General features: G+C 65.1%; 62 protein-coding genes (1 of these 62 only partly in view). 36 read left to right on the forward strand and 26 right to left on the reverse strand.

What is annotated here, in order from left to right; all coding sequences use genetic code 11:
- From CVM73_RS16785 to CVM73_RS16810, 5 genes are all read right to left on the reverse strand, one after another.
- A protein-coding gene (locus tag CVM73_RS16785) for a DUF305 domain-containing protein (protein ID WP_100233061.1) crosses the window boundary here: on the reverse strand, window positions 1-818 show its 5' portion. 370 nt of this gene lie to the left of the window's left edge; the window shows 818 of its 1188 coding nt (coding positions 1-818); it begins with the start codon at window positions 816-818; its stop codon lies off the left edge, out of view.
- Window positions 815-994 carry a CsbD family protein gene (locus CVM73_RS16790; RefSeq protein ID WP_100233062.1) on the reverse strand — a complete coding sequence of 60 codons (180 nt, stop codon included), beginning with the start codon at window positions 992-994 and terminating at the stop codon, window positions 815-817. Before CVM73_RS16790 ends, CVM73_RS16785 begins: the two co-directional genes overlap by 4 nt.
- Window positions 995-1162: 168 nt before the next feature.
- The gene (locus CVM73_RS16795) at window positions 1163-1558 is read right to left on the reverse strand and encodes a DUF3459 domain-containing protein (protein WP_245452315.1); all 396 of its coding nucleotides are present in this window, start codon (window positions 1556-1558) and stop codon (window positions 1163-1165) included.
- A gap of 396 nt (window positions 1559-1954) precedes the next feature.
- Window positions 1955-2143, reverse strand: a complete 189-nt coding sequence (locus tag CVM73_RS16805) for a hypothetical protein (protein WP_100233064.1) — start codon at window positions 2141-2143, stop codon at window positions 1955-1957.
- Window positions 2144-2149: 6 nt separating this feature from the next.
- Window positions 2150-2542 carry a response regulator gene (locus CVM73_RS16810; protein ID WP_430641303.1) on the reverse strand — a complete coding sequence of 131 codons (393 nt, stop codon included), beginning with the start codon at window positions 2540-2542 and terminating at the stop codon, window positions 2150-2152.
- Between the two features lie 145 nt (window positions 2543-2687).
- Between CVM73_RS16810 and CVM73_RS16815 the strand changes: the two genes are divergently transcribed.
- The 4 genes from CVM73_RS16815 to CVM73_RS16830 all read left to right on the forward strand — a co-directional run bounded on the left by CVM73_RS16815 (window position 2688) and on the right by CVM73_RS16830 (window position 8121).
- Window positions 2688-3695: a chemotaxis protein CheB gene (locus tag CVM73_RS16815; protein WP_100233133.1), complete on the forward strand. Its 1008-nt coding sequence runs from the start codon at window positions 2688-2690 to the stop codon at window positions 3693-3695.
- A gap of 10 nt (window positions 3696-3705) precedes the next feature.
- Complete coding sequence (locus CVM73_RS16820) at window positions 3706-3972, forward strand: hypothetical protein (protein ID WP_100233066.1); 267 nt, start codon at window positions 3706-3708, stop codon at window positions 3970-3972.
- Window positions 3973-4192: 220 nt separating this feature from the next.
- Entirely contained in the window at window positions 4193-7363 is a 3171-nt protein-coding gene (locus tag CVM73_RS16825; RefSeq protein ID WP_100233067.1) for a CheR family methyltransferase, read from the forward strand.
- Complete coding sequence (locus CVM73_RS16830; protein ID WP_100233068.1) at window positions 7363-8121, forward strand: Crp/Fnr family transcriptional regulator; 759 nt, start codon at window positions 7363-7365, stop codon at window positions 8119-8121. Before CVM73_RS16825 ends, CVM73_RS16830 begins: the two co-directional genes overlap by 1 nt.
- 73 nt (window positions 8122-8194) lie before the next feature.
- On the opposite strand, the gene CVM73_RS16835 is transcribed toward CVM73_RS16830, so the two are convergent.
- Window positions 8195-8389 (reverse strand): hypothetical protein, encoded by a 195-nt coding sequence (locus CVM73_RS16835; protein WP_100233069.1) that lies wholly within the window; start codon window positions 8387-8389, stop codon window positions 8195-8197.
- Window positions 8390-8660: 271 nt separating this feature from the next.
- On the opposite strand from CVM73_RS16835, the gene CVM73_RS16840 reads away from it, so the two are divergent.
- A complete protein-coding gene (locus CVM73_RS16840) occupies window positions 8661-8867 on the forward strand; it encodes a hypothetical protein (RefSeq protein ID WP_245452316.1) in 207 nt (68 codons plus the stop codon).
- Window positions 8868-8886: 19 nt separating this feature from the next.
- Complete coding sequence (locus CVM73_RS41745; protein ID WP_430641304.1) at window positions 8887-9204, forward strand: hypothetical protein; 318 nt, start codon at window positions 8887-8889, stop codon at window positions 9202-9204.
- 25 nt (window positions 9205-9229) lie between these two features.
- Here the strand turns inward: CVM73_RS41745 and CVM73_RS16850 are convergent, their stop codons facing one another.
- A complete protein-coding gene (locus CVM73_RS16850) occupies window positions 9230-9505 on the reverse strand; it encodes a hypothetical protein (RefSeq protein WP_100233136.1) in 276 nt (91 codons plus the stop codon).
- A gap of 236 nt (window positions 9506-9741) precedes the next feature.
- Between CVM73_RS16850 and CVM73_RS16855 the strand changes: the two genes are divergently transcribed.
- Together CVM73_RS16855 and CVM73_RS16865 are read left to right on the forward strand one after the other, a co-directional pair.
- Entirely contained in the window at window positions 9742-9951 is a 210-nt protein-coding gene (locus tag CVM73_RS16855; RefSeq protein WP_100233137.1) for a hypothetical protein, read from the forward strand.
- Between the two features lie 104 nt (window positions 9952-10055).
- The gene (locus tag CVM73_RS16865) at window positions 10056-10244 is read left to right on the forward strand and encodes a hypothetical protein (RefSeq protein ID WP_100233070.1); all 189 of its coding nucleotides are present in this window, start codon (window positions 10056-10058) and stop codon (window positions 10242-10244) included.
- On the opposite strand, the gene CVM73_RS40335 is transcribed toward CVM73_RS16865, so the two are convergent.
- Window positions 10241-10498 (reverse strand): hypothetical protein, encoded by a 258-nt coding sequence (locus tag CVM73_RS40335; RefSeq protein ID WP_208639213.1) that lies wholly within the window; start codon window positions 10496-10498, stop codon window positions 10241-10243. The genes CVM73_RS16865 and CVM73_RS40335 overlap by 4 nt on opposite strands.
- A 285-nt stretch (window positions 10499-10783) precedes the next feature.
- Between CVM73_RS40335 and CVM73_RS16875 the strand changes: the two genes are divergently transcribed.
- Window positions 10784-11158 (forward strand): hypothetical protein, encoded by a 375-nt coding sequence (locus CVM73_RS16875; RefSeq protein WP_100233071.1) that lies wholly within the window; start codon window positions 10784-10786, stop codon window positions 11156-11158.
- A gap of 4 nt (window positions 11159-11162) precedes the next feature.
- Here the strand turns inward: CVM73_RS16875 and CVM73_RS16880 are convergent, their stop codons facing one another.
- Both CVM73_RS16880 and CVM73_RS16885 read right to left on the reverse strand, forming a co-directional pair.
- Window positions 11163-12431 (reverse strand): polysaccharide deacetylase family protein, encoded by a 1269-nt coding sequence (locus CVM73_RS16880; protein WP_100233072.1) that lies wholly within the window; start codon window positions 12429-12431, stop codon window positions 11163-11165.
- Window positions 12432-12588: 157 nt separating this feature from the next.
- Complete coding sequence (locus tag CVM73_RS16885) at window positions 12589-13395, reverse strand: polysaccharide deacetylase family protein (RefSeq protein WP_100233073.1); 807 nt, start codon at window positions 13393-13395, stop codon at window positions 12589-12591.
- 82 nt (window positions 13396-13477) lie between these two features.
- On the opposite strand from CVM73_RS16885, the gene mgtE reads away from it, so the two are divergent.
- From mgtE to CVM73_RS16905, 4 genes are all read left to right on the forward strand, one after another.
- A complete protein-coding gene (gene mgtE, locus CVM73_RS16890; protein ID WP_100233074.1) occupies window positions 13478-14899 on the forward strand; it encodes a magnesium transporter in 1422 nt (473 codons plus the stop codon).
- A gap of 180 nt (window positions 14900-15079) precedes the next feature.
- A complete protein-coding gene (locus tag CVM73_RS16895) occupies window positions 15080-15382 on the forward strand; it encodes a helix-turn-helix domain-containing protein (protein WP_100233075.1) in 303 nt (100 codons plus the stop codon).
- Between the two features lie 179 nt (window positions 15383-15561).
- The gene (locus CVM73_RS16900; protein ID WP_100233076.1) at window positions 15562-16380 is read left to right on the forward strand and encodes an aldo/keto reductase; all 819 of its coding nucleotides are present in this window, start codon (window positions 15562-15564) and stop codon (window positions 16378-16380) included.
- Window positions 16381-16429: 49 nt separating this feature from the next.
- Window positions 16430-17350 (forward strand): hypothetical protein, encoded by a 921-nt coding sequence (locus tag CVM73_RS16905; RefSeq protein ID WP_100233077.1) that lies wholly within the window; start codon window positions 16430-16432, stop codon window positions 17348-17350.
- Between the two features lie 1047 nt (window positions 17351-18397).
- Here the strand turns inward: CVM73_RS16905 and CVM73_RS16920 are convergent.
- A complete protein-coding gene (locus CVM73_RS16920) occupies window positions 18398-19111 on the reverse strand; it encodes a DUF599 domain-containing protein (protein WP_100233079.1) in 714 nt (237 codons plus the stop codon).
- A 124-nt stretch (window positions 19112-19235) separates the two neighbouring features.
- Between CVM73_RS16920 and CVM73_RS16925 the strand changes: the two genes are divergently transcribed.
- From CVM73_RS16925 to CVM73_RS16940, 4 genes are all read left to right on the forward strand, one after another.
- Entirely contained in the window at window positions 19236-19898 is a 663-nt protein-coding gene (locus CVM73_RS16925) for a glutathione S-transferase family protein (RefSeq protein ID WP_100233080.1), read from the forward strand.
- A gap of 304 nt (window positions 19899-20202) precedes the next feature.
- On the forward strand, window positions 20203-20406 hold the full coding sequence (locus CVM73_RS16930; protein WP_100233081.1) for a hypothetical protein: 204 nt from the start codon (window positions 20203-20205) through the stop codon (window positions 20404-20406).
- Between the two features lie 155 nt (window positions 20407-20561).
- Entirely contained in the window at window positions 20562-21557 is a 996-nt protein-coding gene (locus tag CVM73_RS16935; protein ID WP_100233082.1) for a hypothetical protein, read from the forward strand.
- 42 nt (window positions 21558-21599) lie between these two features.
- On the forward strand, window positions 21600-22040 hold the full coding sequence (locus CVM73_RS16940; protein ID WP_036015220.1) for a DUF1489 family protein: 441 nt from the start codon (window positions 21600-21602) through the stop codon (window positions 22038-22040).
- Here the strand turns inward: CVM73_RS16940 and panC are convergent.
- Complete coding sequence (panC, locus tag CVM73_RS16945) at window positions 22037-22888, reverse strand: pantoate--beta-alanine ligase (protein ID WP_100233083.1); 852 nt, start codon at window positions 22886-22888, stop codon at window positions 22037-22039. The two genes, CVM73_RS16940 and panC, sit on opposite strands and share 4 nt — an antisense overlap.
- A gap of 285 nt (window positions 22889-23173) precedes the next feature.
- On the opposite strand from panC, the gene CVM73_RS16950 reads away from it, so the two are divergent.
- From CVM73_RS16950 to CVM73_RS16965, 4 genes are all read left to right on the forward strand, one after another.
- A complete protein-coding gene (locus CVM73_RS16950) occupies window positions 23174-24097 on the forward strand; it encodes a division plane positioning ATPase MipZ (protein WP_100233084.1) in 924 nt (307 codons plus the stop codon).
- A gap of 345 nt (window positions 24098-24442) precedes the next feature.
- Window positions 24443-25303, forward strand: coding sequence for an alpha/beta fold hydrolase (locus tag CVM73_RS16955; RefSeq protein ID WP_100233085.1), 861 nt, complete (start codon window positions 24443-24445; stop codon window positions 25301-25303).
- 147 nt (window positions 25304-25450) lie between these two features.
- On the forward strand, window positions 25451-26200 hold the full coding sequence (locus CVM73_RS16960) for a vWA domain-containing protein (RefSeq protein WP_100233086.1): 750 nt from the start codon (window positions 25451-25453) through the stop codon (window positions 26198-26200).
- 61 nt (window positions 26201-26261) lie between these two features.
- Entirely contained in the window at window positions 26262-26987 is a 726-nt protein-coding gene (locus CVM73_RS16965; protein ID WP_100233087.1) for a DnaJ domain-containing protein, read from the forward strand.
- Window positions 26988-27218: 231 nt separating this feature from the next.
- Here CVM73_RS16965 and CVM73_RS16970 read toward each other — a convergent pair whose 3' ends face one another.
- The gene (locus tag CVM73_RS16970; RefSeq protein WP_100233088.1) at window positions 27219-29078 is read right to left on the reverse strand and encodes a D-alanyl-D-alanine carboxypeptidase; all 1860 of its coding nucleotides are present in this window, start codon (window positions 29076-29078) and stop codon (window positions 27219-27221) included.
- Between the two features lie 386 nt (window positions 29079-29464).
- Here CVM73_RS16970 and CVM73_RS16975 point away from each other — a divergent pair, with 386 nt between their 5' ends.
- The gene (locus tag CVM73_RS16975) at window positions 29465-29803 is read left to right on the forward strand and encodes a phasin family protein (RefSeq protein WP_061877269.1); all 339 of its coding nucleotides are present in this window, start codon (window positions 29465-29467) and stop codon (window positions 29801-29803) included.
- Between the two features lie 72 nt (window positions 29804-29875).
- Here the strand turns inward: CVM73_RS16975 and CVM73_RS16980 are convergent, their stop codons facing one another.
- Window positions 29876-31237, reverse strand: coding sequence for a TadE/TadG family type IV pilus assembly protein (locus CVM73_RS16980; RefSeq protein WP_100233089.1), 1362 nt, complete (start codon window positions 31235-31237; stop codon window positions 29876-29878).
- A gap of 483 nt (window positions 31238-31720) precedes the next feature.
- Between CVM73_RS16980 and clpS the strand changes: the two genes are divergently transcribed.
- Window positions 31721-32053: an ATP-dependent Clp protease adapter ClpS gene (clpS, locus tag CVM73_RS16985; RefSeq protein WP_063194953.1), complete on the forward strand. Its 333-nt coding sequence runs from the start codon at window positions 31721-31723 to the stop codon at window positions 32051-32053.
- A 285-nt stretch (window positions 32054-32338) separates the two neighbouring features.
- Complete coding sequence (clpA, locus tag CVM73_RS16990) at window positions 32339-34747, forward strand: ATP-dependent Clp protease ATP-binding subunit ClpA (protein ID WP_100233091.1); 2409 nt, start codon at window positions 32339-32341, stop codon at window positions 34745-34747.
- A gap of 70 nt (window positions 34748-34817) precedes the next feature.
- Here the strand turns inward: clpA and CVM73_RS16995 are convergent, their stop codons facing one another.
- The 5 genes from CVM73_RS16995 to CVM73_RS17010 all read right to left on the reverse strand — a co-directional run bounded on the left by CVM73_RS16995 (window position 34818) and on the right by CVM73_RS17010 (window position 39000).
- Window positions 34818-36239 (reverse strand): MFS transporter, encoded by a 1422-nt coding sequence (locus CVM73_RS16995; protein WP_100233138.1) that lies wholly within the window; start codon window positions 36237-36239, stop codon window positions 34818-34820.
- 92 nt (window positions 36240-36331) lie between these two features.
- On the reverse strand, window positions 36332-36493 hold the full coding sequence (locus CVM73_RS40340) for a hypothetical protein (RefSeq protein ID WP_167406885.1): 162 nt from the start codon (window positions 36491-36493) through the stop codon (window positions 36332-36334).
- A 67-nt stretch (window positions 36494-36560) separates the two neighbouring features.
- A complete protein-coding gene (locus CVM73_RS17000) occupies window positions 36561-37586 on the reverse strand; it encodes an aldo/keto reductase (protein ID WP_167406886.1) in 1026 nt (341 codons plus the stop codon).
- Between the two features lie 115 nt (window positions 37587-37701).
- The gene (locus CVM73_RS17005; protein ID WP_245452317.1) at window positions 37702-37992 is read right to left on the reverse strand and encodes a hypothetical protein; all 291 of its coding nucleotides are present in this window, start codon (window positions 37990-37992) and stop codon (window positions 37702-37704) included.
- Between the two features lie 51 nt (window positions 37993-38043).
- Window positions 38044-39000 carry an AraC-like ligand-binding domain-containing protein gene (locus CVM73_RS17010; protein WP_100233093.1) on the reverse strand — a complete coding sequence of 319 codons (957 nt, stop codon included), beginning with the start codon at window positions 38998-39000 and terminating at the stop codon, window positions 38044-38046.
- 189 nt (window positions 39001-39189) lie between these two features.
- Here CVM73_RS17010 and CVM73_RS17015 point away from each other — a divergent pair, with 189 nt between their 5' ends.
- Together CVM73_RS17015 and CVM73_RS17020 are read left to right on the forward strand one after the other, a co-directional pair.
- On the forward strand, window positions 39190-40206 hold the full coding sequence (locus tag CVM73_RS17015; protein WP_100233140.1) for a carbon-nitrogen hydrolase family protein: 1017 nt from the start codon (window positions 39190-39192) through the stop codon (window positions 40204-40206).
- A 27-nt stretch (window positions 40207-40233) separates the two neighbouring features.
- Window positions 40234-41271 carry a phenylacetaldoxime dehydratase family protein gene (locus CVM73_RS17020; protein WP_100233094.1) on the forward strand — a complete coding sequence of 346 codons (1038 nt, stop codon included), beginning with the start codon at window positions 40234-40236 and terminating at the stop codon, window positions 41269-41271.
- A 4-nt stretch (window positions 41272-41275) separates the two neighbouring features.
- On the opposite strand, the gene CVM73_RS17025 is transcribed toward CVM73_RS17020, so the two are convergent.
- The gene (locus tag CVM73_RS17025) at window positions 41276-41914 is read right to left on the reverse strand and encodes an HAD family hydrolase (protein WP_100233095.1); all 639 of its coding nucleotides are present in this window, start codon (window positions 41912-41914) and stop codon (window positions 41276-41278) included.
- A gap of 157 nt (window positions 41915-42071) precedes the next feature.
- Between CVM73_RS17025 and CVM73_RS17030 the strand changes: the two genes are divergently transcribed.
- The 4 genes from CVM73_RS17030 to tsaA all read left to right on the forward strand — a co-directional run bounded on the left by CVM73_RS17030 (window position 42072) and on the right by tsaA (window position 44798).
- Window positions 42072-42956 carry a lytic transglycosylase domain-containing protein gene (locus CVM73_RS17030; protein ID WP_245452320.1) on the forward strand — a complete coding sequence of 295 codons (885 nt, stop codon included), beginning with the start codon at window positions 42072-42074 and terminating at the stop codon, window positions 42954-42956.
- 230 nt (window positions 42957-43186) lie between these two features.
- Window positions 43187-43927 (forward strand): AzlC family ABC transporter permease, encoded by a 741-nt coding sequence (locus tag CVM73_RS17035; protein WP_100233141.1) that lies wholly within the window; start codon window positions 43187-43189, stop codon window positions 43925-43927.
- On the forward strand, window positions 43924-44274 hold the full coding sequence (locus tag CVM73_RS17040) for an AzlD domain-containing protein (RefSeq protein ID WP_100233097.1): 351 nt from the start codon (window positions 43924-43926) through the stop codon (window positions 44272-44274). Before CVM73_RS17035 ends, CVM73_RS17040 begins: the two co-directional genes overlap by 4 nt.
- Window positions 44275-44306: 32 nt before the next feature.
- On the forward strand, window positions 44307-44798 hold the full coding sequence (tsaA, locus tag CVM73_RS17045; protein ID WP_100233098.1) for a tRNA (N6-threonylcarbamoyladenosine(37)-N6)-methyltransferase TrmO: 492 nt from the start codon (window positions 44307-44309) through the stop codon (window positions 44796-44798).
- Window positions 44799-44921: 123 nt separating this feature from the next.
- Here tsaA and CVM73_RS17050 read toward each other — a convergent pair whose 3' ends face one another.
- The 4 genes from CVM73_RS17050 to CVM73_RS17065 all read right to left on the reverse strand — a co-directional run bounded on the left by CVM73_RS17050 (window position 44922) and on the right by CVM73_RS17065 (window position 48086).
- Window positions 44922-45350 (reverse strand): HIT family protein, encoded by a 429-nt coding sequence (locus tag CVM73_RS17050; RefSeq protein WP_100233099.1) that lies wholly within the window; start codon window positions 45348-45350, stop codon window positions 44922-44924.
- Window positions 45351-45408: 58 nt separating this feature from the next.
- Window positions 45409-46665, reverse strand: coding sequence for a GNAT family N-acetyltransferase (locus tag CVM73_RS17055; RefSeq protein WP_100233100.1), 1257 nt, complete (start codon window positions 46663-46665; stop codon window positions 45409-45411).
- Between the two features lie 201 nt (window positions 46666-46866).
- Window positions 46867-47613 (reverse strand): glycerophosphodiester phosphodiesterase, encoded by a 747-nt coding sequence (locus CVM73_RS17060; RefSeq protein WP_100233101.1) that lies wholly within the window; start codon window positions 47611-47613, stop codon window positions 46867-46869.
- A 5-nt stretch (window positions 47614-47618) separates the two neighbouring features.
- Window positions 47619-48086, reverse strand: coding sequence for a RidA family protein (locus tag CVM73_RS17065; RefSeq protein ID WP_100233102.1), 468 nt, complete (start codon window positions 48084-48086; stop codon window positions 47619-47621).
- Window positions 48087-48318: 232 nt separating this feature from the next.
- Here CVM73_RS17065 and CVM73_RS17070 point away from each other — a divergent pair, with 232 nt between their 5' ends.
- The 4 genes from CVM73_RS17070 to CVM73_RS40345 all read left to right on the forward strand — a co-directional run bounded on the left by CVM73_RS17070 (window position 48319) and on the right by CVM73_RS40345 (window position 50628).
- Window positions 48319-49164, forward strand: a complete 846-nt coding sequence (locus CVM73_RS17070) for a cell envelope integrity EipB family protein (protein ID WP_158237574.1) — start codon at window positions 48319-48321, stop codon at window positions 49162-49164.
- Window positions 49165-49426: 262 nt separating this feature from the next.
- Complete coding sequence (locus CVM73_RS17075) at window positions 49427-49828, forward strand: RidA family protein (RefSeq protein ID WP_027573608.1); 402 nt, start codon at window positions 49427-49429, stop codon at window positions 49826-49828.
- Window positions 49829-49966: 138 nt separating this feature from the next.
- Window positions 49967-50263, forward strand: a complete 297-nt coding sequence (locus CVM73_RS17080) for a hypothetical protein (RefSeq protein WP_100233104.1) — start codon at window positions 49967-49969, stop codon at window positions 50261-50263.
- 209 nt (window positions 50264-50472) lie between these two features.
- Window positions 50473-50628 carry a hypothetical protein gene (locus CVM73_RS40345; RefSeq protein ID WP_008548553.1) on the forward strand — a complete coding sequence of 52 codons (156 nt, stop codon included), beginning with the start codon at window positions 50473-50475 and terminating at the stop codon, window positions 50626-50628.
- An 11-nt stretch (window positions 50629-50639) separates the two neighbouring features.
- On the opposite strand, the gene CVM73_RS17090 is transcribed toward CVM73_RS40345, so the two are convergent.
- Complete coding sequence (locus tag CVM73_RS17090; RefSeq protein WP_100233105.1) at window positions 50640-51929, reverse strand: DNA polymerase IV; 1290 nt, start codon at window positions 51927-51929, stop codon at window positions 50640-50642.
- Window positions 51926-52237, reverse strand: coding sequence for a DUF3572 domain-containing protein (locus CVM73_RS17095; protein WP_100233106.1), 312 nt, complete (start codon window positions 52235-52237; stop codon window positions 51926-51928). Before CVM73_RS17095 ends, CVM73_RS17090 begins: the two co-directional genes overlap by 4 nt.
- 239 nt (window positions 52238-52476) lie before the next feature.
- Between CVM73_RS17095 and CVM73_RS17100 the strand changes: the two genes are divergently transcribed.
- Complete coding sequence (locus CVM73_RS17100) at window positions 52477-52842, forward strand: response regulator (protein WP_027547216.1); 366 nt, start codon at window positions 52477-52479, stop codon at window positions 52840-52842.
- 14 nt (window positions 52843-52856) lie between these two features.
- Window positions 52857-54230: a PleD family two-component system response regulator gene (locus CVM73_RS17105; protein ID WP_100233107.1), complete on the forward strand. Its 1374-nt coding sequence runs from the start codon at window positions 52857-52859 to the stop codon at window positions 54228-54230.
- Window positions 54231-54252 lie beyond the last annotated feature (22 nt).

A 54252-nucleotide genomic window follows, 5' to 3' on the forward strand; every position in this document is an offset into this window, starting at 1 on the left:
CAATTTTCGAAGATGCGGTTCTCGCCGGTCTGGCTCGCGACCATCAGCATCGCGAGCTTTCGCAGATGCGGATCCTGCGCGCGCTCCGCGGCCGCCCGCGCCAGCTCGATGCCCTGGGCATGATGCGCGGTCATGTGACGGATGTAGGCCTGGTCTTGATCCCTGTCGCGCCCCATCCATGGGGGCTCGTAGCCATGGTTGCCGAACAAAGCGATCGCCCCGAGCACCGCAATCACGGCAAGCGCGCCGGTCGTCCACATATTGGTGAACCGCACGTCGCTGTCAGGCGCATTCCCGTGCCTCCAGCGCAGGCGCGCGAACAGGGGATACATCACGGCTGAGGAGCCATGCACCAGCATCCCGATCCAGTAGGGCTGTTGCAGCGTGAACAGCGGCTGCCAGAACGGAAACAGCGGCACCAGCACGAGCCATTCCATGCCGGAAGAGAGCACGGCCCAGGGCAGCGCCAGCAGCAGGATCGTCACCGGCCGCAAATCGGCGGTCCAGCGCCCGAGCACGCCGAAGAAGAACAGCGCCCAGGAAAAATCCGCCCATTGGTGAAAGGCGATCCCGGTCAGGATCGCGCTCCAGGATGGCTCGCTGCTGATCGCCCAATCGCGCGCAGGAATGGCGGCGACCGTCATCCAGTCGACCGCGGCATCGCGGCCGATGCGGGCGGCGAAGAGCTGGCTGACGATGGTCGAGAAAGTGCTGCTGATCAGGCCAAGTTCGGCCGCGGCGATCCAGCGCGAACGTCGCCGTTCGCCGATGGTGCGCCGCGCCCCGCTGGCAAGCGCTGGTCGCGGCTCTGCGTTCACGTCAGCTGCTTGAGCTTTTTCAGCGGATTGAGCTCGCTCGGCTTGTCCTGTTCGTCGTGCCCACGCTCGGCTTGCGCCTTGCCGTCATCGTGCAGATCCTGGTCGCCGATGATCTCGCCCACAGCCTGCTTGGTCTTGCCGACGATCCGCTGCTGAAGACCTTTGGCCTTGCCCATGAGCTGCCTCCAATATGCCCTGCCGCTGAGCCCGCGCCGCTACTCCGGCGCCTGAAGGGGGGCGTGAGCGCCGGGGCTGCGGTTTCGTCCAAATTGCCTCCGGCGGCGGGGGGAGCCGCCGGAAACGTTGATGAGACTCTTCGGGACGCGGATGGTTCCTCCGGGCCGTCACCGAGGTTCGAGGACGATGATCACGCCCTCGTTGCCCCGGAGCAGGACGGAAGCATCCGGCAATGGCCCGGGCGGCCGGTCCAGCTGCGTCGACATCAAGAGGCGGCCGCGACCTTGCCAGTGCCATGTCCGTGGTTCAGCCGCGATATTGAGCGCGACCAGAAATTCGTTACGGCCATCCATTCGCTTGTAGGCCAGGACGTCGTTCTGCGAGCGCAGCGGCGCGTAACCGCTCCGTCGTAGGCCGGCATGCTTGCGCCGCAGCGCCATCAGCCCGCGAAACAGCGCCAGGATCGAGCGCTCGTCGCGCTGCTGTGCAGCGATGTTGGCCGCGCCATCGGGCGGACCACGGTCGCGGCCGTCACGCCGAACGAGTTGCTGGCCAAGCAGCACCGCAAGATGGCGGAGCCGGGCACGGCGAGGTCGTAGAGTGACGCCCGTCGCAATCTCGCGGAGCGGCGCGAACCGTGTTGCGGGCCGACAACAAAGGCGCCTGCGATTCACATAGCCTAATGCGCAGCGGCCCCGAAACCGTCAAATTGTACGGGCCGAAAACAGAGGGGGGCCGCGATGGCGATGGATCGCATCGAACAGGCCTTTGTCGCGACTGCGGTCACGGGTTTTGTCGTGATGACGTTGGCAATTGTCTGGATGATGATGAGCTGAACCGGGGGAGCCCGCCGTCTTGCGCCTCGCGCTACCTTACGCCGCAATTATCCTGTGCCTGGCAGTGACCGCCTGGCTGGCTTTCGCGCATCTGTTCTGATTCGATCGGCTGCGCGCCTGAGATCATCCTGCGTCCCCCGACTTGCTGTCCCGGCGCGGCGGCTTGCGGCGCTCTTCCTCCAGCTCATCACGTAGGCGCTGCGCGCTCACGAGATGATCGGTGCTGCGCAGCAGCGCCAAGCCCTCGCGCACCAGCTGGCGCGACTGGCTGAGCATCTGCTCATCGAGCGCGGTATCGGGTGTGAAGATCATGGAACGTCACTCTCCATTGCGAGACGTGGGCGGGGACGCGCCGGGTTGCGCGTCATGCCTGCCCCGATGGCCGACGAGCTCCGCCACAGTCTGCGCCATGGCCACGATATCGAACGGCTTTTCCCAGAGCGGCACGTCATGGAATTCGGGCTTGATGCTGACCCTGTCGTAGCCCGTGGTGAACACGAAGGGCACGTCGCGCGCCCTGAGTTCCCTGGCGATTGGATAAATCAACTCCGTCCGAATATTGACGTCGAGCACGGCGCCATCGAGTACGCCGGCCCCGTGCAGCATCGCCGTCGCGTCCTCAATGTCCCCGACCGGACCAGCAATCTCGGCGCCCAGCGTTCGCAGCGCATGGCCGATGTCGTCGGCGAGAAAATATTCGTCCTCGATCACGAGGATGCGGCGCCCTGTCAGGGGCGCGCGCTGTTGAGACGATGCGCGAGAACTGGACATGATGCCTCCAGCAATCCCTCAGTCAGATAGGAACATAAGATTGGGACCCACTTTGGTGCAAACGATGCAATTGGAGCTGGGTTCCATGAGCAACCGCGACATCATCGTCATCGGGGGCTCGGCCGGGGCGACCGCGCCGCTGAAGCAGATCTTGGGCCGTCTGCCCGCGGATTTACCGGCCGCGGTCTTCATCGTACTGCACATTCCGGCGCAAGGCATCGGCATCCTCTCGACGGTTGCCAGCAATGCCGGCCCACTTCCGGTCCGGCAGGCCGAGAACGGCATGAAGATCGAGCCTGGCCAGGTCTATTTGGGCGCGCCGGACCATCACTTGCTGCTCGCTGGAGATCGCGTTTTCCTCGGCCGAGGACCGCGCGAGAACATGGTGCGGCCGGCGATCGATGCCCTGTTCCGCTCTGCCGCGCTCTATCACGGCCCGCGTGTGATCGGCGTGCTCCTCAGCGGGCTGCTGTCCGATGGGGCTGCCGGCCTCAACGCCATCAAGCGCTGTGGCGGGATGGCCGTGGTGCAGGACCCCTCGGACGCAATCTCCGACGAGATGCCGCGGCGGGCGATGGCGGCGACCACCGTCGACCTCTGCGTGCCCGGCGCCACCATGGGCGACGTGCTGTCCGAGCTCGTCAGGGAGCCGGCCGGCGCCGCGCTGCCGATCCCGCCCGAGATCAGGCTCGAGGTCGAGATTGCGGCCGGCGACCGGATCGGCAGCGACAATTTGGCCACGGTGGCCGAGCCCGTCGCGCTGACCTGTCCGGCCTGCGGCGGGGTGCTGTCCGAGATCAAGGAAGCGCGCCCGATGCGCGTTCGCTGCCAGGTGGGACACGGCTACACCGCCGATGCTCTCGCCAAGGAGCAGGAGGGGCGCGTCGACGAGGCGCTGCGCGTGGCGCTGCGCATCATCGAGGAGCGCGCGGAGCTGGTGCAGCGCATGGCGGCCGACGGCCGGCGCAGCGGCCGGGCGGCCGTGGGGGAGATGTATGAGGCGCGGGCGCTCGAATACCGCGAATATGCCGACATGATCCGCCGGGTCGTGCTAAAGTCGCTCGATCCTCCTGTGGGCAAACGGGCGGTTTGAAGGCTCCGTCATGGCCATCTCCCTTGCCGAACGTACAGTGCAGCTCAATGCCGAGCAGAGCCTCCTGGTGAAGGCCGACAAGGACATTGAGGAGGGCTGGCAGCGCCTCCGTGATCAGGAAGATCGCGTGCGTGAACTCATGGCGGGCGGACACGACACGCGTCAGGCGGAGCGGCTGGTCAGCCTGCTCAGGCAGACCCTGGTCGAATGGGAGCGCCACCGTACGCTGATCGAGCAGCGGGTCGAGTATCTCCGGCAGGAGGTCGCGGCTGGGTAGCAGGGGGAAGACGGCCGGTCTTCCGAACTCTGCGCTGAGCTCGAGCATGGCGTCGAGTTCCTCCGCCGCCGGCCAAGCATGGACCAGGCGGCCGGGGCTGACCACGTTGAAGGCTTCGGGACATTTTTGCGTTTGATCTGTTGGGATAATATTGATTTCTGCTATTTGCAGGAGCCGGGCGCCTGTCGGTCCCGGCGAGCGAACGAGAGCCACCAGAGCCATGCACGACGTCGGCGACCAGCCGGTCCAAGGAGAGCGCCAGATCAAGACTCCGCTGATCATAGGAGTAGGCGCCTCGCCCGGTGCGCTGGACAGCATCGAGCGCTTCTTTGCCAAGCTGACCGTAGCCGCCGATCAGGCCATCGTGCTGGCGCTTCAGCATCATGAGCCTTTCGACGAGCCGCGGCTGCGCGGGATCGTGCAGGCGTCCAATGGCGGCAAGGTCGCCGATATCGGTGACGGCCACACGATCGAAGGCGGCATGATCTATCTGTGCCCGCCGGCGATGATCACCACGATCCAGAACAACCGGTTCGCGATCCGCAAGGCCGAGCAGGCGCCCGGCGAGCGCGCCACGATCGACAGCTTCCTGGTCTCGCTGGCTGAGGAGCGCGCCGAGCAATCCATCGGCGTCATCCTGGCCGGCACCGGCGGTGACGGCACGCTCGGCACGGCGACGCTCAAGGATCACGGCGGCCTCGCCATCGCCGAAAGGGTGACGAGCCGGGATGAGGCTGAGCATCTGCGCAACGGCAACACGCCCGCCGCCATCGCCGACTATGTGCTGCCGCCGGAGGATATCCCCGAGCACATCCAGGTCTATGCCCGTCATCTCAGGCGCATGGAGGAGAAGCAGGGCTTTGACGAGGTGCTCGCTGCGGCCGCGTCCTCGCTGTCGCGCATTGCCGACATCCTGCGCGCCAAGACCGGCAATGATTTCCACGGCTACAAGCAGAACACCTTCCTGCGCCGCGTGCAGCGGCGGATGCAAGTGGTCCAGATCGACGAGATTCCTGCCTATGTCGATTACTTGCGGAACGACAAGGACGAGGCCCAGCACCTCTTCAACGACCTGCTGATCGGCGTTACCGAGTTCTTCCGCGACAAGCGCGAATTCGAGGTGCTGGAAACCCAGGTCATCCCGAAGATCTTCGAGGGCAAGAGCGCCGGCCAGCAGGTGCGCATCTGGGTGCTCGGCTGCGCCACCGGCGAGGAGGCCTATTCGATCGGGATCCTCCTGCGCGAGCATATGACGCGGATGGAGTCGGCGCCGCAGGTCCAGATCTTCGCCACCGACATCGACGGACGGGCGCTTGCCACCGCGCGCGTCGGCCGCTACCGCACCAATATCGAAGCGGACATGATCGGCGAGCGCCTGGCGCGCTGGTTCGTCCGGGAAGGCGACACCTATTGCGTGGTGAAGGAGCTGCGCGAGATGTGCATCTTCTCGCAGCACAACGTCATCAAGGACGCGCCGTTCTCCAAGCTCGACCTCGTCTCCTGCCGCAATCTGCTGATCTATCTCAATGCCGAGCTGCAGAACCGGGTGATCCCGCTGTTCCACTTCGCGTTGCTGCCGGACCGCTACCTGTTCCTCGGCAATTCCGAGAACGTGACGCGGCACCCGAAGCTGTTCGCGCCGGTCGACCGCCGGGCGCGCATCTTCAAGAAGCTGGAAACCGGAACGCGGCTGCCGCCGGAATTTCCGATCACGACCGTGGCGGGCAGGGCGCCGGTCGAAGTGCCGGCGATGCGCTCGTTCGGTCCCGACGTCGGCCTGGAGCGGCGCGCCCAGCGCATCGCAGAGCGCTATGCGCCGGCCTACGTCATCACCGACGACAACTTCCAGATTCTGCACTTCTCGGGGCGCACCGGCCGCTATATCGAGCCGACGGCGGGTGCCGCCTCGCTCGACCTGCTTCAGCTCGTGCACCGCGATCTCCGCCTGGAATTGCGCACCGCGCTCAGCCGCACGGTCGAAACCAACGAGCCCGTCCATGCCGAGCAGGTGCAGCTCGGGGTGAACGGTCACCGTGTCCTGGTCGACATCACGGTCGAGCCGGTCCAGGACGGCGCGGGCGGTCACCGCAATTTCGTCGTGCTGTTCAAGGATGGCCCGGTCCGCACGATCGAGGTCGATCAGGGCAATCCGAGCGCGCTGGTCCGCACCGAGCATGTCGAGCGCCTCGAAAACGATCTGCGCGCCACGCGCGAGCGCCTTCAGGCGACGATCGAGGAGCTGGAGAGCACCAACGAGGAGCTGAAATCCTCAAACGAGGAGTACCAGTCGCTCAACGAGGAGCTTCAGTCCGCCAACGAGGAGCTGGAGACCTCGCGCGAGGAATTGCAGTCGGTCAACGAGGAGCTGACCACCGTCAACGGCGAGCTGTCCCATCGTGTCCAGGAATTGACGCGCGCCACCAGCGACCTCAAGAATTTCCTCGAGAGTACGCAGATCGCAACGGTATTCCTCGACAATGATCTGCGCGTGATGAACTTCACGCCCGCGATCACGCAGCTCCTGCATCTCGTCGAAACCGATACCGGCCGGCCGATCAGCCATATCAAGGCGCGCATCCCGATCGAGGAGCTCTATGACGACGTCCGCCGCGTGCTGCGCACGCTGGCAAGCATCGAGCGGGAGCTGAGCGCGCCGGACAGCGGCACCCGTTTCATCGTGCGTATCCTGCCGTACCGCAGCATCGACAATTTCATCGCGGGCGTCGTCATCACCTTCATTGACGTCACCGCGATCACTCGCGCCGAGGAGCGCCAGCGCCTGCTGCTGGCAGAGCTCCAGCACCGCGTTCGCAACACGCTCGGTGTGGTGCGGTCGATGTCCCGCCGCTCGGCGGAAACGAGCTCTACCGTGGAGGAATATGCCTCTCATCTCGACGGCCGTCTCAACGCCTTCGCCCGCACCCAGGCGCTGGTCACCCGCGATCCCGAAGGCGGCGTCGATCTCGAATATCTCGTGATTGAAGAGCTGCTTGCCTACAATGCCCGCGAAGGCGAGCAGATGCGTGTCTCCGGGCCGAAGGTGCGCTTCCAGCCCAAGGCGGCGGAAACCTTCGCACTCGCGATCCACGAGCTCGCGACCAATGCGCTCAAATACGGCGCCCTGAGCCAGCCGACCGGTCGCATCGAAGTGACCTGGCGCGTCGATGAGAGCGTCGAGCCGGCGGAGCTGGTGTTCGAATGGCGCGAGCGCGGCGGGCCGCCCGTGACCCCGAGGCCGCGAAAAGGATTTGGTACCGAACTTCTGGAGCGTACGCTGGCGTTCGAGTTGAAGGGGCAGACGACAATGACATTCAACCCTGCCGGGCTGCAATGCACAATCAGCATCCCCCTGAGCAAGCGCGCCTTCCACACACCGGTGGTGGCCGCCTGATGCCGTTGTCGACGGTCGATCGTAGCGTCCTCGAGCCGGTCATTCGCCGGCTGAGTGCGCTGAGGCCGTTGTCGACCGAGGCCCGCGCATCGCTCGAATATGCCATGCTCGAAGGCCTCCAGCGTGTCGGATCGGGCGAGGACCTGATCTCCGAGGGCGACCCCGTCGACAGCGTCCGCGTCGTGCTGTCGGGCTGGCTCTGCCGCTACAAGACGCTCGAGGACGGGCGGCGGCAAATCGTCAATTTCATCTTTCCGGGCGAGAGTTGCGACGCGCATGCGTTCCTGCTCCCGGTGATGGATCATTCCATCGCGACGGTGACGCCGGTGATCTACAGCGAGATCAAGCGCGCGCGCTTCGAGAGCCTGCTGGCAGGCGAACGTTCGCTCGCGGAGGCGTTCTGGTGCGAGACCCTCGTCAACATCGCCATCCAACGCGAATGGGCGATCAATCTCGGTCGTCGCGTGGCGGTCGAGCGCGTGGCCCATCTGTTCTGCGAAACGTTCGAGCGGCTTCGCGCCGTGGGAATGGTCGACGGCAATTCCTGCGTCATGCCGGTGACGCAAATGGATCTCGCGGATGCCACGGGATTGTCCATCGTTCACCTCAATCGGACTCTTCAGGAGCTGCGCGCGGCGGGGCTGATCATCCTGCGCGAGCGGATGCTGACCATCCCAGACCTCGATGCGCTCAAGAACGCGGCCCTATACTCGCCGAGCTATCTGCAACTCTATCGAAGGGCTGAAGCGACGCGATGAAGCCGGCCGTGCTTCGCTCGGGACGCGCTTCGTCGGTGACATCCCGCCGGAACGGGAGGTGCCCCTCTTGCGATCATCGCGCTTTGCGAAGCTGCCCGTCCTGCGCACCATCACCTTGTTCGCTTGGAAAAGGCGCGTGAGTTCGTCGGCCGAGAAATGTATCGGGTCGGGGAAGCGTCAATACCTCCCACGACTCACGGATGGCCTTGCGAACCTGCTCCATGTGCTTCTCATCGGACTGCAATGGATAATGAGTCTGCTTCGCCATCAGGCGCTCCCCTGAACATGCAGGCGGGAGCACCACTGGTCTCTCAGCCACCGGCGCCTACGGCAGGACCTTAGCCGGTGATGAAGTGACCATACACGTGCCGCGGCGCTTCGGCCAAGGAAATCAGGGGATCTGCCGGTCAATTCCGTTCCGGCCACCAGTTATTGGTTGAGGCGGGGTCCGAAGCGGTTGTGATCGCTTGATCCAAGTTAATCAGCGAAGCTTTTTTAGCGATTGGCGCGTTTTGAGTAACTTATGCAAGAGCGTGCTGTTGAGCTCTGTTGCATCATGGCTGATGCCTGACGCCCTGCTTGCCCGCGCTACACGCGCTATCGAAGAGAGCCGCGCCCTCCGGGAGCAGCACAGACAGGCTGCGGGTCGCTACGGCGAAGCCGTGAACGATTTGCGTTTGGCCATCATGGACAGCGCCATGCTTCGCTCGGAGATCAAGGCGCGCCGGGACAACGAGGAACCGTAGGTCCGGTGTTTTCGCAGAAATGAGCAACCGTTCCTCCTCCGCAACGTTGATCGTCTGCGAGGCTGCGCGGCTCGGCACCCATCGGACGTCAGAACGCAATGGCGCGCTCGACCTCATGCACCAGGGAGAACGCCTGATGACGACGCGACATCGATTCAAGCACGTTGACACTCTGGAGGCGCGGCTGGCCGCCGAGGCGGAGCGGCTGCGCGAGGAAGCCAGCACGCTTCCGCCCGGCGCTGCGCGCGACGAGATGTTGCGCAAGGCGCGTCAGGCGGAGACGGGATCCCAGATGAGCGAGTGGCTGCGGTCGCCGGGCCTGCAGCCGCCTGATTAGATTGCCGGGCCGGCGGTGCCCGCCGCTAACGCCGCTTCGCAGCTTTGGTTCGCCGGCTATAGGGCGAGCGGTTGACGGGCCTTAGCGAAATCCCCTCGCGTTGCGCCTTGCTGCGGATGGCCGCGACCGGGCGCTGAAGCTTCATGCTCATCACGCCGGTCGGCGTGTTGCCTTTCGCGAGTTGCTTCAACTTGCTCACGTCCGCAGGCGTCCACCGTTCGCGCGCGCGGCGCTTGTAGGCGGGATTTGCCTTCCCATGATGATCCTCCTTCAAGTCGTTCTTGAACATGCGAATCGGCATTTCGGTTCCGGCGCAGTCCGGATCGAGTGGTCGCGCGCCTGACGCTGAGCGCAAAATCATGCAGCGTTAACTTATTGAAATGCCGGAACCGGCTGTTGCGGCGGAAGCTGCAAACGTTGCCGGGCTGGGCCGCCTCAACCGGCAAGCGACTTGAGTGACGAGAGAGCTTGAACCCCAGCGCCCGATCCCCCGCCGGGGCCGATTTCCTTCCGTGCGAATTATCCGAAATAATGCAAATGACCGGCAAACGTAACCGCAGGAAACAGACCCAATCGCTCCAGGAGCGGTTGGCCGCCTTCGCCGAAAACGCCCGCGAGCGCGCCCGCGCCCTGCCGCCCGGCAGGGAACGCGAGATGCTGCTGCGACGCGCCAAGCAGAACGAAGTGACCTCGAGCCTGACAGACTGGCTGAGCGCGCCCGTCTCCCCAAGACGAGGACAATCGTAGTGGGGAGCATCAAGGCGCGCGGGTCGGCGGCATGGACGAATGCGTCGCGATGTGCCGCTCCTGCGCCCAATCCTGCCGCGCGATGGCGGCCTGAGGAGGGGCCCATGCTGGAAGACAAGCTCAAGGAAGCGATCGTCGGCGAGTTGCAGCGTCAGGCCGCCGACCGGCCGCAATCGCTCAGCGTCCAGGGCGCGAACGAAGTGAGCCGCTCGGAGGAGCTGACCGTCAACGGCAAGATCGACCTCGGCGCGCTGGTCATGGTGATCGCGGGATCGGTCGCGGGCGGGCCCTAGCCATACTCCTCGCCGATGCCGTATTCCCGGTAGATCTCCAGCGGGTCGAGCTCGGGAAACAGGCGGCATTTGGCCTGCGCGAGGTGCAGGCTCACCGCCGCCGGCTCCTTGCCGTTCGCGAGCAGCTTGCGGATGTCGTCCATATGCGCGTTCGGCCGGTGCTTCGGCTCGAGCTGCTCCAGCGCGACCAGGGCGGTTGCGAGCGCCTCGGTCAGCACCCAATCGTCGTGGCCCGTGATTCCCTTTTTCGGCATCGGCAGACCCCAGATGTGGCGGCAGGTCCCAAGTCTACCGCGACTTCGGCCAAATCGCCATTGAGCCGTTGCAGCTGCCGGCGTCGACGGAGAGCGGCGGCGTGCGCCGGCTTGCATTATGGCCGCGTGTGGCTAAAAGGCGGCGGGTGCGGGGCGATCGTATCTTTGTTGAAATAAACTTGGCGTAGACGGGCCTGCACGGCATCCAGGCCGGCTGTTCCGGTTTGGCCCCTGATCCCGTACGCGCAACGATCCGATTGCGCTACCCTCAAGGCTCGAGCGCGCATGGTCTTTCTTAGCTTCGTCTATCGCTTCTTCACCAACTTCGCCTTCATGGCGATGGTCTATTTCAGCCTGAACTTCATGGAGAAATATCAGAACCGGGCGATCATCGCGATCCTGGTGCTGGTCTATGCCGCCATGCGCGCGGCCTCGACGCTGCGCGCGTTCTACTTCTTCCAGAAGATCGAGAAGCTGGAGGCCGAGACCAGGCGCCTTCAGGCTCCAATCAATGACGGTTCGGGCGGAACCTCGGCGCGCAAGCAGGTCGTCGCCGACGTTGCGCGGCTGCGGCGCGATGGCGAGCTCAAGTCCTATATGGACCTGTTTTTCCTGGCGCTGATCGTGCTGCTCTGCGTCGCCGCAATCATGCGGCAGTAGCCGCTCAAGCGCGCTTCTTCACGCTCGTCGCAACGCGGGTCGGGCGGGGCGTCGTGGTCTTGGCCTGAGCGGCATGCTTGGGGGCGGCCGGCGCCGTATGCGCGGTCCGGGGATGGTGTGGCTTGACGGCCTTGCCGTTTGCGGCCCTGTCCTTGCCCGCGCGGGGCGTCTCGGCCGCCATGGCCAGCCGCGTCGCGGCACGCCGCGACAAGGTCGTGGACAGCAGCACCTCGACCGAGCCTTCCGGGATCGTAAAGAGCGCGCGGCTGGGCACAGGCAGGGTGGATGCGATGTCCATCTGCCCCTTGGTCCGGAGCGGCAGCAGCGGCTGATGCTCGCCCCGGGCATTGAGGTCGGCAGCCGCGGGCGCCGGCAGCATCCGGGTCTGCGCGAAAACGAAATGCGGCACGCGCGGCCACCGTGCGATCGGCGTCGTCTCGGATGGCGGATGCAGCAGCCATTCGACCTGGGTGGTGGGCGTCGCCGGCCGCTCGGCCGTCGCAGGCACCACATGCACGATGCGATAGCCGCGCGCCTTGAGGTCGCGGATGATCTTCGGCAGCGCCGCCACCGTGCGGGCCTGGATGTCGTGCAGCAGCAAAATGCCCTTGCCCTTGGCCTCCAGCCGCTGGATCGCGAGCTGATAGACGCGGTCGGACGACACGTGCCGCCAGTCGTCCGCCGGGAAGTCGGCGCTCCAGACCTGGATGCCGCGCGAGATCAGGTGGTTCTCGACGCCCTCGGCGCGCATCAGGCCGGGAATGCGGAAGAACGGGGCGAGCTGGGACGGATCGGTCATCGCGGCCGAGGTCCATTCGATGCCGCCGTTGATCTCGGCCTCGGCCTTTTCGATCGGCATCCGGTCGAAGGTCAGCGGATGATCCATGCTGTGCGTGCCGACGGTGTGCCCCGCCGCGACCAGCTTGCGCACGCCTTCCGGATTGGCCTTGGCCTGGTTGCCGACGATGAAGAAGGTCGCCTTGATGCATTCGTCGGCGAGGATCTTGAGCACCTGGTTGGAATATTTCGGTATCGGACCGTCGTCGAAGGTGAGGACGACCTCATGATCCTTCAACGGCAGCGTCTCGCGGTACTGCATGGTGCCGATCAGGGGATGCTCGCGCGGATCGACAACGAGCGTGCGGGAGGTGCCAAGGGCGTCCGGATGGCCCGGGCAGTCGGCCGCGAGCGCGGCCGGCGAACCGACGGTCAGCATTCCCAGACAAAGGACGATCCACGATCGCGTCCGCAGAACAACGCTACTTCCGATCATGAACCTCGTCTGCCCCCATGCAATTGGCGCCTAAATAGGTCGGAGATGGCCCAAAACGGTTCAGCCGCAGCCGCCCCTCATCTTTGCACGCCGTAGCATGAACAGAGTGTTAATGGGTCCCAAATCACCCATTTTGGGCCGGCGTGACATTCCGGCATCAATGCGCGTCGGCGTTCTTCTGCAATGTGCCCGCCGGTACGATGTGGACGACCCGATAGCGGTTCTCCCTCAGATACCGCAGGAAGGCCGGCATCATTGCGGCCGTGCGCGCCTTGTTGTCGTGGAAGAGGATGATGCCCTTGCCGCTCGCGGCGAGGCGCTCGGTGACGAGCTTCAATTGCTGCTCCGGCGTCATCTCCTCCCAGTCGCTGGCCCATAAATCGGCCCCGAACACAACGATGCCGCGCGACTGGAGCAGGTCGAGCTGCGCTGGTGTCGACTCGAAATAGGGAAAGCGGAAGAACGGCGTCGAGGGTGGCGTCGTCGAGGTTCCGTGCAGCGCCATTTCGTCTGCGGCGATGCCCCGGTCGATGTCGGCCATGGCCTTCTCGAACGGGATCCGCGCCATGAGCGGATGCGAGAAGCTGTGATGGCCGACGGTGTGGCCTTCGCGGGCGATGCGCTTGACCATGTCGGGATGCTGCGAGGCGTGCAGGCCGATCAGGAAAAAGGTCGCGCGCACGCACTCCTGCGCCAGCGCCGCCAGCACCTTCGACGTCGTCGGCGGGTTCGGCCCTGCGTCGAAGGTCAGCACGACCTCGCGATCGGCCAGCGGCAGCGGCTGCGGAAAGCTCTTCACGCCGACGCGCGGATAGGGCTTGGCATCGACGCTGAGGACGCGCGAGGTGCCGAGCGCGTCCTTGCGCGTGCACTCGGCGGCATCCGTCGCGGCGATGCCAATGACAGTCGCGACGAGCGCGCCCGCCATGGTCGAGGTCCACCTCAGTCGCAGCATCTTTGTCATTGCGCTCCGAGTTGCCTTGTGGGTATTGCCTGACCGTCAGCTCAGATCATTCGTTCCAACCTGTCAAACGGCGAGGCGCGCCATGGATGAACATATGGACGTTGCCCCTACCGCTTCTGATTCGGTACTCGACCACGTGCCGATGCGCAATGAGGACGGCGAAATTCGTCACGAATTCGTCGAGGAAATTGCCCGTGCGATCGAGGCCGGCGACAGCGCGGCGCTGCGTGCCTGCGTCGCGGAGCTGCACGAGGCCGATCTCGGCGATCTGATCGGCGCCCTCGAGCCTGATGACCGCGTCCGCCTGGTCGAGCTCACCGGCCGTGATTTCGACTTCTCGGCGCTGAACGAGGTCGACGAGACCGTGCGCGAGGAGATCCTCGAGGAGCTGCCGCCGGAGACGGTCGCCGAGGGCGTCCGCGAGCTCGAATCCGACGATGCGGTCGAGCTCCTGGAAACCCTCGACGCCGAGGAGCAGGAGGAGATCCTCGAGAAGCTGCCGCTCAAGGAGCGCGTCGCGCTCGAACGCAGCCTGCTCTACCCGGAGAACTCCGCGGGCCGCCGGATGCAGACCGAGTTCATCGCCGTGCCCCAGGATTTCACCGTGGGCCAGGCGATCGACTACATGCGCGAGACGCCGGATCTGCCCGACCGCTTCTATGAGATCTACGTCGTCGACAAGGACCAGCACTGGCAGGGCGCGGTGCCGCTCGACGTGCTCCTGCGCACGCGCCGACCGGTGGCGCTGACCGAGCTCACCGACGAGGACCGCCGCCGCGTCTCCGTCCTGGAGGACCAGGAAGAGGTGGCGCGCATGTTCGGCAAGTACAATCTCGTCGCCGCACCCGTGCTCGACACCCAGGACCGCCTCGTCGGCGTCATCACCGTGGACGACGTCGTCGACGTCATCGAGGAGGAGGCGGACGAGGACCTCAAGGCGCTCGGCGGCGTCACCAGCGACGAAGAATTGTCGGACACCGTCCTGACGATTGCGCGCGGCCGTTTCAACTGGCTGCTGGTGAACCTCGCCACCGCGTTCCTGGCGTCCTCCGTGCTCGGCCTGTTCGAGGGTCAGCTGGAAAAGATGGTGGCGCTCGCGGTGCTGGCGCCGATCGTGGCGAGCCAGGGCGGCAATGCCGCGACCCAGACCATGACGGTGGCGGTGCGGGCACTGGCGACGCGCGAGCTCGGCTCCTCCAATGCCTGGCGCGTGGTGCTGCGCGAGGCGCTGGTCGGCCTCGTCAACGGGCTCGCCTTCGCCGTGATCACGGGCATTGCCGCGGTCGCCTGGTTCAAGATCCCGGGACTCGGCATCGTCATCGGGCTGGCCATCATCTGCAACCTCGTCGCCGGCGCGCTCGGCGGCATCCTGATCCCGATGGCGCTGGAGCGCGTGCGGGCCGACCCGGCGGTGGCGTCGGGCACCTTCGTGACCACCGTGACCGATGTGGTCGGCTTCTTTTCCTTCCTGGGGATTGCGACGCTCTGGTTCGGGCTGAAGTAGCTTTCACCCCGCGGTCATTCCGGGGCGCGCCTCTTGGCGCGAGCCCGGAATCCATTTGTCGGCGTGCCCCGGTGCACGATGGATTCCGGGCTCGCGCTTCGCGCGCCCCGGAATGACGGCGGCGATCATCTTTAATCCGAATTTAAGCGACCTGCCGCATCATCGCCTGTGCTTGGGGGAATGAGCATGCGGTTGCGGCTGAAGGCGGACGGACGGATCGTCGAATTACGGGATGGGCAGGAATTTCCGGTCCAGCCTGCGGCCAATGCCGCGTCGGGTGATACCGGCCCGCTCGCGGTGCGCGACTTGCGGCGCCGTGCCTGCCTGACCCAGATGGAGTTCGCCGCCAAGCTCGGCGTGCCCGTCGAGACCATCCGCAACTGGGAGCAGGGCAAGCGCGCTCCGCGGGGGCCGGCCCGCGCGCTGCTCGCGGTGATCGCGCATGCGCCCGACACCGTGTTCCAGGCGCTCGCCAAGGCGTGACGTCAAGGCGTGACGTCAAGGCGTGACGTCAAGGGGTGACGTCAAGGCCTGAAGCCTGGTGCGAACCTCCTGTTAGCATTGCCCTGAATATCCGTCCCGATAGCACTGACGTCCGTTGGCAACCATCGCGGACGAGGTCCATAATGTCGACCGGGGCTGCGTAACAGAGAGGATTCCTCATGCTGTTCGTCGAGGCCAATGGCGCAAGGATCCCGGCGATCGGGCTCGGGACCTGGGAATTGGAAGGGCGCACCTGCGCCCGCGTGGTCGAGCAGGCGCTGCGGCTCGGCTATCGCCACCTCGACACCGCCCAGGTCTACGACAATGAGCGCGAGGTCGGCGACGGCTTGCGCGCCTCCGGCGTGCGCCGCGACGACGTCTTCCTCACGACCAAGGTCTGGACCAACCATTTCGCGCCCCACGATCTCGAGCGCTCGGTCAAAGAAAGCCTCGCCCGTTTGCGGCTCCCCTCGGTCGATCTGTTGCTGCTGCACTGGCCCAATCCCCACGTGCCGCTGGCGGAGACGCTGGGCGCGCTGTCGCATGCGAAGCGCATGGGGCTGACCCGCCATATCGGCGTCTCCAATTTCACGGTGGCGCTGATCGAGCAGGCGGTGGCGGCCTCGCCGGAGCCGCTGGTCTGCAACCAGGTTGAATATCACCCTTATCTCGACCAGGCGAAGGTGAGGGCGGCCTGCGACCAGCACGGCCTCGCGCTGGTCGCCTACAGCCCGATTGCCAAGGGGCGCATCAAGACCGACCAGACGCTGGCCGAGATCGGGCGCATCCACCGCAAGACGCCGGCGCAGGTGTGCCTGCGCTGGCTGGTGCAGCAGAATGTCGCTCCGATCCCGCGCACCTCGCGCGTCGAGCGCCTGTCGGAGAACATCGAGATCTTCGATTTCGAGCTGTCGGAGGACGAGATGAGCCGGATCGCCGCGCTCGCCAATCCCAGGGGACGCCTGACCGACTTTGGCTTCGCCCCGAAATGGGATTGAGAGGGGCCCGGGGTATGCTAGGACCGCGACGGCAACCCAAGTTCGGTCGATGGAACTGCGGAAGATCATACGGACGGATATTGCGGCGTCGGCAATCGCTCATCTGACGCTGGTGGCGCTGATCATCGTGATCAGCGAGGTCCATCCGTTTCACGCTGCGCCGCCTGAGACTGTCACTGTCGACATCGTCACGCCGGAGCAGGTGAAGCAGGAGGAAGCCAAGGCCGAGGAGAAGGAAGAGGCGAAGGAGAAACCGCCGGAGCCGCTTCCCGATCTGAAACTGCCGAAGCTGGATGCCACCGACAAGGCGGACGCAGCGTCGAAGCCCGCGGCCAAGCAGCAGGCTGCTGCACCAACGCCGTCACCGCAGGCCTCGCCCGAGCCACAGCAGAAACAGCCGCAACCCTCACAGGCCTCGAAGCAGCCTGAGGCCGACGTGCAGCCGCAACAGCCGCCGCAGCAAGCTCAGCCTCAGCCGATGCCGCAACCGCCGCCTCAGGCGATGCCGCAGCAGCAGGCTGCGCCGCCGCCGGCCTATCAGGCGCCCCAGCCGGACGTCACCGTCAAATACGGCGTCATGTTGGGCCTGCCGCCCGAATTGCCGCCCGAGCCGAAAGGCGCGCCCAAGGACGACGGCGGCGATGCCAAGGATTCGATCGCAGCCAAGCTGCCGGCCGAAGTCATCGCCGCGCTTCGTCGTCACTTGCGAAGCTGCGCCAAGCTGCCCGCCGGGGTCGCGCCGACCGATAACGTCCATGTCAAGCTGCGCACGGTGTTCGCCACCGACGGCACGCTGGCGCGCGAGCCCATCCTGATCGAGGCGCCGCCGTCCGCGAAGGGCGTGGCCATCGTCAAATCCGCAATGAGCGCGCTGCAGAGCTGCCAGCCCTACAATATGCTGCCGGCCAATTTGTACGGGGAATGGAAGGTGCTGGACCTGCCGTTCAGTCCGAAGGATTTTGGGTCGTAGCGCTCCATCCGGGCTACGGCATCGTTGCCTGTGTCGCCCTCTGTCAACCCATTTGCGCCAAAATATTCCGCTTTACCGAAATTCGGAAATGGCGTATGTGTCGCCCATCCCGGCTCATTCTTGAGGGGCGATCATGTGGTCGTCATTGTCGCGAGCTGGGCTTGCGGTGGACGCGGCAGCGTCGTGTGCGAGATGTCAAGGGCAGGGCGGATTGCTCTCCGTGAGCCCAAAGGCTTCGTGCGGACGAGCGGCGCTGCTAGGCTTCGTCTCGTCTGTAAGTTTCCGGCTTTGTCGACAGGGTCGGGAAAACTGCGGCGAAATGGCGGGCCGTGCGTACGGCAAAACCGTGTGGTCCTGGCCGTCGTTGCTACGGCTAAGCGCTTGCGGAGGCGGCAGTCGCGTCAACCGGCGCGGGTGCCGGTGAATTTCGTGAGGGCGAGGGAGGCCAGAAGGAACTCGGCTCCCGGGAGAGCACGGCATAAGCCGTCCGACCATCGCGCAGGGAAGGCCGAGTGATGGCCACACCTGTATGCTGCTGTGCGGTCTTCTTGCGTGTGCTTTTCGCGCAGCGGACCGCGGGTGCGAGGTCAGCACCCGGTCTTCCCTGCGCCCTCTTGGACAAGAGGGCGGCGAGATGAAGCAAAGCTCGGGCGAAATCAGCCGCGGGAATGAATACGCACGTCTGCGGCCACACATTCGCTGTCATCGCCCGGCTTGACCGGGCGATCCAGTACTCCGAGACGTTTGTGATTGAACCGAGCGGCCGCAGCGTACTCGATTCCCCGCCCCAGTGCGCGATTGCGCACAAGGCGGAGAATGACAGTGATACTTGGAGGACGCGCCGTCGCCTCACACTCCGTCATTGCGCGCGCGCCACGCCGCTCACGTGCCCCGGACGCAGCGCAGCGTCCCCGGCGATGCGAAGCATCGTCCGGTGCGATGCGCTGCAGAGCCGGGGCCCATCCATCTGTGCCGTACCATGTGGCCCTGGGTCCCGGCTCTGCGCCGCAACGCTTGACGCGTTGCAGCTTGTCCGGGATACGCGCCTCAATGACCACGCTTCCGCGCTTCTTCGCCATCCACCTCCGGCGCCATCGCGGCCCAGGCACTGGACGCGAACTGCCGCCGCCAGGTTACGACCACCACGGCTGCGGTGGTCACGAACAGCACCCACGGGCTGACGAACCAGCCGAGATAGCCGAGCGCGAAGAAGAAGGCGCGCTGGCCGCGGTTGAAATGGCGGCCGGCGGATTCGAACAGGCGGGAGGTGCGGATGACATGGGCTTCGGCCTCCGGCGTGTCGCGCCGGTCAGCCGGTGGCATGCCGCCGAACAGGATCGCGACATAGTTGAACAGGCGGTAGGCCCAGGCGAACTTGAAGAAGGCATAGACGCAGATCAGCACCAGGCCGACGCATTTCAGCTCCCACAAGGCGGGCGGGGTGCTGAGGTCGATCGGCAGCTTGCTCAAAATCGTGATCGCGTCGTTGGTGGCGTGGAGCAGCGCCAGCGCGCCGCCGATCGCGAACAGGCTGGTGGAGGCGAAGAAGGCGGTGCCGCTCTGGAGCGAGGCCATGATCTGCATGTCGACCATGCGCGTCTCGCGGTCGAGCAGCCGGCGCACCCAGACCTCGCGATAGCGGTTCATGCGCGCCGACAGGCTGTCGCGGCCATAGGCCGAGTGCTCCAGCGTCAGGGCGTAGACCAACCATTCGATGATGAAGAAGCCGACCGCGGCGATGTCGACCCAATGCCTGCTCATGTCTGTCTCCTGGCCAGGGCCGCAACGATTGCCACGCATGACGGGGCGCAGCAACGATTGATTGGCAGCAGGCGATGGCGCTAAAAGCAGCTCGCTCTAGGACGTCTCGGGAAGGACTGATGACATGGCTGCGCTGAAACTCGCGATCGGCAACAAGAACTACTCGTCATGGTCGATGCGGCCCTGGCTCGCGCTCCGCGCCAACGACATCCCGTTCGTGGAGACGCTCATCCCGCTCTACACCGACAATCCCGCGGACAAGGAGCAGATCCTGTCTTTCAGCCGCGCCGGCAAGGTGCCCGTGCTGGTCGATGGCGACGTTACGGTGTGGGATTCGCTTGCCATCATCGAATACATCGCCGAGCGCTATCCGGAAGTGAAGCTGTGGCCCGACGATGTCGCTGCGCGCGCGCATGCCCGTTCGGTGTGCGCCGAGATGCATTCCGGCTTCGCCGCCCTGCGCAACGAATGCGGCATGAACCTGCATCGGCCGATCCGCCCCGTGGCGCTGTCGGCGGACGCCAAGGCCAACATCGCACGCATCGAGGAGATCTGGCGCGAGTGCCGCACCCGCTACGGCGCGAAGGGGCCGTTCCTGTTCGGCCGCTTCGGCGCGGCGGACGCCATGTATGCGCCGGTCGTGCACCGCTTCCGCACCTATGCGATCGAGGTGGCGCCGGACACCAGGGCCTACATGGAGACGATGATGGCGTTGCCGGCATTCCAGGAATGGACGCGCGACGGGCTGGCCGAAACGCTTCGGATCGCAAAGTTCGAGGATGCCTGATCGTCGGTCCGGCCGGGCCGTTGGCGGCGTGGCAGCCGGCGGCCCTTAAGGCCGGCAATGGGCGAGGGCCGGGGACCCGGGAACTGCGACACCAGCCTGCGACATGCCGGCAGAACGGACAACTCCGATGGTATCATCGGCCCGCCGGCTGTCCCGTTATCATTTTGAAATGGCTGCAAAATTTGAGCGCGTGCCATGCTGGCATGGCGCTGGCCAAAACGGCGGGACGCGTGCTATACAGCGGCCCGGGTTTCCGGCCGGCCATCGCAGTGGGACACTGGGCGAGGCAGGCGCTGTTTGAGTAATGGAGAGGGTGTTGAAGCACAAATTCCCCGTGGGAACGCGCGTCCTGTTCACGGCCAGCAATATCGCGCGGCCGGCTGCCAGCGGCTCGTATGAGGTCATCCGTCTGCTGCCGACCGAAGGTGACGACTGCCAGTACCGGATCAAGAGCTCGACTGAAGCCTTCGAGCGTGTCGCCAAGGAAAGCCAGCTCGCGCTCTCCTGAAGGCTGACTGCACCCGCGCATTGGTGCCATCGGGGAATTGTGTCCTGCCGCCGTCAAAAGGCCCGCTTCACCTTCGCAAGGTGCGCGGGGGCAGTTGCCGACTCGCGGTGCTCGCTTGACCATCCGCTCTTTGCTCGCGTGAGGGGACGTCGCGCATGAACTGGGCATGGGCCACTTCGCTCGACCAAATCTGGCGTTCGCCGGCCTTCCCGATGTGGATGACGCTGGCGGCTGCCGGATTCTTCGGATTGATTCTCGTGATCACGCTGCTGCGCGCCGACAGATCGGTCGCCAATGGGGCGCTGACCGTCATTACGCTGCTGTCCATCGCGATCGCCGGGGCTGCCACCGTGCGCGTCTATGGACCGGAAGCGCAGTCCGCTCCAGCCGAAGCGCGCGCGCAAGGTGCCGTGACCGCGAGCCTGCCGGCGCTGTCCTGTCTCGACGATCTCGCCGGCGATGCCGTCGCGGCCGGCTGTGAGAAGGCGCTGTTCGGCGCGCCTGACGCTGCGGCCGCGGCCGTCTCCTACACTGCCGCCAGGATCGACCGGCTGACCGCGCTCGGCGACGCCGCCACGGCCGAGAGGAGCCTGACACTCGACATGAAGGTGCTGCGCAAGTCGCTCGAGCGTGATCGCTACGGCCTTGTCGCGCATGTGCTGGTCGCGCGCGACGGCTGCACGCAGTTCGATTGCGCCGCGTTCCGCTCGCTGACCGACCAGCAGCAGGTCGCCGCCAACATGGACTCCCACCTCTACGACACGCTGGTCGCGCGCCATGCGCCGACCTGGAACACGCCCGCAACAGCGCCGGCGATGCCGGCCACTGCTGCGCTTGCCGGGCTGCCGCCATCGGCGCCGACGGGCAAGCCCACCAATGCCGAGTTCCCGAGCGCTTCGTCGACGCCGCCGGTGAGCATCATGAATCCGGAGCCGCCCAGTGCGGCGACCCGCCAGGCGGCGCCGGCCGGAAATGCAGCTCCGCCGCGCGCGCCGGCCTCGGCACAGGCCGCAGCGCCCGCGTCATCAGCTGCGCCGGCCGCCAAGAAACCGCCGCCGGCTCCAAAGGCTGCGCGTGCTCCCGCTGCACCGGTTCCGCTCGCGCCCCCGCCGGCGTCGACGGCCGCTCCCGCGGCTGCGGATAACGAGTAGATCGGCATTCCAAATGCGCGGCGGCCCGGCTAATGCTTGGGCATGCCACTCCATCTGATCAAGCTTGCCGTCGGTTGCGACTCCGTCAAGGAATTGAAGGAGTGGGTGGCCGAACGGATGCAGACCGCCAAGAAGAAGGGGCTGCCGCAACATCACATCCACATCACCCGCATGGTGCCCAAGCGCGACGCCGAAATCCTCGCCGGCGGTTCGCTCTATTGGGTGATCAAGGGCGAGATTGCCGCGCGCGAAAAGATCATCGGCATCGAGCCGTTCCGCGACAAGGACGGCATCGGGCGCTGCCGGATCGTGATGCAGCCGAAGGTGATCTCGGTCTCGCCGCGGCCGATGCGCCCGTTCCAGGGCTGGCGCTATCTGACCGACGATTCCGTGCCGGCCGATCTCGGCAAGTCCGCGGCCGGCTCGATTGCGGCGATGCCGGAGCCGATGCGGCGCGAGCTGCGTGACCTCGGCTTGCTCTAAACCGCGATATTGTCGATCAGCCGGGTGGTGCCGAGCCTGGCCGCGACCAGGATCCGCAGGGGGCCGTCCTTGCGCGCGGTGACCGGTGCCAGCGTCTCGGCATGGCGGACCTCGTAATAGTCGAGCACCAGGCCGGCCGCCTTGATCATCTCCGCGCCGCCCGCCATCGCCGGCGCGATCGAATCGCCGGCACGGATGCGCCCGGCGCTCTCTTTCATGGCGCGGTAGAGGACGGTGGCGGTCTGGCGTTCCTCGGGCGAGAGGTAGACGTTGCGCGAGGACATCGCGAGCCCGTCGCGCTCGCGCACGGTGCGGGAGCCGATGACCTTGACGCCGAGGTCGAGGTCGCGCGCCATCTGTGTCACCACCCGCAGCTGCTGAAAATCCTTTTCGCCGAAGATCGCAACATCCGGCCGGCACTGCGTGAACAGCTTGCCGACGACGGTGGCGACCCCGCCGAAGAAGTGCGGGCGGAAGCGGTCCTCGAGGCCGGCTAGCGCCGGCCCTTCCGGCACGATGCGGGTGGCAAAGCCCTCCGGATACATGGCCTCGACGCCGGGGTGCCAGACGATATCAACGTCCTCGGCGGCGAGCTTGGCGATGTCGGCCTTCCAGGTTCGCGGATAGGCGCCAAAATCCTCCGTCGGGGCGAACTGAGCCGGGTTGACGAAGATCGACACCACGACGCGGCTGGCGCGCCGCCTGGCAAGACGGACCAGCGACACATGCCCGTCATGGAGGGCCCCCATGGTCGGGACCAGCGCGACCGTGGCCTTTCGCTTGCGGAGATTGTCGACGGCGCGTCGCAGGGCGGGGACCGTGCGGGCGATCAATGGGCTTGCTGACATCAGGACTCGACGGATTGGGAATCGGCGAAAGGTGAGGGCGTAGCGCCCGACGGGCTAACCTTAACAAGCGGCGATCGTGGACGCCATGCATCCGGATGCGGCACAGCATCCCGCGCAAGGTGGCGCAGGACGTCGCGACATTGTGGGCTGGATCACAGACGAAGCACCGCGCCGCGATTCATGATGAAGCAGGGCGCGCTGCGATTTGCATTACCTGTCACGCATTTCACTTGACCGCAGAGACGGCCAACTCGAAGATATTCGTTAGGGGTGTTGAGGATCGCCATGCTTGTGCAGGCTAGCCAAGGCCAATCCGGCGCGGCGCATGTCGTCGTGCTCGGCAACGAGAAGGGCGGCTCCGGCAAATCGACCACCGCTTTGCACATTGCCATCGCGCTCCTGAAGGCCGGCCAGCGCGTCGCCACCATCGACCTCGACTGCCGCCAGCAGAGTTTCACCCGCTATATCGACAACCGCGTCGCCTGGGCCCGCCGCACCAAGCTCGACCTCGAACTGCCGGTGCATCGCTGCATCAGGCTCGGCGAGACCATGCAGATCGCAGAGAACGAGAATTCCGAGTTCCAGCAGTTCATGGAGGCGGTCTCGGCGGTCGAGAGCAGCTTCGACTTCATCGTGATCGATACGCCCGGCACCGACAGCTATCTGATGCGGCTTGCCCATTCGATGGCCGACACCCTGGTGACACCGATCAACGACAGCTTCCTCGATTTCGACGTGCTCGGCACCGTCGACCCCGCGAGCTACGCGGTGACGGGCGAGAGCCACTATGCCGAGATGGTGCGCGACGTCAGGCGCAAGCGCCGCCAGCTCGACGGCGCGACCACCGACTGGATCGTCGTGCGCAACCGCCTCTCCATGCTCGGCTCCCGCAACAAGCAGCTGGTCGCCGAGGGGTTGAAGGATCTGTCGCTGCGGCTCGGCTTCCGCTACGTCGACGGCTTTGCCGAACGCGTCGTCTACCGCGAATTTTTCCCGCGCGGGCTGACCGCCCTCGACGAGATCGACGAGGCCACGCTCGGCATGCGGCCCAATCTCGGCCATCTCACCGCGCGGGAGGAAGTGACGAGCCTGCTCCGCCAGCTCAAGCTGCCGCTCGACGAGCGCGGCCGCCGCCGCGCGGCCAACCGGGCCGAGTGGTTCAGCCAAGTCGACAAGCCGCTCGAGGTCCACGACATCCTCGGCGCCTGACGTCGCGGTACCACGCTACTTCCAGCCGATCCGGGCCACTCCCTGCCGCGGGAACCCGGCGGGCGCCCGGCGCGTTTTCATCCTACGTCCCCTGCGAAATCGAACCCGATCGAGACCGGTTGCGTCGAATAGGGGCCTGCACCCTGACGTAGCGGTATGAGGATGGGGTGCTCACGAAATGTGTGCGACGCACAATGAAAGGGCTGCCGGTTCACAACATTTAGCCTTCCTGTCACGCTCCTGTGACATATATTAGCGAATAGGCGACAAGGGGCCGAAGAGCCCCGGAAGAACACGATTTTCAACAGGGATTCAGGCTGCTAACGCCTGAGGCTGAGGACGAAAATGAAGCGTGGAATTGCCGTTCTGGTTTCGGTCAGTGCCCTCTGCGGCGTCGCCTATTTCACGGCGAGCAAGTGGGCGATCAAGCATGAGACCATCACCTTCTACGATGCCTCGCGCGACAACCGACCGGTGCCCGTCGACATCGCGGTGCGCCGCGACAAGGAAATGCAGGCCAATGCCGGCATGATCACGCTGCCGGTCGCCGTGATCAACCACGGCAACACCGTCAAGAACACCGAGTACGGGTTCCTCGCCAACATCTTCGCTGCGCGCGGCTATATGGTCGTGAGCCCGCAGCATGACTTGCCGACCGATCCTCCGATGGTGACCAAGCCCGGCGAGCTCTATGTCGGCCGGCTGCCGCAGATCCTGCGCGGCGTCGCCAACATCCATCTTGCCATGCAGGAGATGAAGAAGGTTCAGCCCAACGCCGACTATGACAAGGTGACGATGGTCGGCCACTCCATGGGCGGCGACATCACGATGTACTTCGCCAAGCAGTATCCAGATGAGGTCAAGAAGGTCGTCACGCTCGACAATCTGCGCGTGCCCTTCGTCACCGCCGGCAAGTTCAAGATCCTGTCGTTCCGCTCCCAGGATCCCCAGTTCAAGACCGACGCAGGCGTGCTCCCGACCGACGAGGAATGCGAGAAGGCGGGCATCCAGGTCGTGAAGACCGAATTCCAGCACAACGACATGCGCGACACCGGTCCGGATGTGGCCAAGAACTCGATCCAGGGCATGCTCGACAAGTTCCTGAGCGCGACCGACAGCGAGGTGGCGCCGGTCGACACGCAATCGTCGCCGCCCAAGATCCTCGAGCCTGGCCCGGTCGCCCTGATGGCGCCTGCCAAGGGCTGATATACAAGAGCTGACATACAAGAGCTGACGTCACCACTCGACTGCACCGATCGTCCAAAGCCTCCGCCGGCGCCGCCCGCGGAGGCTTTGCGCATTGACCGGGCCGCATGCGCTGACCACATTAGCCCTTCACGCAGGGTGCAAGCGATGTCGGGCGAACCCATCAAACCGCGCGGTCGCGATGCCGTCTCGGCGCAAGCAGACGGCGCGCTACCGAAAGCTGGGACCTCAACTTCGGAAGACATCGCCGCCTTCGTCGCCAAGGCGCGGGCACTGTCACCGCATGCACCGGGCGCGAAGGGACGGCTGATCTTTGCGCTGGATGCGACGATGAGCCGGCAGCCGACCTGGGACATGGCCTGCGCGCTCCAGGCCGACATGTTTCGCGAAACCGCGGCGCTCGGCAGTCTCGACATCCGTTTGGTCTACTATCGCGGCTTCAACGAGTGCCGCGCGACGGGTTGGATCTCCGACAGCGCCAAGCTGGCGACGCTGATGAGCAAGATCGATTGCCGCGGCGGCGATACCCAGATCGGCAAGGTGCTGAGCGAGGCCCGCCGCGAGGCGGTCGCATCCGGCGTGCGGGCCGTGGTCTTCGTCGGCGATGCCATGGAGGAAGACATCGACGAGCTCTGCGCCAAGGCCGGCGAGCTCGGCATGCTCAAGGTGCCCGTGTTCGTGTTTCAGGAGGGGCATGACGCGGTCGCCGAGCGGGCCTTCCGCGAGATCGCGCGCCTGACTGGCGGTGCCTGGTGCCGGTTCGATCCCGGTGCGGCGGCGCAGTTGCGCGAGCTGTTGCGGGCAGCTGCGGCCTATGCCGCCGGCGGACGCGAAGCGTTGTTGAAGCTGGCTGGAAGCGTGAGCGGCGCGGCGACGCTGATCAGCCAGATGAAGTAGCGATCAGGCCGGCGGCGATGGACGCCATGCTTTTTGACGAGAGGACGACTATATTCCGGCCATGACCCTGATCGCCGGCGCTGTCGCCGTTATCACGCTTTATCTGCTGCTCCAGACGTTTCGTTCCGCCAATCCGGCGGTGCTGGCGCGCACCATCAAGTTCGGCGGCGGCGTGCTGGCGCTGGCTGTCGCGGCCTTCACGGGCTTGCGCGGCGAACTGGCGGTTGCGATCCCGCTCGGGATTTTTGGCGCGGGGCTGCTCGGCTGGACGCCGTTGGCGAACGCCGGCTTCGGCAATGTCGGAGGGCTGTTCGGCGGCGCCGCGACGCGCCCGTCCGGGCAGGCCTCGCAGGTGCGCTCGCAATTCCTGGACATGCGGCTCGACCACGACTCCGGCCAGCTTTCAGGCCAGATCGTCGCGGGGCCTCACGCCGGGCGTAATCTCGAAGAGTTCGATCTCGCCAGCCTGCTGGCGATGGTCCCGACGTTCGACGCCGAGAGCGTGGCCTTACTTGAAAGCTATCTGGACCGCCGGTTTCCCGCTTGGCGTCAGAACGCGCAGGGCGATGCGGCAGGGCGGCAGCGCCGCACGGCGACGAGCAGCAAAATGACGACGGAGGAAGCCTATCAGATCCTTGGCCTGCAGCCGGGGGCGGGGCGCGACGACATCAGCCGGGCCCACAAGTCCCTGATGAAGAAACTCCATCCCGACCAGGGGGGCTCGACGTATCTCGCTGCCCGGGTAAACGAGGCCAAGGATACTCTGCTTCGCACGCATAACGGCTAACTCCGGCACCACGCTACAAACGCCCGTACCGCGTGAGCTCTGTTTGCTCTGTCTGCCGTCGCCCGCCTTGTCGGCGTGGTCGATCCCTTGAGCAAAGTTTTAACCGTAAATCCTTGACGAGAGGTTGTCGTGCAACAGCCTTGTCGTGAACGGCCTCGGCATCACCGCATCCCCAAAACGAAAATGCCCGCGCAAGGCGCGCGGGCATCTGGTCTGCAACGGAGAAGGAGATCAGTTGCGAACCGTGATGCAGGAGATCTCGGCGCGCTTCAAGGTGCGGCAGACTGCTTCGGCCTGGTCGCGCTCGAGCCCGGCGAAGCGGGCGCGGTAGAGCTTGCGATTGTCCTTGGCGACGACAGGCTCGGTGAACGGGTCAGCCTTGCTGAGCAGGCCGCGGGCCGAGCTGCGGGCGGCGTCGATGCGTTGCTGAGCTTCGTTCTCGCTCTCGAGCGCGCCGACCTGAACGATCCAGCCGCTGTGGGTGACGGCTGGCTTGGTGGTGGCGCTCATCTGGATCGGCTGCGGCGCCGGATCGGCGGACGCGAGCTTCGGAGCGGCAGGAGCGGCTGCAGCGGCGGTTGCGGCCGGCAGCACCCCGAGGATGCCGTTGCCAGTGCCGAAGCCGGCCGGCTGCCGCGGCAGTTCGGTGCGGGCAATCTCGGCCTTCGGTGCTTCCGGCTGGCTCACCGCCTCCGGCTTGTTGATGAGATCCGCCCTGGCGACGACGGCGCCGGAGGTTTCCGCGATGTCGGAACGGGGCGGGATGGTGCTGGTGACCGGCGGCGCGACCTGGACGCCAACCTGGGCCGGGGTCGCGGAGGCGACCTTCACGGCGCCGGCCTTGACCTGAACCGTCTTGACCCGAACCGGCTTCATCGGCTCGGACGAGCCGGGGATGATGGAGAGCGGCTGGCTCGAGATCACGCCATTGGTGAGCGGCGCAGGCTCGACCTTGGACTCCGTCGGCCGAACTTCGGGCTTGTTGGCATCAGATCGGTGCTGAGCCGGCGGCATCGCGGCAGTCGCAGCGGCCAGCGTCGACAGGCGCGCGGCAAGGCGCGACGGGGCAGCCTCGGGAGCAGGGGCCGCGCCGGCCTGGAGTTGCGGGGCGGAGCGGGGAGCATCCGACGCATCGGCGACGTCGGTATTGGCCTCGGCGCCGTTGCGCTCCGTGACCGCGGCGACGGTGTGAACGGGCGCACCCTTCTCGAGGTTCTCCGCGAGCAGGTTGCGCATGATGGCGTCGCGCGGGCCGCCGCTGCGGCCGCCGAGCACAACGCCGATCAGGTGGCGGTTGCCGCGGCGCATCGAGGTGACGAGGTTGAAGCCGGAGGCGCGGGTGTAGCCGGTCTTGATGCCATCCCCGCCCTCGACGCTGCCGAGCAGGTGATTGTGGTTGCGGATCGACTGTCCCCGCCAGTTGAACGTCGAGGTCGCAAAATAGCGATAGTAGCGCGGGAAGCGTTCCTGGATGGCGCGGCCGAGCGTGGCCTGGTCGCGTGCGGTCGTGACCTGCTCATCGTTGGGAAGGCCATTGGCATTGCGGTAGACCGTCCTGGACATGCCGAGCGAGCGCGCCTTGCGCGTCATCATCTGGGCGAAGTCGTCTTCATCTCCGGCGATCGCTTCCGCGATCACCACGGCGGCGTCGTTGGCGGAGCGGGTGACGAGGCCCTTGATCGCGTCCTCGACGCGAATGGTCTGGCCGGCACGCAGGTTCAGCTTGGTCGGATCCTGGTCGGCGGCGTGCTGGGACACCGGCATCTCGGTGTCGAGCCTCATCTTGCCGGATTCGAGGCGCTCGAACAGCAGATAGAGCGTCATGATCTTGGTCAGCGAGGCCGGATGGCGGATCCCGTCAGGGCTTGTTGCCTGCAGCACCGCGCCGGAATTGCCGTCGATGATGATGGACGCGAATTTCGGGCTGGCGCTCTCGGACACATCGCGCTGGACCCGGTGGTGCGCATAGTGTCGGCGATGGCGCCGCGCCTCGGCTGCATCGGTGGTGAAAATGATTGCGGTGGTGACCGTAAGAAGCCCGAAAACGCCAACCCGCGCCAAGCGCGAGGAAGACAAGTTTTTACGAAGCATGGAACCCCGTCCCCGTTTCTGACTTGATCACCGGCCCGTGAGGCGAAATTGTGCCCAATGGACCCGGATCATTACCTGCTCAGGCTGTCCCTCCGCTGGTGTTCGCCGCGGGGGACGTTGGACCCGAGCCGCTGTTCTGGCTAAGGTGATGTTCTCAAACGGCTTTTGGCCGCTCGCGGAAGTGAACACGTCCAGGGAATCAGGGTAGGGGGCCGCGGTTTCCAAAAGCTTAAGGAACCCTTGCGGGAAACCCCGGGAATCTCTGCGAATTGCGTCGAGTTTTGTGCGGCGCACAAGATTCTTGACTTTTTTGTGCATTGCATTAATTTTGGGCGAAGTCAGGGAGCCGGGGCTTCCCGACGCGAGCCAGGGAAAAGGATTCCGACATGTTCAAGGTTGAAGACTTTCAGAACTACGGGAAAGAGCAGTTCGAGCAGTGCGTTGCCTCCGCGACCTCGGTGCAGCACGGCCTCCAGGCGATCGCCAGCGCCTATGGCGATTATACGAAGAAGTCGTTCGAAGACACCAAGTCCTTCGTCGAGAAGCTTTCCGGCGTGAAGTCGCTGGACAAGGCCATGGAAGCGCAGACCGATTTTGCCCGTTCCAGCTACGAGACCTTCGTTGCGGAATCGCAGAAGATCGCCGGCCTCTACAGCGACCTCGCCAAGCAAGCGTTCAAGCCGGTCGAGACCATCGTGTCGAAGTTCACCCCGGCCGCTCAGTAGCGTCTCAGGGCATCCTGGAATCGAAAAGCCCGGCTGAACCAGCCGGGCTTTTTGTTGTGAGCGATGGGGCCGTCAGCGTGCCACGCGCAGCTTCGACAGCGAAGTGCCGATATCCTTGAACACCGAGACGGTCTGGCTCGCCGAGGTGACCAGATAGAACTTGTCGCTGCCGCTGGCGCAATATTGCAGCACGCTCGAGGTCGGATCGCCGCCGGTGTTCACCTGCACCGTATAGATCGTGATGTTGTTGGGCTGGGCCTTGGCGTTGTCGCAGAGGATCTTCTGTCGCGCGTCGATCTGCGAAGCACCGCTGTACCAGCGGTTCTGCGTGTTGAGACCGTCGGAGAGCAGGACGATCGCGTCCTTGTAGGTGTAGTTCGTGTCCTTGGCCGGCGCATTCATGGGATCGCCGGTCGACAGCGTCATCCAGCCCCAGGCGAGGCCGATGCCCTGGTTGGTATTGCCGGTCGGAACCAGCTTGTCGATCAGGGACTTGAGCGTGGCCCAATCGTAGCTGAGCGGCATGATCGGCTGGATGTAGGCCGAGTTGCCGGAATTGCAGTAGGAATATTGGTCGGCCGGGAAGAGCGTGGCCGAATTGCTGCTCACGGGAGTCGTGTTCTTGGTGTCGTAGTCCTGGTCGCGGTCAGTGATGCATCCCGTCCATTTGTTGTGGCTCTTCGGCGTCCAGGTCTTGCCGGCACCCACGCAGCTTGATTGTTGCTTGTACCAATTGTCGCTGCAGCTGCCATTCACCGCTTCCCAGTCGCTCCAGTCGATCCAGGACTTGTCATAGTTGGTGCTGCCGACGTTGACGTCCTTGGAAAACGGCACGATCGAGATGTAGACGTCGCCGTTGGTCTTGGCGAGCGCGCTGAGCTGGTCGACCAGGTTCTTCGCCGCCGTCTGCATGGCCGGCATCTTATCGTCATAGGCCATCGATCCCGTGACGTCGAGCACCAGGGCCACGCGCATGCGCGTCAGGCCCCAGGCGCTGGTGGATGTGGTGCCGATGTCGAGTGTCGGGAAGCCGGCGATCTTCATGAAGCTGGTCGTATAGGTGCCGGTTCCGGTGAGCTGGATTGTCGAGCCGATGCTGGTGCTCGCGGTATAGGTGGCCGCGACGCTGACCGACGGCAGGGTCTTGGTGCCCGTGAACAGGGCGTCGAAATAGGATTGCGCCTTAGTCGAGATCTGCGACGTCGTGATGGTGCCGGACGACAGGTCCCTGGAAAGCATCAGTGCGGTGGAATCGAGGGCTGACTGCATGGAGGAGCGCGCCTGGGCTGCGCGGCTATAGTCGACTGCGGCGCCGACGAAGCTCAGCACCGGAACGAGCGCGATGGCGAAGATCACGGCGATATTGCCCTGCTCGGCCACTGCAAAGCGGGCGAGTTGTCGACCAAGGCGCCTGACGAGGGGCAAGCGAGACATGACGATCCCCGAAATCTGTGTTTTGCCCGATTTCGCGCCACGCCGTTGAATGGTAGGTAAATTGGACCGTCGAAAACCGGAGCCATCGGCGGAAAACCATCGCAGGGAGGTTAACGGCCCGGTTCCTGGTCAACATGTTCTAAACGCGGCGGACGGAAGTTTTTGTCAAATCGGTCCGGATTGATTAACCTGATCGAGATCGCCCGGACCGGGAATCGGGGACTGCCGCGGCCGCATCGGCCGGACCTTCGCATGCTTGCGGCCAGCCGGGGGCAGGCCCATATTGCTGGTGAACGATCCGGCTTGGACCGGATTTGTCGGGAGCGGCGATCCAACAAGGCGGCGCGCCTGCGCCAGGCTCCGAAGGGCGGGGTCGCGCGGTGGCCGCCATTCGCTTCCGTGGGGAATTTGAACGCCTGTGCCATGCCGCAATTGACTTCCAGCCTCGACCTGTCCGCGCCAGCCGCTGCCGACGCTCCTCGCATGAGCAACGATGAGAACCGTTCGGGCACCCCCTCGGGTCCGAACACTTCGGTCATCACCAAGGTCAAGCCCAAGACCAAGCGGCCGAACCTGTACCGCGTGCTGATCCTGAACGACGACTACACGCCGATGGAGTTCGTCGTTCACGTGCTGGAGAAGTTCTTCAACAAGGACATCGAAGCCGCGACCAAGATCATGCTGCACGTCCATCATCATGGCATCGGGGAGTGCGGCGTGTTCACCTACGAGATCGCCGAGACCAAGGTGACGCAGGTGATGGATTTCGCCCGCAAGCACCAGCATCCGCTGCAATGCGTGATGGAAAAGAAGTAAGACGCCTTGCGACGCGTTTGAGGCCGGCTCTCGTGTGGCCGCGGTGCGATTGTCGCGTGACGGCCGCGCGATGTCCGTTGCCGCCGGCAAAAATACGGAATTCTGCACCGGCGCCAGTCCCGCCCAAATCGGAACGGGTTTTGCATCGAAAATACCGCAGGTGTGTCGCCGCCGAGTCGCGGAACCGGTCTTTTGCCGCGATCTTGTATAACTATATGTGACAAAGGTTGTTGTTGCCTGACCGGGCGATGACGATCATGATGGTGGGGGCCATAGAGGACGCGAATGCCGACTTTTTCCCAAAGCCTTGAACAATCCCTGCATCGTGCGCTGGCGATCGCAAACGAGCGTCATCACCAATACGCGACGCTCGAGCATCTTTTGCTCTCCCTGATCGACGACTCCGATGCAGCCGCGGTCATGCGCGCCTGTAGCGTCGATCTCGACAAGCTCCGTACGAGCCTCGTCAACTACCTTGAGACCGAATTCGAGAACCTGGTGACGGATGGCGCCGATGATGCCAAGCCGACCGCCGGTTTCCAGCGCGTGATCCAGCGCGCGGTAATCCATGTGCAGTCGTCGGGCCGCGAAGAGGTGACCGGCGCCAACGTGCTGATCGCGATCTTCGCCGAACGCGAGAGCCATGCGGCTTACTTCCTGCAAGAGCAGGACATGACGCGCTATGATGCGGTGAACTACATCAGCCACGGCATCGCCAAGCGGCCGGGCGTCTCCGAGGCGCGGCCCGTGCGCGGCGTCGACGAGGAGACCGAGACCAAGGGCAACGAGGACGCCAAGAAGAAGGGCGAGGCGCTCGAGACCTATTGCGTCAACCTCAACAAGAAGGCGCGTGACGGCAAGATCGATCCGGTGATCGGACGCAATTCCGAGATCAACCGCGCGATCCAGGTGCTGTGCCGCCGGCAGAAGAACAATCCGCTGTTCGTGGGCGAGGCAGGCGTTGGCAAGACCGCGATCGCGGAGGGCCTTGCCAAGCGCATCGTCGACAGCGAGGTGCCGGAAGTGCTGGCGGCCGCGACCGTGTTCTCGCTGGACATGGGCACGCTGCTCGCAGGCACGCGCTATCGCGGCGACTTCGAAGAGCGCCTGAAGCAGGTGCTGAAGGAGCTCGAGGCGCATCCCAACGCCATCCTGTTCATCGACGAGATCCACACCGTGATCGGTGCGGGAGCGACGTCGGGCGGGGCGATGGACGCTTCGAACCTGCTCAAGCCGGCGCTTGCCTCAGGCACGATCCGCTGCATGGGCTCGACCACCTACAAGGAATATCGGCAGCACTTCGAGAAGGACCGCGCGCTGGTGCGGCGCTTCCAGAAGATCGACATCAACGAGCCGACGGTCGAGGACGCCATCGCGATCCTCAAGGGCCTCAAGCCGTATTTCGAGGACTACCACCGGCTGAAGTACACCAATGAGGCGATCGAGGCTGCGGTGCAGCTCTCCTCGCGCTACATCCACGACCGCAAGCTGCCCGACAAGGCGATCGACGTGATCGACGAGTCCGGCGCGGCGCAGATGCTGGTGGCCGAGAACAAGCGCAAGAAGACGATCGGCATCAAGGAGATCGAGACCACGATCGCCTCGATGGCGCGGATTCCGCCGAAGAGCGTGTCGAAGGACGATGCCGAGGTGCTCAAGCATCTCGAGCAGACCCTGAAGCGCACCGTATTCGGCCAGGACAAGGCGATCGAGTCGCTTGCCGCCTCGATCAAGCTCGCGCGCGCGGGCCTGCGCGAGCCGGAGAAGCCGATCGGCTGCTACCTGTTCTCGGGCCCCACCGGCGTCGGCAAGACCGAGGTGGCCAAGCAACTCGCGGCCGCGCTGGGCGTCGAGCTGCTGCGCTTCGACATGTCCGAATATATGGAGCGGCACACCGTGTCGCGCCTGATCGGCGCGCCTCCCGGCTATGTTGGCTTCGATCAGGGCGGCCTGCTCACCGATGGCGTCGACCAGCATCCGCATTGCGTGGTGCTGCTCGACGAAATCGAGAAGGCGCATCCAGACCTCTACAACGTGCTGCTCCAGATCATGGATCACGGTCGGCTCACCGACCACAACGGCAAGCAGGTCAACTTCCGCAACGTGATCCTGATCATGACCACCAATGCGGGCGCAGCGGATCTCGCCAAGCAGGCGTTCGGGTTCACCCGCTCCAAGCGCGAAGGCGACGACCACGAGGCGATCAACCGGCAGTTCGCGCCGGAATTCCGCAATCGCCTCGATGCCATCGTCTCGTTCGGCCATCTCAGCGTCGAGGTGATTGGCACGGTCGTGGAGAAGTTCGTGCTTCAGCTCGAGGCGCAGCTCGGCGACCGCGACGTCACAATCGAGCTGTCCGAGGAGGCCAAGGCCTGGCTGATCCAGCACGGCTATGACGAGCAGATGGGCGCACGTCCCATGGCCCGCGTGATCCAGGAGCACATCAAGAAGCCGCTGGCTGACGAGGTGCTGTTCGGCAAGCTGAAGGGTGGCGGTCACGTGCGCGTCGTTCTGGTCAAGGACGAGGCCGACGAGACCAAGGACAAGATCGGCTTCGAGTTCGTCGAAGGCCCGGTCACGCCGAAGCAAGAGAAGCTCCCGGGCGCCCGTAGGCGCCCGCCGGGCAAGCCCAAGCCGGGCGGTCCCGGCGGCTCGAAGGGGCCAACCTCCAAGGGGCCGCTGGTCAAGGCTTGATCGGCGTGTGACGATTTGAAAAGGCCGGCTTCGCAGCCGGCCTTTTTTCTGACTGGCGAGAGGGACCGATTTACTCTCCCTTCATCCGCTGGCCCTCCTGCACCCGGATATGCTCGGCGCCGCGCGCGCCCGCGGGTGACAGCCGCAGCATGCTGAGCAGCGCGCCGCACAGGGCAAAGCCGACGCCGGCGAGCAGCGCGATCCTGGTGCCCTCCTGCGGGTAGCGGCCGAGGAACAGTGCGACCAGCGCCGCGCCCGTGGTTTGGCCGAGCAGGCGGGCGGTGCCCAGCATGCCGCTGGCGCCGCCGGAGCGCTCACGCGGGGCGGCCGCGATCATGGTGCGGTTGTTCGGGGTCTGGAACAGGCCGAAACCAAAGCCGGCCAGGGCCATGCGCCAGGCGATGTCGAATGCACCTGGCACGTCTGGCAGCATCGCCAGCGAAGCGAGCCCGCCTGCGAACAGCAATAGGCCAATGCCGCCGAGCAAGCCGGCCGGATAGTGCTCGACAAGGCGCCCGGCAAGCGGGGCGGCGAACGCGACCGTGATCGGCCAGGGCGTGATCAGAAGGCCCATATGCACGGCTGAATAGCCGAAGCGGCTTTGGAGGTAGAACGGGATCGCGACGAAGGCGAGCATCTGGGCGCAGAACGAGGCGATCGAGGTTGCGATCGACAGGGCGAAGATCGGGATACGCAGGAGATCGACCGGCAGCAGCGGTGCGGCCATATGCGTCTCGCGCCAGACGAGAGCCGCCCCTGCGACCGCTGCGACGCCGAACTCGATCAGGCAAGTGAGGAGCGGCTCGCCATGGCCGACGCTGTCGACGGCGAAAATGCCGACGCCGAAGGTGACGGCGCTTAAGCCCGCGCTCTGCCAGTCGAATGAATGCGCCGCCAGGCGCGTGTGCGGCAGGCAGCGCGCGCCGAGCGCAACGGCGACCGCGCCGATCGGCACGTTGATCGCGAACAGCCAGGGCCAGCTTCCCACGGCCAAGATGCCCGAGGCCAGCGTCGGCCCGATCGCGGCCGACACCGCCACGACGAGCGCGTTGCGCGCGATGCCGCGGCCGAGCAGCGCATGCGGATAGGTGAAGCGCACCAGCGCGGTGTTGACGCTCATGATGCCGGCCGCGCCAAAACCCTGGATGATGCGCGCGACGGTCAGCAGCGGCAGCGAGTGCGCGACGGCGCAAAGGGCGGAGGCGAGGGTGAACAGCGCAAGACCCGCCAGATAGACGCGCCGGTAGCCGACGATCTCGCCGAGCGAGGCCAGCGGCAGCAGCGAGATCGTGATGGCAAGTTGATAACCGTTGACGATCCAGATCGAGAAGGCGGGGCTCGCATCGAGGTCGGCCGCGATCGTCGGTAGCGCCACATTCGCGATGGCGCCGTCGATCACGGACATGGTGATGCCGAGCGCGACGGTGAGGATGGCCCATCGACGCTGCGGCAGCGGCAGTCCGTCGGCCTGCTCGATGGTGACTGTCGACATTGTGAGCGGCGTCTGGTTTTGCGAATCGGACTCTGCCAAGTGGCCGAGTATTGCGCCAACAGGGCAGGACCGCGATGGTTCCGGAACCGCCGTCACCAGCGCGCGGTCGCCTTGCCCCAGACATAGAGGGCGATGAGCCCGAGCGTCACCGCCGTCGATAAGATCAGGATGCGGCGATCCCAGTCGATCCTCTCTCGCTCAGCCCTTCTGAGAGAGAGCACCGTGAACAGGGCCTTCATGGCAAGTCGGCGCATCGGCAGCCTCGCGAGGGCCGCAGGGTGCCACGGCCGACGGAAGCGGGCTTGATGCAGCTCAACTGCCCTACACCGCCGGCGGATTGCGGTCGATGAAGGTCGTGCGCTGGTGCCAATAGGGATAGGGTAGCGTCACCTTGCTCGCGGCGTCGAGCCTTGCCACCTGGTCCTTGGTCAAGGACCAGCCGACCGCGCCGAGATTTTCGCGCAGCTGAGTCTCGTTACGCGCGCCGATGATCAGCGTCGAAACGGTGGGGCGTTGGAGCAGCCAGTTGAGCGCGATCTGCGAAACGCTCTTGCCGGTTTCCTTCGCGATCTCGTCGATCGCGTCGACCACACGATAGACATGCTCATCCGGCACGGGCGGGCCGAATTCGGCGGTCTTGGGCAGCCGGCTGACTTCCGGCTTCGGCTGACCGCGCCGGATCTTGCCGGTGAGGCGTCCCCATCCAAGCGGCGACCAGACCACCGCGCCGAGGCCCTGGTCGAGGCCGAGCGGCATCAGCTCCCATTCGTAATCTCGCCCGATCAGCGAATAATAGGTCTGGTTGGCGACGTAGCGCGGGAAGCCGTGCTTGTCGGCGACGGCGAGCGACTTCATCAGGTGCCAGCCCGAGAAATTCGAGACGCCGACGTAGCGGATCTTGCCGGCGCGCACGAGCACGTCGAGGGTGGCAAGCACCTCCTCGGGCGGGGTGAAGGCGTCGAAGCCATGGAGCTGGAACAGGTCGATGTAATCGGTGCCGAGCCGGTTCAGCGAACCGTCGATAGCCGCAAGCAGATGCTGCCGCGATGAGCCGATGTCATTGGGGCCGTCGCCGAAGCGGAACGTCGCCTTGGTCGAGATCAGGACCTTGTCACGGCGGCCCTTGATGGCTTCGCCGAGCACCCGCTCGGACTCGCCGAGCGAATAGACATTCGCTGTGTCGAACATCGACACGCCGGCCTCGAGGCAGATGTCGAGAAGCCGCCGCGCTTCGGTCGCGTCCGTCGTGCCCCACGCTGCGAGGCGGCCGACGCCGCCGAAGGTGCCAGTTCCCAGGCTCAAAGCAGGCACCATGAGGCCGGACCGGCCCAAGCGTCGGTATTCCATCGATTGGCTCCCTGGCTGACCGCTGATTGATCGCCGCGGCTCGGTGGCGGAGGATAGTGCAAGCAGGCGCCGCGTCCTATCACGTGCTCACATAGCGGCCTTGCTTGGGAATGGCCTAGTCGTGCAGCCGCATGTCGTCGAATGCTGCATCGGCAACGTGCGAGCCGGGTGTCTTCACCAAAGATTGAGCTTCGAGCCTCGTCGTCGGTGAGGGCAAGCACGCGGGTTCGCTGTCACGCGTTTGCCGCGGCAGCAGCGTCAGGCTCCAGCCCACCAGGACCAGCACCGCGAGCCGGATCGCGATCACACCCAGCAACAGCTCCGATCCGCTTGTGGTGTGGTGAGTCCTCATGTGCGCCAGCCTGATGCAGGCCACCAGGCAAGACAATCTGGAATTGGCGAGCATTGCCTTCGCTGGTAGCGAAGGCTCGGGATGATGGCTGACTGAAATGAGATCTCAGTGCCGCAACTGGCTCTGCCGGAAGTCGCGCGGCGACATCCCGAAATGCTCGCGGAAGACGCGGCCGAAATGCGAGACGTCGTTGAAGCCCCAGGCAAACGCGATCTCGCTGATGTGGCGATGGGCGAGCACGGGTGAGGCGAGATCACGCCGGCATCGGGCGAGGCGTTCGGCAAGGATATGGCGCTGGAAAGAGGTGTCCTCGTCGGCGAGGAGGTCGTTGACGTAACGCGGCGAGATGCCGAGCGCGGCGGCGGTCTCCCCGAGCGAGAGATCGGAATCGGAGAGATGCGCGCGGATGTGCGCCTTCAATCGGTAGAGCAGGGCCGAGCGGTGGGTCGAGGACGGCAGCGAGGTCTCGCCGAGCCGCTCGCTCAGCGTCATCGCAAGGAGATCGACGGCTTGCTCCGACAAGGCGGCGGCGTTGTCAGGTGCCAGCCGGTCCGCGCTCTGGCAGAGCCTGAAGATGAAGTCGTAGGCGAGCCGCTCCAGCGGGGCGTCAGTGCCGAACGAGATCGCGGTCAGCGTCTCGGTGCCGCCGAGCCGGCGCCGCAGCATCTCGCGTGGGACCTTGAAAATGGTCTGCGTAAAACTGTCGTTGAACTTCAGCTCGTACGGGCGCGTGGTGTCGTAGAGTGCGAACTCGCCGGGATGGATCACGGTCTCGCGCCCGTCCTGCACCACGCCGCCGTCGCCGCGATTGCCGAGCGCGATGAGAACAAAATCCTGATCCGAGCGGGCGATGCGCGAGGGCGTGCGGAACACGTGCTGGCGGTCGGAGCAGACATCGGAGCAGACGGCCTTGCCCAGTGAGGCTTGCGTCACCGAGCCATGGAAAGCGCTGCCGAGGTCGGACTTGCAGTCGAGCCCGACGAAGACGTCGCAGACGATGTCCTGCCAGAGGGCGAGCCGCCGGTAGCCGGGGCTGCCGTCCGTCGTGAACTGGATTGGCATCTGGAGAGCCTCCCTTTCACACCCTGCAAAATCGCCTGGGATCCAGCCTGACCGGAGGCAAATCCCGTACCGGTCGGAAGCGCGTCCAGTCGAGTTTTTGTTCCGCTGCGGTCGAGCGCCCGACCGTCCGGCTTGGCCAAATAGACTGCATCGGACGTGGCTTCCGATCAACCGGCAATGGAGGCGGCAATGGGCATCGAACATCCGAAATACAGGGTTGCGGTGGTGCAGGCGGCGCCGGCCTGGCTCGATCTCGACGCCTCGATCGACAAGTCGATCGCGCTGATCAGGGAGGCCGCGGAAAAGGGCGCCAAGCTGATCGCCTTCCCCGAGGCCTTCATCCCCGGTTACCCCTGGCACATCTGGATGGACTCGCCGGCCTGGGCGATCGGCCGCGGCTTCGTGCAGCGCTATTTCGACAACTCGCTGTCGTATGACAGCCCGCAGGCCGAGCGGCTGCGCGAGGTCGTACGCAAGGCAAAGCTCACCGCCGTGATCGGCCTGTCCGAGCGCGACGGCGGCAGCCTTTACCTCGCGCAATGGCTGATCGGCCCTGATGGCGAGACCATCGCCAGGCGCCGCAAGCTGCGGCCGACCCATGCCGAGCGCACCGTCTATGGCGAGGGCGACGGCAGCGACCTCGCCGTGCATGCGCGGCCCGACATCGGCCGCCTCGGCGCGCTGTGCTGCTGGGAGCATCTCCAGCCGCTGTCGAAATACGCGATGTACGCCCAGAACGAGCAGGTCCATGTCGCGGCGTGGCCGAGCTTCTCGCTCTACGATCCGTTCGCGCCGGCGCTCGGCGCCGAGGTCAACAACGCCGCTTCGCGCGTCTACGCCGTGGAAGGCTCCTGCTTCGTGCTCGCGCCTTGCGCGACGGTGTCGCAAACAATGATCGACGAGCTCTGCGACCGCCCGGACAAGCACGCGCTGCTGCATGCCGGCGGCGGTTTTGCCGCGATCTATGGTCCCGACGGCAGCCAGATCGGCGACAAGCTCGCACCGGACCAAGAGGGGTTGCTGATCGCCGAGATCGATCTCGGCGCCATTGGTGTTGCCAAGAATGCTGCCGATCCCGCCGGTCATTATTCACGGCCTGACGTCACGCGGCTGCTGCTCAACAAGAAGCCGTACAAGCGCGTGGAGGAGTTCGCGCTGCCGGTGGATACGGTAGAGCCGACTGATATCGCCGCAGCGGCGAGTTGATCGCCCGATCACAGGGAGGGCTTGGTCATGGAATCCGCAATTCCTGCGCATCTCGAAACCCCACGCACGCGCCACAAGCGCGTGCCGGACGATTACCAGCCGCCATATCCGTCCTTCGTGGCGCGCTACAAGCCGGCCGTGAGCCGCGTCGTGATGGCCTATTTTGGCATACAGTATCACGGTGAGGCGCCGACGGCGGCGACGGGCGCACTAAAGGAAATCGCAGGGCTCTTCGCGGGCGTGGGCGGCCCGTCGCATTGGGACCGCGCGCACTACGTCGACCAGGCCGGCCGCGAGAATATCGTTTCCGTTGCTTATTGGGACGACGTTGCACGCTTTGATGCCTGGTTCGCGCCGGCGAGGGAGGCGTGGACCGGCCGGGTGCGCGAGGACCTCGGCACCTTCATCGAGGTGCTGCGTCCCGCTGTGGCGCGGCACGAGACACTGTTCTCCTCGCCCGACCGGCCCGAGGGCGTCGCCGTAATCGCCGACGGCATGAGCGGCGAGGTGCAGGAGCACGCCTATTGGGGTGGGATGCGTGACCGTATCCCGCTGTCGCAGGCCGATGCGATGGCGCCTGGTGGCGCGCCTGAGCTGATCCGCGACGGCGCGCGGCTGCGCGTGAAGGGCCATGACAATCTTTGCCTGATCCGCTCCGGGCAGGACTGGAGCGATACCGAGCCGTCCGAGCGAAAGCTCTATCTCGACGACGTCGAACCGGTGCTACGCGAGGGCATGGACTTTCTGCGCGATGATGGCCTCGCGATTGGCTGCTATGCCAACCGCTACATGCGGGTGCTCGCGGCCGACAGCGTCAGCGAGAAGTCCTACGGTCAGAGCTGGTGGAAGAGTCTCGCCGCGCTCGAACGCTGGGCGGAGTCGCATCCGACCCACGTCAAGATCTTCGGCGCGGCTATGAAATATCTGTCGACGCTCGGGCCGTCAGCCAAGCTGCGGCTCTATCACGAGGTGACGGTGGCGGCCGCCGACGAACAGTTCTTCGAATATCTGAACTGTCACCCAAAGACGGGCATGCTGGCGGCGGTGGAGACCGTCGGAGCCTGATCGACTAGGTCATGCAATGGCCGAGCAATTCGGGATGCGCCGCGCAGATGTGATGCGCGCCGGCGTCCCGCAGCTCGGCCTCGCTGCCATAGCCGTAGAGCACGCCGATGGCGGTCATGCCGTTGGTGCGGGCGCCGACCACGTCATGGCTGCGGTCGCCGATCATGATCGCACGCTGCGGATCGACCTTGGCCTCATTCAGCGCATAGCGGAGCAGATCGCGCTTGTCGACGCGCGTGCCGTCGAGCTCGGAGCCGAACACGCGCTCGAAATACGGCTTCAGGCCGAAATGATCGACGATGCGGGTGGCGTAGACAGCGGGCTTGCTGGTCGCCACGAACATGCGCTGACGTGTCGCTGCGAGCGACGATAATGTGTCCGTAATTCCGCTGTAAGCCTCGTTCTCGAACAGGCCGATATCGCTGAAGCGCTCGCGATAGAGCAGCAGTGCACGGTCGGCGAGCTCATCGGTTCCGGTGAGTTTTTTCAGGCTCCCAAGCAGCGGAGGGCCGATGCACCAGGTCAGTTCGTCCTCGCTCGGCACCGAAACGCCGAGCCGTTCCAGTGCATACTGGATCGAGCGGGTGATCCCGGGCTTTGGGTTGGTCAGCGTGCCGTCGAGATCAAAAAAGATTGTCACCATCAGGCGGGACCTGTGTTGATACTGCCGTCTGTTGCTAGTTGGCTGGGGTTCCAAGTCAAGGTCCGATTTGTCCGATAGCATCAATGCCATGCGAATAGCTCGGGTTATCGCGGTCTTGTGCCAAGCCCTCGTGCTGTCGCCGGCGCTCGCAGAGGAGATGCCGGCCCCCGCCGCGCCTCCCAATACAGAGGAACCTGCGAAGCCGGCGGAGAAACCGAAAGACGCCCGCGAGAGTGACACGCAGGAGTCGATCTGCCTGATCGTGGAGGCGGCCGCGCGCGATGCCAATCTCCCGCTCGAGTTCTTCGCCCGGGTGATCTGGCAGGAAAGCCGCTTCCAGGCCGATGCGGTAGGCCCCATGACGCGCAACGGCGAGCATGCACAGGGGATCGCGCAGTTCATGCCGGGCACTGCGAGCGAGCGCGGGCTGCTCGATCCGTTCAATCCGGTGCAGGCATTGCCGAAGTCGGCGGAGTTCTTGAACGAGCTGCGCAACCAGTTCGGCAATCTCGGCCTTGCGGCGGCCGCCTACAACGCAGGTCCGCGCAGGGTGCAGGAATGGCTCGCCGGCACCGGGCCGATGCCGGAGCAGACCCGCAACTATGTCTTCGCCATCACCGGCACGAGCGTCGATGCCTGGGCCAAGGCAGGCAGCACCGGCAAGGGACCGCCGAGCTCGCCGCCGACGAGCTGCCGTGATCTCATGGCGCTGCTCAAGCGTGCTCCCAATCCGTTCGTCGCCGAGCTCGAGCAGCATGTGGAGCTTGCCGCCGCAAAGATCTGGGGTGTGCAGCTCGCGGCCGGCTTCGACCGCAACAAGGCGCTGGCGATGTATTCCCGGGCCGTCACGAAACTGAGCGCCGTGATCGGCGAGCGTGATCCCAGCCTGCTAAGCTCGGTGATGCGCAGCCGCGGCACGCGCGCCTTCTACCAGGTCCGCATCGGGGCGGATACCCGAGCCGAGGCTGATGATTTGTGCAACCGCATCCGCAAGGCGGGTGGCGCCTGCTTCGTGCTGAAGAACAAGGGGGTGAGCGGGTAGGGGCGCGTCTCTCTCTACTCGTCATTCCGGGGCGCGACGAAGGCGCGAACCCGGAATCCATCGTGCAGCGATCTCTGTGGCCTGATGGATTCCGGGCTCGCGCCAAGTGGCGCGCCCCGGAATGACGGCTGGGTGTGAGGTGCATGCCAGCCCCGCCGCGCGATTCCTTGACGCGCGGCGCCGCATTGCCCGTTATGCGGGCACCATTCCTCACCCCGGCCAAAACCTCCGTGGCGCTTCCTCCGCTCGATTCACCTCAATGGCAAAGTCCGTGGCGCGCCTTTGCGTGGGGACTGCGCTCGATCACGCAGACGATCCTCACCATCGTGCTGTTCGTGACTTATCTCGGCATCGGCGCGCTCGCCCATGACACCCATTTCAGCCTGCTCTGGGCACTCTGCTCGACGCTGTTCGTCTGGGCAGGACCGGCGCAGATCATTTTGATCACCACGCTCGGCTCGGGCGCCACTATCATCCAGTCGGCGATCGCGGTGACCGTCAGCGCCATCCGCCTGTTTCCGATGGTGGTCTCGGTGCTGCCGCTGATGCGCACCCCGGCGACGAAACGGCGCGAGCTGATCTTCGCCGCGCATCTCACCGCCGTGACGCTGTGGGTCGAGTGTCACCGTTTCCTGCCGCAGGTGCCGCGCGAGCGGCGCATCGCCTTCGTGCATGGACTCGGCTGCGGCCTGGTCTCGGTGTGCCTCACCGCCAATACGGTCGGCTATTTCCTCGCTGCCAACCTGACGCAGACGCTTGGCGCGGCGATCCTGCTGTTGACGCCGCTGTCGTTCCTGTTCTCGACCGCACGCAACAGCCGCGAGGTCGCCGATGTCGTGGCGCTGACGCTCGGGATTTTGCTTTATCCGCTGGCGGCGAAGATGAATTCCGGTCTCGACATCCTCGTCAGCGGCGTAGTGGCAGGCACGATCGCGTATGGTGTGCATTGGTGGCGGGAGGTGCGCGCATGAGTTTTGCGCAAGCGATCGGCGACTGGCACGCGCTCGCCGTGCTGTTCGTCGCCGGCGTCGTTCCCAACCAGATCTGGCGCATGCTGGGCCTGTGGTTCGGCGGCGGCATCGACGAGGGCTCCGAGCTATTGGTCTGGGTGAGGGCGGTCGCCACCGCGATCCTGGCCGGCGTCATCGCCCAGATCGTGGTCGAGCCACCGGGGGCGCTGGCCACCGTGCCTGACGTTCTGCGCTATGGTGCGGTCGGTGCCGGGCTCGTCGTCTTCCTGCTGCCCCGCCGCTCGATCTTTGCGGGCGTTGTCACGGGCGAAGTCTTCATGCTGGCCGGCAAGTGGTGGTTGGGCTAAAACCGCCGGCGAACAGCCAAGGAACTGGACATATGGTTCGCGAACAGGAGCTCCGCGAGGGCGAGGTCGCCATCGAGCTGCCGCCGGCGCAAGATGCCGGCCTCGTCTTCATCGGCCGCATCCGTACCCCCTGGACGTCGCGGCTGGAAACGCCGCGGCAGGGACGGCAGGATGGCCCGATATGCCGGCTCGAGATCTTCGAGCCGTTCGTCCCGGCGATCAAAGGCGTCGATTTCTACAGCAATCTCGAAGTGCTCTACTGGCTCGACCAGTCGCGCCGGGACATCATCCTGCAGAGCCCGAAGAACAACGAGAAGACCCGCGGCACGTTCTCGCTGCGCTCACCGGTGCGGCCCAATCCGATCGGCACCTCGATCGTGAAGCTGGTCGGTATCGAGGGCAATGCCATTCTGGTGCGCGGGCTCGATTGCATCGACAACACGCCGCTGATCGACATCAAGCCCGATCGCTGCGAGTTCACGCCGCTGGCCGCGCCGCAGTCAGGGGATTTCCAGACCGAGTGAAATCTCTCCTTCGTCATTCCGGGGCGACGCGAAGCGTCGAGCCCGGAATCCATCGAGCGGCGGAGATGGCGGTGAAATGGATTCCGGGTTCGCGCTGCGCGCGCCCCGGAATGACAAAAAGAGCTACCCCGCCTTCAACGCCGCGATCAGCTTCGCCGCGTGCTCTTCCAGCACCTTGGCGTTTTCCTTGCGGCTCGCCGGCGGCAGCATGGCGACGCCGTCGTGGCGCGGCATCACGTGCACGTGGAGATGAAAGACGACCTGTCCGCCGGCGGGCTCATTGAACTGCTGCACAGTGATGCCGTCGGCGTTGAACGCCTTCATCGCGGCTGCTGCGATCTTGTGCGCACCGCGCGCGACATGGGCGTAGTCGTCGGGCTTGATGTCGAGGATGTTGCGGGCAGGGGCCTTCGGGATCACCAGCGTGTGGCCGGGGACGCGCGGCATGATGTCGAGGAAGGCGAAGACGTGCTCGTCCTCGTACACCTTGTTGCAGGGCAGCTCGCCGCGCAGGATCTTTGCGAAGATGTTGTTGGTGTCGTAGGCGGTCATGATAACTCCGGCGGCTCCTCGAGATTTTGCGCTTACTGTCACCAGCCAGGGCAAACCGTCAAGGCGCCTCGTCGGCGCCTTTGCGGAACGGGCCGAGCTCGGTAAGCTCCCGTCCGGCCTCCGCGACATAGGCGCGCTCGCGCTTGAGGTAATCGTCGATGGCGCGGCGCAGGCCGGGATCGGCGATGAAATGGGCCGAATGGGTGGTGCGCGGCAGGTAGCCGCGCGCGATCTTGTGCTCGCCCTGCGCGCCGGCCTCGACATGCTTCAGGCCGTGTTCGATCGCGAAGTCGATCGCTTGGTAATAGCAGACCTCGAAATGCAGGAACGGATGATGCTCGACCGCGCCCCAGTTGCGGCCGAACAGCGTGTCCGAGCCGATGAAGTTGATCGCGCCCGCGATCCAGCGATTGTTGCGGCGGGCCATCACCAGCAGCACGTCCTCGCTCATGGTCTCGCCGATCAGCGAGAAGAACTCGCGCGTCAGATACGGCCGTCCCCATTTGCGCGAGCCGGTCTCCATGTAGAACATGAAGAAGGCATCCCAGGCGTCCTCGGTGATGTCCTTGCCCGTGAGCCAGTGGATAGTGATGCCGGCGGCGAGCGCATCGCGCCGCTCGCGTTTGATCGATTTGCGGTGGCGGGAGTTCAGCGTCGCCAGGAAATCGTCGAAGCTCGCAAAATCCTCGTTGTGCCAGTGAAACTGCTGGTCGGTGCGCTGGAGGAAGCCGTGCTCGGCGAGCAGCTTCCATTCTGTCTCCCGCGCGAACGTGACGTGGACCGAGGACGCCTTGCTGACGCCGCAGAGCGCCACCAGCCCGCTCGCCAGCGCCTCCGTGATGCGCTCGGGGTCGTCGCCGTCGCGGACCAGCAGCCGCGGTCCCGTCGCGGGGGTGAAGGGGACCGAGACCTGGAGCTTGGGATAGTACCGCCCGCCGGCGCGCTCATAGGCATCCGCCCAGCCGCGATCGAAGACATATTCGCCTTGCGAGTGCGATTTCAGATAGCAGGGCACGACACCGGCGACGCGGCCATCGACCTTGGCCACGAGATGCCGCGGACCCCAGCCGGTGCGGATCGTGGCCGAACCCGATTTCTCGATGGCGGATAGAAATGCGTGCGAGACGAATGGGTTATAGGCAGGTCTTGAGAGCCCGAGAGAATCGCCTGGAGGAGCGGATGAGGTTCCCGCGCCACGACCGTTGCAAGCCTTCTGGTTAAAGGTCTTGCCGGGATTGGCGCAGGCGTCCCAATCCTCGGGCGAGATGTCGCCAATGGACGGTACGGCCTCGAGCGTAATTTCGGATGATGCCATTGCGCCCAAGATCGTGCATCGCAGCAGCGACTTCAAGGGGCGGGAACAGGCGGGCTCTCATGCCCCGGACGCGGCGCAGCGCTCCTTTAGCGGTGCGCCGCAGAGCCGGGGCCCATGCCGCAGCGGATTCGTGGAGAGATGGGTCCCGGCTCTGCGCCCCAACGCTGACGCGTTGCTGCTTGTCCGGGACACGGGCAAGCCCTACGGCACGAACCCCTCGAAGATCATCTGGTCCGCATAGCGCCCGACCCGGGTCCGCTGCTCCGGGGTGCGGACGGTCCAGCCGAGCAGGGCGCAGCCGAACAGGTTGCGCGCGATCCAGGGCGCAGGGGCCGGGAGGTGATCGACCTTGAAGGCGACGAAATGCGGCTGGGTCTGGAAGCCATGGCGCAGGTACAGCATGCCGTCGCGCTGCTCCTGGGTCAGCTTGGCCCAGTACTCATCCTCATAGGTCCGCTGCGCGACGATGCCGCGCGGGCGCGAGGGCAGCAATTCGCGCAGCGCCAGCACCTGGTCGGGATCGAACGACATGCCGACGGCGGGGCCGTCATAGGACGCCAGCACCTCCGCCATCCGCTTCACCAGCTTGCGGTCACCACCAAAGTGGCTCTTCACCTCGATCACCAGGGGCACGCGGCCGGCGACCATGGTGCAGAGGTCGGGGAGCGACATCATCCGCTCGTCGGTGTCCTTGAACTTGACGGCCTTCAGCTCCGCCGCGGTCTTTGAGATCACGTCACCGCTGGCCTCGGTAAGGCGGCCGAGGGCATGGTCGTGATGCACCATGGCCTCGCCGTCGGCCGAGAGCTGGATGTCGACCTCGATCGAGAAATTGCCCGCGATCGCAGCCCGGACCGCGCCCGGCATGTTCTCGACGATGCCGCGCGAAATGTCGTGCAGGCCGCGATGGGCGACCGGCCGGGCTGTCAGCCAATCCGGAGCGCGCATGCGCGTCAGGCGACCTCGAACACGCCGTCCACCTCGACCGCCGCATCCGCAGGCAGCGAGGCGACGCCGACGGTGGTGCGGGCGTGGCGGCCCTTGTCGCCGAAGGCGGCGACCATCAGGTCGGAGGCGCCGTTGAGGACCTTCGGCCCGTCCAGGAAGTCCGGCGCCGAGTTGATGAAGCCGCCGAGGCGGACCACGCGCACGACCTTGTCGAGATCGCCGAGCGCCGCCTTGACCTGGGCCAGCAAATTGACCGCGCAGCCGCGGGCCGCCGCGGCGCCGTCTTCGATCGAGACGCCGGCGCCCAGCTTGCCCTTGGCGATCAGCTGGCCGGCGGGGTCGAAGCAGACCTGGCCGGAGACGAACAGCAGATTGCCGGTGCGCACGAACGGGACGTAGTTGGCGACGGGGGTGGGGGCCTCATGCAGCTTGATGCCCTGTTCCGCCAGTTTCTGCTCGACCGTGCCCGCCATGTCCGACCTCGTTGTCCAAAATCATTCGCCCCGGCGCGTCCGTTTGAAGGCCGGGCGGCCCTGTTTCGCCCATCGTGCCGTCACATGCAAGCAACCCGAGCGGGCTGCATTTTGTTGAGGCGGGGGAGGAGGTTCGACGTAGAAGCCGCAACTTTACGTGAAACGGCCTCAGTTGCGACGCAATGGAACGGTCATTAAAATGTCGAATCTGCGCATTCCCCAAGGACCAGACATGGTGCACCTTTTCCGGACTTCGCTCGGTGTGATGGCGCTCGCGGCGGCCAGTTTCGGCCTTGGCGATGAGGCGCGGGCCGCCAACGGTCCGTTCCTGGCGCATCAGGCGCTCTATGATCTCAGCCTCGTCAAATCGCGCTCCAACTCGGTCAACAGCGCCCGCGGCCGCATCCTCTACAATTTCGCGGGGAGCGCCTGCGAGGGCTACACGTCCGAATTCCGCCAGGTCTCCGAGCTCGACAGCGGCGAGGGCAAGGTCACGCTCAGCGACCTCCGCTCCAATTCCTGGGAGGATGCCGCCGGCAAGAGCTACCGCTTCAAGATCGAGACCCGCATGAACGAGGCGGATGCCGGCCGCGTCGACGGCTCGGCCGAGCGCGACGGCGACCACATCAACGTCAAGCTGAAGCTGCCGGCGCCGAAGACCTTCACCCTCGACGGCAAGATCGTGTTCCCGACCGAGCAGATCCAGCGCATCATCGCCGCCGCGAAAGAAGGCAAATCGCTGCTCGAGCTCTCCGTCTATGACGGCTCCGACGACGGCCAGAAGGTCTACAATACGCTGACCGTGATCGGCCAGCCGATCCCCGCCGACCGCGCCACCTCGTCCGATCCGTCGACCTCGGACGAGCACATGAAATCGCTGAAGCGCTGGCCCGTCACCGTCAGCTATTTCGACCGCGACGCCCAGCAGAAAGAGGGCGAGCAGACGCCGGTCTATGCGATGTCGTTCGAGCTCTACGAGAACGGCGTCTCGCGCCAGCTCGTGCTCGACTACAACGATTTCGTCATCTCCGGCGCGATGGGCAAGTTCGACATCAAGGACAGCAAGCCCTGCAATTGAGGGCGGTCGGACTCATCGCACTCCAATCTATCACCGTCACCCTGAGGCGCGCGTCCTGCGGCTTGCCGCAGGGCGAGCCTCGAAGGGCGACGGCCCCGCTGCATCACCACGGCCGTACATCCTTCGAGGCTCCCCGCACGGCGCTTCGCACCGCGCAGCTCGCACCTCAGGATGACGGAGCAAGAGTGGTGCGTGTTGCATCTAGCTCTCGTCATAGTCTCCAGCTACGCTGCTCCCAACCACAAACATCCGGGAGCCAGCCATGCCCAAGCTCGACCATCTCCGCCCCAGCGGCCTGCATCACAACCCCGCTTATTCCCACGTCGTCACCGCCTCGGGCGCGCGCACCATCTACATCTCCGGACAGGTCTCGACCGACGAGGAGGGGCGGATCGTCGGCGAGGGCGATATCGCCGCGCAGACGACGCAGGTGATGCAGAATCTCGGCCTGGCGCTGAAGGCGGCCGGGGCGAGCTATTCCAACATCGTGAAAATCACCACCTTCGTCGTGAACTACAAGCCGGAGCTGCGCCCCATCATCGGCAAGGCCCGCTCGGCCTTCTTCGAAGGCATGGAGCCGCCGGCCTCGACGCTCGTCGGCGTCTCCGCGCTCGCCGCGCCGGAATGGCTGATCGAGATCGAGGCGGTGGCGGTCGCGGATTGAGGTGATGTCGCGTTGCGCGATGGGTTTCTCGCGAAACCCATCAGTGCCGGAAAGCGGATTTGAGGGGGATCGCTTCGTTTCCCTATCCTACGAACTACGCTCGCCGCGCAGGAATGGCTGATCGAGATCGACGCGCCAATGATTGAACGCATTTTGATCGTCGACGGGATGTTGTCTGGCACCGGAATCCGCGACGGCTCCGCTGGAGGTTATCTCGATCCCTCTAGAATTGGGATATCCAGGGATTTGGCAAAACGGATATCGAAGTGGGTGGCTGACTACGAGAATGCCCACTACTATCAGTTTAGCGACACGGCCAAGAACGAAGAATTGGACGAGGAGGGCATCGCGATCGCACAGCAACTGCAACGTGAGAGTCCCGACACCCGCGTTGAGTATTTCTCAAATGCTAAAATGCTGAAAATAGCGATCTAGGTCTTAGGATGGGTGGAGTCCGGGCGAAACCCATTACCCTTTGTCGGCGGACAACGATCAAGTGATCCCGCGGCGACAGAGTTTTGGCAACATACCTTTGTATATCTCCTGTAATCCTTCTCATACGCTGAGCTTACGCTGGTACAATTGAGCGACGGCGGGAGATTCTTACAATTTGAGTCCACTCGGGTCACTGCGAGGAAGCTCAAATGAACGTCGTCATTCGTAAGCTCAACGGCTTGTGGCACCTCATCGTCGGGTCTTGTCAGATCCGAACGCCGTTCCTGGAAACTCAGGATCGGCAACTGGTCGTTCAGTATGCCCGGCGCGCCTATCCGGGTGCACGGATCTTCGAACGCGACTGAGTTGAGCGGGATCACCCCTGCGCCTTGTCCGGCCCATCATAGGCAATGCCGCGGATCACCGCGGCACTGCCGAACTTCTTGCGCAGGCTGTCCACCGCGCGTTCGGCGTGTGCGGCACGGCGGTCGAGCATGTCGGTGTCGTCGCTCGCCGATCCCTCGCGCAGCGCGCTGACGCCGGCGCCCATCAGGCGGAAGGCGGTGCCGTCGATCTCCCTGGCCAGCATCTCGCGGCAGATCGAGAAGATCTTCGCGGCGAGCTGCGTCGGGGCCGCAATCGACTGCGAGCGCGTGCGCTGGCGGAAATCGGCGGTCTTCAGCTTCAGCGTCACGGTCGAGCCGGCGAGCTCGCTGCTCTTCAGCCGCGACGAGGTCTTCTCGCACAGCCGCCACAGGATTTTTTCCAGCGTCGCGAAATCGCGGATGTCGGTCTCGAAGGTGGGCTCGCTGGAAATGGTCTTGGCGCCGCGATCCGGTTCGACGCGGCGGTCGTCGATGCCGCGGGCGAGCCGCCAGAGCCGGCGGCCGTCGCTCGGAAACTGCCGCATCATCTCGATCTCGTCGGCCTTTTGCAGATCGGCGATGATGCGGAAGCCGCGCTGAACGAGGCGCTCCTGGGTCGCTGGTCCCACGCCGAAGATGAAGCCGACCGGCTTGTCCGCCAGCATCAAACGCGCTTGCTCCTGATCGAGCGTCGCAAAGCCGCGCGGCTTGTCGAGGTCGGAGGCGATCTTGGCCAGGAACTTGTTGCAGGACAGGCCGACCGAGACGGTGATCCCGATGTCGCGCTCGACCTCGCGGGCAAAGCGCGCCAGCACTTTTGCGGGGATCATGCCATGCACCCGTTCGGTGCCGGAGAGGTCGAGGAAGGCCTCGTCGATCGAGAGCGGCTCGACCAGCGGCGTCAGTGCCTGCATGGCCTGGCGCACCTCGCGGCCGACCCGGACATACTTCGCCATGTCCGGGCGGATCACGGTCGCATGCGGGCAGGCTTCCAGAGCCTTGAACATCGGCATCGCCGAGCGCACGCCATAGGTGCGCGCGATGTAGCAGGCGGCCGACACCACGCCGCGTTTTCCGCCGCCGATGATGACGGGCTTGTCGGCGATGTCAGGATTGTCGCGCTTCTCGACCGTCGCATAGAAGGCGTCGCAGTCGATATGGGCGATGGTCAGGCCTGCCAGCGCGCGATGGCGGACGAGGCGAGGGGATCCGCAGGCGGAACAGCGCCGCACGCCCATATCCAGATCGGCCAGACAATCCCGGCAGAAGCAGCGGGGCCCGGCCGCCTCTAGGTCGCTCACGGCACGTCGCGCTCCCAGGAGGGGGCGCCGAGCGCATCGCCGAGGACCTGCCGCGCTGCGGCAACGTTGGTCGGATGCAGTTCCGCGGCCTGCGCAAAGGCCTTCACGGTGGCGTCATCGCGCAGCACGAAGTCGAGCACGCTGAGGAGGAAATTCGGGTCCGCGGCGGCATTGCGGAGGGTCTCCGGGCCGACCCCTGTCTCGGCCAGGAACAGGCCCAGCCGCTCGGGGTCGCCCGCGACAAAGGACAGGGCCTGAATCGCAACGATTTCAGCGACTTCGCGGGGGTTGTGAACAGGCTTTTTCACGGGCCCAGTTTGCCTTTCCGTTAACTTTCGGTGTCTACTTTGCATCATGCCCGAGTCTCCGCCTCGAGTCTTGCGATCCCGGGGCAAGCAACTGGAAACCACATCGCAGAAAGTCGACCCTCGGGTTTAACGAAACTCAAGCGAATCTGAGGCTAGTTTGAATCCAGTTTTCGAAGCGCCGGGGAGCGGCGTCTGAGGCGTCACATGTACCGGTCCTTCGGACCAATCAGGAGGGCGGGATGGCTAAGACCGTCCTGATCGTGGAAGACAACGAGCTCAACATGAAGCTCTTCCGCGACCTGTTGGAGGCGCACGGCTACCAGACCACAGGCACCAGCAACGGCTACGAGGCGCTCGACCTCGTTCGCAAGATGCGGCCCGACCTCGTGCTGATGGATATCCAATTGCCGCAGGTCTCCGGGCTCGAGGTGACGCGCTGGATCAAGGATGATCCGGAGCTGCGCGCCATTCCCGTCGTCGCGGTCACGGCCTTCGCGATGAAGGGCGACGAAGAGCGCATCCGCGAGGGCGGCTGCGAAGCCTATTTGTCCAAACCGATCTCGGTCGGCAAATTCATTGAGACGGTCCGGCGTTTCATCGGATAGGAAGTGAGTTCACAGTGTCCGCGCGTATCCTGGTCGTCGACGACGTCCCCGCCAACGTCAAGCTGCTCGAAGCCCGCCTCTCCGCCGAATATTTCGACGTGATGACCGCCTCGAACGGCACCGAGGCGCTGGCGATCTGCCACCGCGCCGAATGCGACATCATCCTGCTCGACGTGATGATGCCCGACATGGACGGTTTTGAAGTTTGCCGCCGCATCAAAACCGATCCGGCGACGCATCACATCCCGGTCGTGATGGTGACCGCGCTCGACAGCCCGTCCGACCGCAACCGCGGGCTCGAGGCCGGCGCCGACGATTTCCTGACAAAACCCGTCTCCGATGTCGTGCTGATCGCGCGGGTGCGTTCGCTGACGCGGCTGAAGATGATGACCGACGAATTGCGCATGCGCGCCATCACCTCGCTCGAGATCGGCATGCAGGCACCCGAGCGCAGCGCCGTCGCCGACACCGGCAAGGGCGGCCGCATCCTCCTGGTCGACGATCGCGAGTCCTCCTATGAGCGGCTGGCGACGATCCTCGCCGCCGAGCACACCATCGACGTCGAGCCGAACCCGACGGAGGCGCTGTTCCACGCCGCCGAGGGCAATTACGACCTCCTGATCGTCTCGCTCGACCTCAACAATTTCGATGGCCTCAGGCTCTGCAGCCAGGCGCGCTCGCTGGAGCGCACGCGCCACGTGCCGATCCTCGCGATCGCCGACCCCGAGAATTCGACGCGGCTGCTGCGCGGCCTCGAGATCGGCGTCAACGACTATCTGCTGCGGCCCATCGACAAGACCGAGCTCTTGGCGCGCGCCCGCACCCAGATCCGCCGCCGCCGCTACACCGATCACCTGCGCGACAACGTGCAGAACTCGATCGAGATGGCGATCACCGATGCGCTCACCGGCCTGCACAATCGCCGCTACATGGAGAGCCATCTGGCAACGCTCGCCGAGCAGGCCGCGACCCGCGGCAAGCCGCTGGCGCTAATGATCCTGGACATCGACTACTTCAAGTCGATCAACGACAATTACGGCCACGACGCCGGCGACGACGTCCTGCGCGAGTTTGCAGTGCGCGTGCGAAAATCGATCCGCGGCATTGACCTCGCCTGCCGCTACGGCGGCGAGGAGTTCGTCATCGTGATGCCGGAGACCGATCTCCACGTCGCCGGCATGGTCGCCGAGCGCCTGCGCCGCTCGATCGCGGGCGAGCCGTTCGCGATCCACAAGGGGGCGAAGCGCATCGAGGTCACGATCTCGATCGGGCTCACCACGCTGGAGCAGAAGGGCGAGGCGGTCGCCGACGTCCTCAAGCGCGCCGACACCGCGCTGTACCGGGCCAAGCACGACGGCCGCAATCGGGTGGTGTCGCAGGCGGCGTGAAGCCGCTGCGAAACAAAAAGTT

The organism is Bradyrhizobium forestalis (genome assembly GCF_002795245.1).
Lineage (GTDB): Bacteria > Pseudomonadota > Alphaproteobacteria > Rhizobiales > Xanthobacteraceae > Bradyrhizobium > Bradyrhizobium forestalis.

Coding starts and splice junctions, on each gene's coding strand:
- CVM73_RS16790 (WP_100233062.1), bottom strand. CDS start 994: ATGGGCAAGGCCAAAGGTCTTCAGCAGCGGATCGTCGGCAAGACCAAG.
- CVM73_RS16805 (WP_100233064.1), bottom strand. CDS start 2,143: ATGATCTTCACACCCGATACCGCGCTCGATGAGCAGATGCTCAGCCAG.
- CVM73_RS16815 (WP_100233133.1), top strand. CDS start 2,688: ATGAGCAACCGCGACATCATCGTCATCGGGGGCTCGGCCGGGGCGACC.
- CVM73_RS16820 (WP_100233066.1), top strand. CDS start 3,706: ATGGCCATCTCCCTTGCCGAACGTACAGTGCAGCTCAATGCCGAGCAG.
- CVM73_RS16825 (WP_100233067.1), top strand. CDS start 4,193: ATGCACGACGTCGGCGACCAGCCGGTCCAAGGAGAGCGCCAGATCAAG.
- CVM73_RS16830 (WP_100233068.1), top strand. CDS start 7,363: ATGCCGTTGTCGACGGTCGATCGTAGCGTCCTCGAGCCGGTCATTCGC.
- CVM73_RS16835 (WP_100233069.1), bottom strand. CDS start 8,389: ATGGCGAAGCAGACTCATTATCCATTGCAGTCCGATGAGAAGCACATG.
- CVM73_RS41745 (WP_430641304.1), top strand. CDS start 8,887: ATGAGCAACCGTTCCTCCTCCGCAACGTTGATCGTCTGCGAGGCTGCG.
- CVM73_RS16850 (WP_100233136.1), bottom strand. CDS start 9,505: ATGCCGATTCGCATGTTCAAGAACGACTTGAAGGAGGATCATCATGGG.
- CVM73_RS16855 (WP_100233137.1), top strand. CDS start 9,742: ATGACCGGCAAACGTAACCGCAGGAAACAGACCCAATCGCTCCAGGAG.
- CVM73_RS16865 (WP_100233070.1), top strand. CDS start 10,056: ATGCTGGAAGACAAGCTCAAGGAAGCGATCGTCGGCGAGTTGCAGCGT.
- CVM73_RS40335 (WP_208639213.1), bottom strand. CDS start 10,498: ATGCCGAAAAAGGGAATCACGGGCCACGACGATTGGGTGCTGACCGAG.
- CVM73_RS16875 (WP_100233071.1), top strand. CDS start 10,784: ATGGTCTTTCTTAGCTTCGTCTATCGCTTCTTCACCAACTTCGCCTTC.
- CVM73_RS16880 (WP_100233072.1), bottom strand. CDS start 12,431: ATGATCGGAAGTAGCGTTGTTCTGCGGACGCGATCGTGGATCGTCCTT.
- CVM73_RS16885 (WP_100233073.1), bottom strand. CDS start 13,395: ATGACAAAGATGCTGCGACTGAGGTGGACCTCGACCATGGCGGGCGCG.
- mgtE (WP_100233074.1), top strand. CDS start 13,478: ATGGATGAACATATGGACGTTGCCCCTACCGCTTCTGATTCGGTACTC.
- CVM73_RS16895 (WP_100233075.1), top strand. CDS start 15,080: ATGAGCATGCGGTTGCGGCTGAAGGCGGACGGACGGATCGTCGAATTA.
- CVM73_RS16900 (WP_100233076.1), top strand. CDS start 15,562: ATGCTGTTCGTCGAGGCCAATGGCGCAAGGATCCCGGCGATCGGGCTC.
- CVM73_RS16905 (WP_100233077.1), top strand. CDS start 16,430: ATGGAACTGCGGAAGATCATACGGACGGATATTGCGGCGTCGGCAATC.
- CVM73_RS16920 (WP_100233079.1), bottom strand. CDS start 19,111: ATGAGCAGGCATTGGGTCGACATCGCCGCGGTCGGCTTCTTCATCATC.
- CVM73_RS16925 (WP_100233080.1), top strand. CDS start 19,236: ATGGCTGCGCTGAAACTCGCGATCGGCAACAAGAACTACTCGTCATGG.
- CVM73_RS16930 (WP_100233081.1), top strand. CDS start 20,203: ATGGAGAGGGTGTTGAAGCACAAATTCCCCGTGGGAACGCGCGTCCTG.
- CVM73_RS16935 (WP_100233082.1), top strand. CDS start 20,562: ATGAACTGGGCATGGGCCACTTCGCTCGACCAAATCTGGCGTTCGCCG.
- CVM73_RS16940 (WP_036015220.1), top strand. CDS start 21,600: ATGCCACTCCATCTGATCAAGCTTGCCGTCGGTTGCGACTCCGTCAAG.
- panC (WP_100233083.1), bottom strand. CDS start 22,888: ATGTCAGCAAGCCCATTGATCGCCCGCACGGTCCCCGCCCTGCGACGC.
- CVM73_RS16950 (WP_100233084.1), top strand. CDS start 23,174: ATGCTTGTGCAGGCTAGCCAAGGCCAATCCGGCGCGGCGCATGTCGTC.
- CVM73_RS16955 (WP_100233085.1), top strand. CDS start 24,443: ATGAAGCGTGGAATTGCCGTTCTGGTTTCGGTCAGTGCCCTCTGCGGC.
- CVM73_RS16960 (WP_100233086.1), top strand. CDS start 25,451: ATGTCGGGCGAACCCATCAAACCGCGCGGTCGCGATGCCGTCTCGGCG.
- CVM73_RS16965 (WP_100233087.1), top strand. CDS start 26,262: ATGACCCTGATCGCCGGCGCTGTCGCCGTTATCACGCTTTATCTGCTG.
- CVM73_RS16970 (WP_100233088.1), bottom strand. CDS start 29,078: ATGCTTCGTAAAAACTTGTCTTCCTCGCGCTTGGCGCGGGTTGGCGTT.
- CVM73_RS16975 (WP_061877269.1), top strand. CDS start 29,465: ATGTTCAAGGTTGAAGACTTTCAGAACTACGGGAAAGAGCAGTTCGAG.
- CVM73_RS16980 (WP_100233089.1), bottom strand. CDS start 31,237: ATGTCTCGCTTGCCCCTCGTCAGGCGCCTTGGTCGACAACTCGCCCGC.
- clpS (WP_063194953.1), top strand. CDS start 31,721: ATGAGCAACGATGAGAACCGTTCGGGCACCCCCTCGGGTCCGAACACT.
- clpA (WP_100233091.1), top strand. CDS start 32,339: ATGCCGACTTTTTCCCAAAGCCTTGAACAATCCCTGCATCGTGCGCTG.
- CVM73_RS16995 (WP_100233138.1), bottom strand. CDS start 36,239: ATGTCGACAGTCACCATCGAGCAGGCCGACGGACTGCCGCTGCCGCAG.
- CVM73_RS40340 (WP_167406885.1), bottom strand. CDS start 36,493: ATGCGCCGACTTGCCATGAAGGCCCTGTTCACGGTGCTCTCTCTCAGA.
- CVM73_RS17000 (WP_167406886.1), bottom strand. CDS start 37,586: ATGGAATACCGACGCTTGGGCCGGTCCGGCCTCATGGTGCCTGCTTTG.
- CVM73_RS17005 (WP_245452317.1), bottom strand. CDS start 37,992: ATGCTCGCCAATTCCAGATTGTCTTGCCTGGTGGCCTGCATCAGGCTG.
- CVM73_RS17010 (WP_100233093.1), bottom strand. CDS start 39,000: ATGCCAATCCAGTTCACGACGGACGGCAGCCCCGGCTACCGGCGGCTC.
- CVM73_RS17015 (WP_100233140.1), top strand. CDS start 39,190: ATGGGCATCGAACATCCGAAATACAGGGTTGCGGTGGTGCAGGCGGCG.
- CVM73_RS17020 (WP_100233094.1), top strand. CDS start 40,234: ATGGAATCCGCAATTCCTGCGCATCTCGAAACCCCACGCACGCGCCAC.
- CVM73_RS17025 (WP_100233095.1), bottom strand. CDS start 41,914: ATGGTGACAATCTTTTTTGATCTCGACGGCACGCTGACCAACCCAAAG.
- CVM73_RS17030 (WP_245452320.1), top strand. CDS start 42,072: ATGCCGGCCCCCGCCGCGCCTCCCAATACAGAGGAACCTGCGAAGCCG.
- CVM73_RS17040 (WP_100233097.1), top strand. CDS start 43,924: ATGAGTTTTGCGCAAGCGATCGGCGACTGGCACGCGCTCGCCGTGCTG.
- tsaA (WP_100233098.1), top strand. CDS start 44,307: ATGGTTCGCGAACAGGAGCTCCGCGAGGGCGAGGTCGCCATCGAGCTG.
- CVM73_RS17050 (WP_100233099.1), bottom strand. CDS start 45,350: ATGACCGCCTACGACACCAACAACATCTTCGCAAAGATCCTGCGCGGC.
- CVM73_RS17055 (WP_100233100.1), bottom strand. CDS start 46,665: ATGGCATCATCCGAAATTACGCTCGAGGCCGTACCGTCCATTGGCGAC.
- CVM73_RS17060 (WP_100233101.1), bottom strand. CDS start 47,613: ATGCGCGCTCCGGATTGGCTGACAGCCCGGCCGGTCGCCCATCGCGGC.
- CVM73_RS17065 (WP_100233102.1), bottom strand. CDS start 48,086: ATGGCGGGCACGGTCGAGCAGAAACTGGCGGAACAGGGCATCAAGCTG.
- CVM73_RS17070 (WP_158237574.1), top strand. CDS start 48,319: ATGGTGCACCTTTTCCGGACTTCGCTCGGTGTGATGGCGCTCGCGGCG.
- CVM73_RS17075 (WP_027573608.1), top strand. CDS start 49,427: ATGCCCAAGCTCGACCATCTCCGCCCCAGCGGCCTGCATCACAACCCC.
- CVM73_RS17080 (WP_100233104.1), top strand. CDS start 49,967: ATGATTGAACGCATTTTGATCGTCGACGGGATGTTGTCTGGCACCGGA.
- CVM73_RS40345 (WP_008548553.1), top strand. CDS start 50,473: ATGAACGTCGTCATTCGTAAGCTCAACGGCTTGTGGCACCTCATCGTC.
- CVM73_RS17100 (WP_027547216.1), top strand. CDS start 52,477: ATGGCTAAGACCGTCCTGATCGTGGAAGACAACGAGCTCAACATGAAG.